The organism is Bradyrhizobium sp. FW305-F6, assembly GCF_058782905.1.
The window spans coordinates 283,669-338,689 of the sequence record NZ_JBYSYD010000002.1; the positions used below are offsets into that span (position 1 = coordinate 283,669).

The 55,021-nt window shown below is 63.3% G+C and carries 58 protein-coding genes (2 of these 58 running past the window's edge); 29 read left to right on the forward strand and 29 right to left on the reverse strand.

The features are described 5' to 3' along the window. From AC3WLX_RS12550 to AC3WLX_RS12565, 4 genes are all read right to left on the reverse strand, one after another. On the reverse strand, positions 1 to 648 hold the 5' portion of the coding sequence (locus AC3WLX_RS12550; protein WP_492336163.1) for a hypothetical protein. Its footprint begins 630 nt before the window's first position; only the first 648 of its 1,278 coding nucleotides appear in the window; it begins with the start codon at positions 646 to 648; the stop codon falls past the left edge of the window. A gap of 52 nt (positions 649 to 700) precedes the next feature. Further along, entirely contained in the window at positions 701 to 1,081 is a 381-nt protein-coding gene (locus tag AC3WLX_RS12555) for a hypothetical protein (RefSeq protein ID WP_492336164.1), read from the reverse strand. Between the two features lie 411 nt (positions 1,082 to 1,492). Then, the gene (locus tag AC3WLX_RS12560; protein ID WP_492336165.1) at positions 1,493 to 1,645 is read right to left on the reverse strand and encodes a hypothetical protein; all 153 of its coding nucleotides are present in this window, start codon (positions 1,643 to 1,645) and stop codon (positions 1,493 to 1,495) included. A gap of 355 nt (positions 1,646 to 2,000) precedes the next feature. After that, on the reverse strand, positions 2,001 to 2,387 hold the full coding sequence (locus AC3WLX_RS12565) for a hypothetical protein (RefSeq protein ID WP_492336166.1): 387 nt from the start codon (positions 2,385 to 2,387) through the stop codon (positions 2,001 to 2,003). Between the two features lie 578 nt (positions 2,388 to 2,965). Here AC3WLX_RS12565 and AC3WLX_RS12570 point away from each other — a divergent pair. After that, positions 2,966 to 3,181, forward strand: a complete 216-nt coding sequence (locus tag AC3WLX_RS12570; protein ID WP_492336167.1) for a hypothetical protein — start codon at positions 2,966 to 2,968, stop codon at positions 3,179 to 3,181. Between the two features lie 85 nt (positions 3,182 to 3,266). On the opposite strand, the gene AC3WLX_RS12575 is transcribed toward AC3WLX_RS12570, so the two are convergent. From AC3WLX_RS12575 to AC3WLX_RS12590, 4 genes are all read right to left on the reverse strand, one after another. Continuing rightward, the gene (locus tag AC3WLX_RS12575; protein ID WP_492336168.1) at positions 3,267 to 4,907 is read right to left on the reverse strand and encodes an AHH domain-containing protein; all 1,641 of its coding nucleotides are present in this window, start codon (positions 4,905 to 4,907) and stop codon (positions 3,267 to 3,269) included. 414 nt (positions 4,908 to 5,321) lie between these two features. Further along, positions 5,322 to 5,957, reverse strand: a complete 636-nt coding sequence (locus AC3WLX_RS12580; protein WP_492336169.1) for an imm11 family protein — start codon at positions 5,955 to 5,957, stop codon at positions 5,322 to 5,324. Between the two features lie 195 nt (positions 5,958 to 6,152). Then, complete coding sequence (locus tag AC3WLX_RS12585; RefSeq protein WP_492336170.1) at positions 6,153 to 6,932, reverse strand: DUF4261 domain-containing protein; 780 nt, start codon at positions 6,930 to 6,932, stop codon at positions 6,153 to 6,155. Between the two features lie 280 nt (positions 6,933 to 7,212). Next, a complete protein-coding gene (locus AC3WLX_RS12590) occupies positions 7,213 to 7,371 on the reverse strand; it encodes a hypothetical protein (RefSeq protein WP_492336171.1) in 159 nt (52 codons plus the stop codon). Between the two features lie 331 nt (positions 7,372 to 7,702). Between AC3WLX_RS12590 and AC3WLX_RS12595 the strand changes: the two genes are divergently transcribed. Then, the gene (locus AC3WLX_RS12595; RefSeq protein WP_291618133.1) at positions 7,703 to 7,903 is read left to right on the forward strand and encodes a hypothetical protein; all 201 of its coding nucleotides are present in this window, start codon (positions 7,703 to 7,705) and stop codon (positions 7,901 to 7,903) included. Beyond that, a complete protein-coding gene (locus tag AC3WLX_RS12600) occupies positions 7,900 to 8,127 on the forward strand; it encodes a hypothetical protein (RefSeq protein ID WP_492336172.1) in 228 nt (75 codons plus the stop codon). The genes AC3WLX_RS12595 and AC3WLX_RS12600 overlap by 4 nt, the downstream gene beginning before the upstream one ends. A gap of 263 nt (positions 8,128 to 8,390) precedes the next feature. On the opposite strand, the gene AC3WLX_RS12605 is transcribed toward AC3WLX_RS12600, so the two are convergent. Then, on the reverse strand, positions 8,391 to 8,639 hold the full coding sequence (locus tag AC3WLX_RS12605) for a hypothetical protein (RefSeq protein ID WP_291618129.1): 249 nt from the start codon (positions 8,637 to 8,639) through the stop codon (positions 8,391 to 8,393). A 338-nt stretch (positions 8,640 to 8,977) separates the two neighbouring features. On the opposite strand from AC3WLX_RS12605, the gene AC3WLX_RS12610 reads away from it, so the two are divergent. Then, on the forward strand, positions 8,978 to 9,748 hold the full coding sequence (locus AC3WLX_RS12610; protein ID WP_291618127.1) for an EAL domain-containing protein: 771 nt from the start codon (positions 8,978 to 8,980) through the stop codon (positions 9,746 to 9,748). 380 nt (positions 9,749 to 10,128) lie between these two features. Here AC3WLX_RS12610 and AC3WLX_RS12615 read toward each other — a convergent pair whose 3' ends face one another. Continuing rightward, complete coding sequence (locus tag AC3WLX_RS12615) at positions 10,129 to 10,356, reverse strand: hypothetical protein (RefSeq protein WP_291618125.1); 228 nt, start codon at positions 10,354 to 10,356, stop codon at positions 10,129 to 10,131. Between AC3WLX_RS12615 and AC3WLX_RS12620 the strand changes: the two genes are divergently transcribed. From AC3WLX_RS12620 to AC3WLX_RS12645, 6 genes are all read left to right on the forward strand, one after another. Beyond that, the gene (locus AC3WLX_RS12620) at positions 10,337 to 10,687 is read left to right on the forward strand and encodes a hypothetical protein (protein WP_492336173.1); all 351 of its coding nucleotides are present in this window, start codon (positions 10,337 to 10,339) and stop codon (positions 10,685 to 10,687) included. The genes AC3WLX_RS12615 and AC3WLX_RS12620 overlap by 20 nt on opposite strands. A gap of 174 nt (positions 10,688 to 10,861) precedes the next feature. Next, positions 10,862 to 11,182, forward strand: a complete 321-nt coding sequence (locus tag AC3WLX_RS12625; protein ID WP_492336174.1) for a hypothetical protein — start codon at positions 10,862 to 10,864, stop codon at positions 11,180 to 11,182. A gap of 36 nt (positions 11,183 to 11,218) precedes the next feature. Then, positions 11,219 to 11,845 carry a general stress protein gene (locus tag AC3WLX_RS12630; RefSeq protein ID WP_291618119.1) on the forward strand — a complete coding sequence of 209 codons (627 nt, stop codon included), beginning with the start codon at positions 11,219 to 11,221 and terminating at the stop codon, positions 11,843 to 11,845. A 229-nt stretch (positions 11,846 to 12,074) separates the two neighbouring features. Then, the gene (locus AC3WLX_RS12635) at positions 12,075 to 12,260 is read left to right on the forward strand and encodes a hypothetical protein (RefSeq protein WP_291618117.1); all 186 of its coding nucleotides are present in this window, start codon (positions 12,075 to 12,077) and stop codon (positions 12,258 to 12,260) included. 191 nt (positions 12,261 to 12,451) lie between these two features. After that, a complete protein-coding gene (locus AC3WLX_RS12640) occupies positions 12,452 to 13,738 on the forward strand; it encodes an NRAMP family divalent metal transporter (protein WP_492337274.1) in 1,287 nt (428 codons plus the stop codon). Positions 13,739 to 13,877: 139 nt separating this feature from the next. Then, positions 13,878 to 15,092, forward strand: a complete 1,215-nt coding sequence (locus AC3WLX_RS12645) for a mandelate racemase/muconate lactonizing enzyme family protein (protein ID WP_492336175.1) — start codon at positions 13,878 to 13,880, stop codon at positions 15,090 to 15,092. 18 nt (positions 15,093 to 15,110) lie between these two features. Here the strand turns inward: AC3WLX_RS12645 and AC3WLX_RS12650 are convergent, their stop codons facing one another. After that, positions 15,111 to 15,386, reverse strand: a complete 276-nt coding sequence (locus AC3WLX_RS12650; protein WP_291626208.1) for a hypothetical protein — start codon at positions 15,384 to 15,386, stop codon at positions 15,111 to 15,113. Between the two features lie 126 nt (positions 15,387 to 15,512). Further along, the gene (locus tag AC3WLX_RS12655; protein WP_492336176.1) at positions 15,513 to 18,725 is read right to left on the reverse strand and encodes a LuxR C-terminal-related transcriptional regulator; all 3,213 of its coding nucleotides are present in this window, start codon (positions 18,723 to 18,725) and stop codon (positions 15,513 to 15,515) included. Between the two features lie 140 nt (positions 18,726 to 18,865). Between AC3WLX_RS12655 and AC3WLX_RS12660 the strand changes: the two genes are divergently transcribed. Further along, positions 18,866 to 19,177, forward strand: a complete 312-nt coding sequence (locus AC3WLX_RS12660; protein WP_492336177.1) for a nuclear transport factor 2 family protein — start codon at positions 18,866 to 18,868, stop codon at positions 19,175 to 19,177. A 165-nt stretch (positions 19,178 to 19,342) separates the two neighbouring features. Here AC3WLX_RS12660 and rocF read toward each other — a convergent pair whose 3' ends face one another. Continuing rightward, complete coding sequence (rocF, locus tag AC3WLX_RS12665; RefSeq protein ID WP_492336178.1) at positions 19,343 to 20,320, reverse strand: arginase; 978 nt, start codon at positions 20,318 to 20,320, stop codon at positions 19,343 to 19,345. A gap of 258 nt (positions 20,321 to 20,578) precedes the next feature. On the opposite strand from rocF, the gene AC3WLX_RS12670 reads away from it, so the two are divergent. Beyond that, a complete protein-coding gene (locus AC3WLX_RS12670) occupies positions 20,579 to 20,839 on the forward strand; it encodes a hypothetical protein (RefSeq protein ID WP_291626201.1) in 261 nt (86 codons plus the stop codon). Between the two features lie 17 nt (positions 20,840 to 20,856). Here AC3WLX_RS12670 and AC3WLX_RS12675 read toward each other — a convergent pair whose 3' ends face one another. Together AC3WLX_RS12675 and AC3WLX_RS12680 are read right to left on the reverse strand one after the other, a co-directional pair. Then, the gene (locus AC3WLX_RS12675) at positions 20,857 to 23,598 is read right to left on the reverse strand and encodes an EAL domain-containing protein (RefSeq protein ID WP_492336179.1); all 2,742 of its coding nucleotides are present in this window, start codon (positions 23,596 to 23,598) and stop codon (positions 20,857 to 20,859) included. Between the two features lie 46 nt (positions 23,599 to 23,644). Then, a complete protein-coding gene (locus AC3WLX_RS12680) occupies positions 23,645 to 24,916 on the reverse strand; it encodes a FecR family protein (protein ID WP_492336180.1) in 1,272 nt (423 codons plus the stop codon). Between the two features lie 130 nt (positions 24,917 to 25,046). Between AC3WLX_RS12680 and AC3WLX_RS12685 the strand changes: the two genes are divergently transcribed. Continuing rightward, positions 25,047 to 26,843, forward strand: coding sequence for a ShlB/FhaC/HecB family hemolysin secretion/activation protein (locus tag AC3WLX_RS12685; RefSeq protein ID WP_291629314.1), 1,797 nt, complete (start codon positions 25,047 to 25,049; stop codon positions 26,841 to 26,843). Positions 26,844 to 27,340: 497 nt separating this feature from the next. Beyond that, the gene (locus AC3WLX_RS12690; protein ID WP_492336181.1) at positions 27,341 to 27,658 is read left to right on the forward strand and encodes a c-type cytochrome; all 318 of its coding nucleotides are present in this window, start codon (positions 27,341 to 27,343) and stop codon (positions 27,656 to 27,658) included. 249 nt (positions 27,659 to 27,907) lie between these two features. Here the strand turns inward: AC3WLX_RS12690 and AC3WLX_RS12695 are convergent, their stop codons facing one another. Both AC3WLX_RS12695 and AC3WLX_RS12700 read right to left on the reverse strand, forming a co-directional pair. Then, positions 27,908 to 28,249 (reverse strand): phasin, encoded by a 342-nt coding sequence (locus AC3WLX_RS12695; protein ID WP_291629316.1) that lies wholly within the window; start codon positions 28,247 to 28,249, stop codon positions 27,908 to 27,910. Positions 28,250 to 28,380: 131 nt separating this feature from the next. Beyond that, the gene (locus AC3WLX_RS12700) at positions 28,381 to 28,566 is read right to left on the reverse strand and encodes a hypothetical protein (RefSeq protein ID WP_492336182.1); all 186 of its coding nucleotides are present in this window, start codon (positions 28,564 to 28,566) and stop codon (positions 28,381 to 28,383) included. 564 nt (positions 28,567 to 29,130) lie between these two features. Between AC3WLX_RS12700 and AC3WLX_RS12705 the strand changes: the two genes are divergently transcribed. Then, a complete protein-coding gene (locus AC3WLX_RS12705) occupies positions 29,131 to 29,487 on the forward strand; it encodes a hypothetical protein (protein WP_492336183.1) in 357 nt (118 codons plus the stop codon). A gap of 47 nt (positions 29,488 to 29,534) precedes the next feature. Here AC3WLX_RS12705 and AC3WLX_RS12710 read toward each other — a convergent pair whose 3' ends face one another. Together AC3WLX_RS12710 and AC3WLX_RS12715 are read right to left on the reverse strand one after the other, a co-directional pair. Then, positions 29,535 to 30,110: a hypothetical protein gene (locus AC3WLX_RS12710; RefSeq protein ID WP_492336184.1), complete on the reverse strand. Its 576-nt coding sequence runs from the start codon at positions 30,108 to 30,110 to the stop codon at positions 29,535 to 29,537. Between the two features lie 46 nt (positions 30,111 to 30,156). Next, positions 30,157 to 30,690, reverse strand: a complete 534-nt coding sequence (locus AC3WLX_RS12715; protein ID WP_492336185.1) for a GcrA family cell cycle regulator — start codon at positions 30,688 to 30,690, stop codon at positions 30,157 to 30,159. Between the two features lie 166 nt (positions 30,691 to 30,856). Here AC3WLX_RS12715 and AC3WLX_RS12720 point away from each other — a divergent pair, with 166 nt between their 5' ends. Beyond that, on the forward strand, positions 30,857 to 31,465 hold the full coding sequence (locus AC3WLX_RS12720) for a S24 family peptidase (protein WP_018644790.1): 609 nt from the start codon (positions 30,857 to 30,859) through the stop codon (positions 31,463 to 31,465). 108 nt (positions 31,466 to 31,573) lie between these two features. Next, the gene (locus AC3WLX_RS12725) at positions 31,574 to 31,849 is read left to right on the forward strand and encodes a hypothetical protein (protein ID WP_291631360.1); all 276 of its coding nucleotides are present in this window, start codon (positions 31,574 to 31,576) and stop codon (positions 31,847 to 31,849) included. A gap of 35 nt (positions 31,850 to 31,884) precedes the next feature. Here the strand turns inward: AC3WLX_RS12725 and AC3WLX_RS12730 are convergent, their stop codons facing one another. After that, on the reverse strand, positions 31,885 to 32,859 hold the full coding sequence (locus tag AC3WLX_RS12730; RefSeq protein WP_291631359.1) for a quinone oxidoreductase family protein: 975 nt from the start codon (positions 32,857 to 32,859) through the stop codon (positions 31,885 to 31,887). Positions 32,860 to 33,083: 224 nt separating this feature from the next. On the opposite strand from AC3WLX_RS12730, the gene AC3WLX_RS12735 reads away from it, so the two are divergent. The 3 genes from AC3WLX_RS12735 to AC3WLX_RS12745 all read left to right on the forward strand — a co-directional run bounded on the left by AC3WLX_RS12735 (position 33,084) and on the right by AC3WLX_RS12745 (position 35,752). Next, complete coding sequence (locus AC3WLX_RS12735; protein WP_291631357.1) at positions 33,084 to 33,284, forward strand: hypothetical protein; 201 nt, start codon at positions 33,084 to 33,086, stop codon at positions 33,282 to 33,284. A 147-nt stretch (positions 33,285 to 33,431) separates the two neighbouring features. Next, on the forward strand, positions 33,432 to 34,379 hold the full coding sequence (locus AC3WLX_RS12740) for an AAA family ATPase (RefSeq protein WP_492336186.1): 948 nt from the start codon (positions 33,432 to 33,434) through the stop codon (positions 34,377 to 34,379). A gap of 5 nt (positions 34,380 to 34,384) precedes the next feature. After that, entirely contained in the window at positions 34,385 to 35,752 is a 1,368-nt protein-coding gene (locus AC3WLX_RS12745) for a vWA domain-containing protein (RefSeq protein ID WP_492336187.1), read from the forward strand. Between the two features lie 19 nt (positions 35,753 to 35,771). Here the strand turns inward: AC3WLX_RS12745 and AC3WLX_RS12750 are convergent, their stop codons facing one another. After that, a complete protein-coding gene (locus AC3WLX_RS12750) occupies positions 35,772 to 35,954 on the reverse strand; it encodes a hypothetical protein (RefSeq protein WP_291629575.1) in 183 nt (60 codons plus the stop codon). 346 nt (positions 35,955 to 36,300) lie between these two features. Between AC3WLX_RS12750 and AC3WLX_RS12755 the strand changes: the two genes are divergently transcribed. Beyond that, positions 36,301 to 36,522 (forward strand): hypothetical protein, encoded by a 222-nt coding sequence (locus AC3WLX_RS12755; protein WP_291629573.1) that lies wholly within the window; start codon positions 36,301 to 36,303, stop codon positions 36,520 to 36,522. 23 nt (positions 36,523 to 36,545) lie between these two features. Here the strand turns inward: AC3WLX_RS12755 and AC3WLX_RS12760 are convergent, their stop codons facing one another. Together AC3WLX_RS12760 and AC3WLX_RS12765 are read right to left on the reverse strand one after the other, a co-directional pair. Then, a complete protein-coding gene (locus AC3WLX_RS12760) occupies positions 36,546 to 37,916 on the reverse strand; it encodes a hypothetical protein (RefSeq protein WP_492337275.1) in 1,371 nt (456 codons plus the stop codon). Between the two features lie 93 nt (positions 37,917 to 38,009). Continuing rightward, positions 38,010 to 39,284 carry an allantoate amidohydrolase gene (locus tag AC3WLX_RS12765; RefSeq protein WP_492336188.1) on the reverse strand — a complete coding sequence of 425 codons (1,275 nt, stop codon included), beginning with the start codon at positions 39,282 to 39,284 and terminating at the stop codon, positions 38,010 to 38,012. 291 nt (positions 39,285 to 39,575) lie between these two features. Between AC3WLX_RS12765 and AC3WLX_RS12770 the strand changes: the two genes are divergently transcribed. From AC3WLX_RS12770 to AC3WLX_RS12790, 5 genes are all read left to right on the forward strand, one after another. Further along, positions 39,576 to 40,061 (forward strand): nucleoside deaminase, encoded by a 486-nt coding sequence (locus AC3WLX_RS12770; RefSeq protein ID WP_492336189.1) that lies wholly within the window; start codon positions 39,576 to 39,578, stop codon positions 40,059 to 40,061. A 151-nt stretch (positions 40,062 to 40,212) separates the two neighbouring features. Further along, entirely contained in the window at positions 40,213 to 41,802 is a 1,590-nt protein-coding gene (locus tag AC3WLX_RS12775; RefSeq protein ID WP_492336190.1) for an ABC transporter ATP-binding protein, read from the forward strand. After that, complete coding sequence (locus AC3WLX_RS12780) at positions 41,786 to 42,877, forward strand: ABC transporter permease (protein WP_492336191.1); 1,092 nt, start codon at positions 41,786 to 41,788, stop codon at positions 42,875 to 42,877. The genes AC3WLX_RS12775 and AC3WLX_RS12780 overlap by 17 nt, the downstream gene beginning before the upstream one ends. After that, positions 42,864 to 43,781: an ABC transporter permease gene (locus tag AC3WLX_RS12785; protein WP_492336192.1), complete on the forward strand. Its 918-nt coding sequence runs from the start codon at positions 42,864 to 42,866 to the stop codon at positions 43,779 to 43,781. Before AC3WLX_RS12780 ends, AC3WLX_RS12785 begins: the two co-directional genes overlap by 14 nt. A gap of 73 nt (positions 43,782 to 43,854) precedes the next feature. Further along, positions 43,855 to 44,931: a BMP family ABC transporter substrate-binding protein gene (locus AC3WLX_RS12790; protein ID WP_492336193.1), complete on the forward strand. Its 1,077-nt coding sequence runs from the start codon at positions 43,855 to 43,857 to the stop codon at positions 44,929 to 44,931. Positions 44,932 to 45,041: 110 nt separating this feature from the next. Here AC3WLX_RS12790 and AC3WLX_RS12795 read toward each other — a convergent pair whose 3' ends face one another. Next, positions 45,042 to 46,391 carry an 8-oxoguanine deaminase gene (locus AC3WLX_RS12795; RefSeq protein ID WP_291626990.1) on the reverse strand — a complete coding sequence of 450 codons (1,350 nt, stop codon included), beginning with the start codon at positions 46,389 to 46,391 and terminating at the stop codon, positions 45,042 to 45,044. 150 nt (positions 46,392 to 46,541) lie between these two features. On the opposite strand from AC3WLX_RS12795, the gene AC3WLX_RS12800 reads away from it, so the two are divergent. After that, entirely contained in the window at positions 46,542 to 47,366 is an 825-nt protein-coding gene (locus tag AC3WLX_RS12800; RefSeq protein ID WP_492336194.1) for an FAD binding domain-containing protein, read from the forward strand. Further along, positions 47,363 to 50,089 carry a molybdopterin-dependent oxidoreductase gene (locus tag AC3WLX_RS12805; protein ID WP_492336195.1) on the forward strand — a complete coding sequence of 909 codons (2,727 nt, stop codon included), beginning with the start codon at positions 47,363 to 47,365 and terminating at the stop codon, positions 50,087 to 50,089. Before AC3WLX_RS12800 ends, AC3WLX_RS12805 begins: the two co-directional genes overlap by 4 nt. 165 nt (positions 50,090 to 50,254) lie before the next feature. Here the strand turns inward: AC3WLX_RS12805 and uraD are convergent, their stop codons facing one another. The 4 genes from uraD to AC3WLX_RS12825 all read right to left on the reverse strand — a co-directional run bounded on the left by uraD (position 50,255) and on the right by AC3WLX_RS12825 (position 54,081). Further along, positions 50,255 to 51,142 (reverse strand): 2-oxo-4-hydroxy-4-carboxy-5-ureidoimidazoline decarboxylase, encoded by an 888-nt coding sequence (gene uraD / locus AC3WLX_RS12810; protein WP_492337276.1) that lies wholly within the window; start codon positions 51,140 to 51,142, stop codon positions 50,255 to 50,257. 4 nt (positions 51,143 to 51,146) lie between these two features. Continuing rightward, a complete protein-coding gene (gene puuE / locus AC3WLX_RS12815) occupies positions 51,147 to 52,082 on the reverse strand; it encodes an allantoinase PuuE (RefSeq protein WP_492336196.1) in 936 nt (311 codons plus the stop codon). After that, a complete protein-coding gene (locus tag AC3WLX_RS12820) occupies positions 52,083 to 52,496 on the reverse strand; it encodes a DUF3830 family protein (RefSeq protein WP_014493672.1) in 414 nt (137 codons plus the stop codon). It abuts the gene before it with no gap. A 1,150-nt stretch (positions 52,497 to 53,646) separates the two neighbouring features. Then, entirely contained in the window at positions 53,647 to 54,081 is a 435-nt protein-coding gene (locus AC3WLX_RS12825; RefSeq protein ID WP_492336197.1) for a hypothetical protein, read from the reverse strand. A 293-nt stretch (positions 54,082 to 54,374) separates the two neighbouring features. On the opposite strand from AC3WLX_RS12825, the gene AC3WLX_RS12830 reads away from it, so the two are divergent. After that, positions 54,375 to 54,626: a DUF2798 domain-containing protein gene (locus tag AC3WLX_RS12830; protein WP_492336198.1), complete on the forward strand. Its 252-nt coding sequence runs from the start codon at positions 54,375 to 54,377 to the stop codon at positions 54,624 to 54,626. Positions 54,627 to 54,631: 5 nt separating this feature from the next. Here AC3WLX_RS12830 and AC3WLX_RS12835 read toward each other — a convergent pair whose 3' ends face one another. After that, positions 54,632 to 55,021 carry the 3' portion of a chloride channel protein gene (locus AC3WLX_RS12835; RefSeq protein ID WP_291627032.1) on the reverse strand. The gene runs 1,398 nt beyond the window's last position, so 390 of the gene's 1,788 nt are visible here — the last part of the coding sequence; its start codon lies off the right edge, out of view — the gene reads right to left on this strand; it ends in the stop codon at positions 54,632 to 54,634.

The following is a 55,021-nucleotide window of genomic DNA, read 5'->3' on the forward strand; positions in this document are numbered from 1 at the left end:
CTTGTAGAATTGGACAAGCAATGCATTTCGAGTCGACGGGTCCAGACGTGTCCAGGCGTCGATCCCGGTCGTCAGATCGCCATTGACGCTCATGTTGGACTGATAGTTTCGAGCACCTTCACGCAAATATGCGCCGATGGTTGATGCCATGAGGGCTTGATCGCTGCCTTTATGCAAAGCGACGCCGGCCGAATATAGATCCTTAACATATGGCGCGAAGGCGGGATCATCTGGGTTATTGAGAACTGCCCGAATGGCGTTCTGGAACTTCATTCCAGTAGGGCCATAATCGACGAGCAGAGGATTTTTGATTTTCTTCCTGATGTCCCTTCCAACCGTCATCGCATTTGGATCGGCGTTGTACTTATCCAGAATAATATCGGAGGCTCCTTGCGTGGGATGCAATCGGTTTCGTTCTCTTCCGTCAATGAACCTCCTGTCAAGGAATTCACGTGCAACGAGGGAAGAGCCGACCATCCTCGCGTAATTCGTCAAAGAGTCCGTCTGGTCAAACCGCTCTTGAACCAACGCGCCGGCGATCGCTTCGGCAGGCACTCCGTATCTCGCCGCCGCAGCGGCGATCTGAGACGTCATCCCTCGGACCAGAGCCAGATTACCTTGCGTATAGGATGGAAGCTTACTCGCCATGACGGTCTCTCACTCTTCTTGCCAGGTACGGCGCTTTAACGGTCGCGGGGCTCTACGAAAGGGCAAGGATGAGCATTGAGATTCCAGCCCAGTCGAGGACGACGCTAACCAGGACCACGGTGCTCCATAAGCCGACATGGGTTACGTGCTTGATGCATGCAAGTATTGCGATGAGGACGACGACAAGCGGCGAAGAATAAGCAAATATATGGAATACAAACAATCGATGATATTCGTGCGAAAGCGGCCAAAGAACCACTGTCATTGCAATCGCAAATATCGAAAGACCGAAAACAATCCCCAATGACAGAACAACCCTATAGGTCGCAGGCTGAAGACGAAGAAAGTATGTTGGAAGCACGCATAGGATAGAAGCGATAGTCGAGACGTTATTAGTCACAGGGATCGCTTCTAAGAATTGATCGACGTCCATGACTCATCTCCGATATGCGTTTCAATTCGGATTGGGGGGCACTACGAAAGAGCCAGGATGAGTCCGGAAATTCCAAGCCAGTCGAAAATAACGCAAGCCAGAACTACCGTGCTCCATAAGCCGACACGGGTTACGCGCCTAATGCATGCAAGTATCGTAATGAGAACAATAACGAACGGCGAAAAGATAACGAGCTGAAAGAGAACAATCCATCGGGCAAACTGATGCGGAAGCGGCCAAAGGACCGTTGCCATTCCGACCACCCACGTCGAAAGACCGAAGACAATCCCCAATGTCAGGACGAGCCTATAAGTCGCAAGCTGAAGACGAAGAAAGTATGTTGGAAGCACGCATGCGATAGATGCGACCGTCGAGAATTTATTGATCGCAGGGATCGCATCCACGAGTTGCTCAGTGTCCATGATTGCGCCCCGCGGGCTGATTGTGAGAAGCGCAGATGCTATCCGGGCGGGGGTAGATTATCATCCTGCCGGCGCTCGGCACATCCATCAGGCCGTTGATCACCTCGCGCATGTCGATCGTGCGCTTGTTGCCGGCGTCCATGGTCGGCACAATCGGCCTCTTCCCCGGCGCCCGTTCCTCGTCTGTCTAATCGTCGCGACAACGCATGCAGCTACGATCGCTGTGGCCCCGGTTCTCCTCGTCGACATTGCCCCCTCCTGAAAAGTCGGACGGCCTCACTGAATCAGAAATCATTTCGACGATTCAAGGTCGCGTATGTGCAGAATTTCATGAAATACCTCGTACTTGCAGCGGCCACGTGCTGTGCCTAGGCCGGGCGATAATCAGACCAGGAACTGCCGACCGCATCAAACAAAAACCCGCGCCGGATTGCTTCCGCGCGGGCAACACCAACTTCTGTCGATGATGCCATTCTGCGAGTGTTTTGCCCGACGGGTCAACGCTCAATCGAGGCGCGATCGCAGATCGGGATCTCCGACATCTCGAGCGTCGTGACGGCATCACCGCCACTCGAGCTCGACGGATGCACGATGATGCGCTCGATCCGGTGGATCAATTCCAGCACGCCGTCCTGGCCGTTCTCGACGGGCTGTGCGGCCTTGCCCCAACCGCGATCGAGGATGGCATTGGCGGCCGAGACACGTGCCGCGGGCGTTGCTTCCTCGCTGCGCATGACGCCGACCAGCACCCTGATGGCCGTCCTGGTGTGGCTGCGCGCGAGCGAGCGGATCTCCGTCAGGTTACGCGCGCGCGCCGTCCTCCCGCGCGCGGGCAACCGGACCGGTGCAGGCTCGAGCTCACCCTCGATGATGTCGTCGCTCACGAGAACGTCTCCCACAGCACGATGGCAACGAGGCCCGCGACGGCCAGCGATATCAGGTAGGCGGTCATCATCTCTCCTTGTCGATAAAATGCGCGGCAGATCGCGCCATGAGGCGCCATCGTTTCGGGCGCGAACCCTATCTCCGTGTCCCGGAGACCGCAGCGGCGCGGGCGCACGCCCGGCGCCGCGGGCCGGCACGTTCGCGCGTGCACGGCCAGCAATGGTTCGGACGACGGCGCGCCGATCGGCGCTCCAGGTTTGACGAGTGCGTGGCCGCAATGCGCCGCCGCCGTCCGATTGCGAGATCGAGAACGAAAAAACCCGCGGCGGATTGTTCCGCGCGGGTCAACCAAACTCGTCTCGATGATGTCATTCTGCCGGTGTTTTGCCCGACGTGTCAAACCTCGTGCTGTGAGCGATACGTCTCGCGCGAAGCGGACATGAAAAGGCCCGTCACAGATTGCTCCGCGCGGGCTCACTGAAACTCGTTTCGATGATGCCATTCTGCCAGTGTTTTGCCCGACGTGTCAAACGAACGATTTCGTGCAAGCCGCGTTGGACAATCAGGAGAGACTGCCATGACGATGAAGACGACCTCACTCGGAAAATCGCAAGACGAGGCGGCGCGAAATCTTGCGGGCTCAAAGCCGAGCATCGACGAGGAGCGCCCCACGCAGCAAGCGATCGTCGAAAACGGCGACGAGACGGCGGACGATGGTCGCGATCTCGCGCATGGCGAGGGCGGCAGCATCGATCTGCCCACACAACCCGGCGATTTGGCGAAGGACGACTAGGCCGCAGCAAAAGCGGGGCGATGTTGCCGTTCTGCCGGTGCTTTGCCCGACGTGTCAAATGGCGCCGCTCGCTCCGACACAAAGGTCATTCGGATCGAGGCAAAGGCCTTATCCAGCGCGAGAACCATTCCTCACTGTCCGTCTGCGGATTGACGGGGTCATTCACTCCGAAGATCGGTGGAGGAATGAGGTAACTCGGCTCATCTGCAAACACGCCGATCGGGCTGCTCGGTTGCGGCGGCTGGCCGCCAGCGCCCGGGGCGGTCCAACTTCCAAACCGCTCGTCGAATGCGGTAGACGGCAGATACGGGACAGGCGCAGTGCCAGTGGTGAACGCGCTGCCTGCGTTCGTCTCATTCACACGGGCGAGACGCCGGACATCTTGGGGCGTGACTGATCCTGCGGCAGATGTGGGCGCGACTGGGGGATCTTTGGCGGCCATGGTGCCGGCCGGGTTAGTGGCCCACTCGCCGAAGCGATCTGCAAAAGTGATGGAAGCCGCCTCTGGGTCACGCGGGGAAGCTCCGCCCAGCAGCGGGTTAGGAGTCAATGGTGCCAAAACGCCCCCGGTGCCAGCCGGGTTTTCGACGCTGAGTCCATTGTTCGATGTGTTGTTGTACGCAGTCGCTCCTGTCGAGAACACTCCTCCGCCAAGAGTAGCATCATCCATCGTCGAGCCGGAACTACCTTCCTGCGCATTGGCGAGGCGCGTACCGGCGATGATGACTCCTAGAGCAGCCAGCCAGCCGGGAATGAAGGGAGCAGCTACGCCCGCCGCGACTCCTCCAGCTAGCCAAGGAAGTGCATTGCGCACCACAGGTGTGCCGCCTGCCAACGGATTCTCATAATACGGATTCGTGATTCCAGTGATCGGGTCAGATAGGAGCGTCAGCGGGTTTGATGGTGCCGCCGTTGTCGGAGGCAATTGACCGAGCGTTTGTTCATTGGGGCTTGGCGCTGAAGACGGTGGCAGAGTACCTGTGAAACGCGGATCACTTCGCGTGAATCCTTCCTTGTCATTCAGGCCGGCTAGCGAAGGTGAGCTATAGCCCGGCAAGCGCGGAAAGTCGCCTGGGTTGACGGGAGTTGAGCCGGGTATACGAAGGATTCCCGAGGACGGATCGGAGGCTTCAAACTTGGACCAACCGGTACCTGCCAGATTCTTGTTGCCGGACGTCAGATATACACCAGGGTTGCTGGCAATCACCTCATCCAGGATTTTCCGCCTCTCGGGGTTATCCAGATACAATAACCATTTGATCAGATGGTCCTGGCCTGCATTCGCTCCTCTTTGTTCGATATCTCTGATGAACTTGAGTTGATCCGGGTACTGAGCAAGATAGGCTTTGTGATCATTGAAAATCGCTTCATGTAAGCGCGTGACCTCCTCTTGCGTCTTGTCGATCGGCCAATTCGTATAGAGATGACCGTTGAGGAAGCCGACGCGCAATGCATCGATGAGAGTCCTTATCTCGACAGCTCTCTCGCTTGGGTTTTGGATTTCCTGGATCCGATCGAGTTTCTCTTCAACAGAATCGGAGTACAAACCAATGTGATTACTGGGATGAGGCGACACGCCCAATCTCGCCGCAATATTCGGATCCGCCGGCAAATAGATGCGGTTTGCCGGAGAGTCGATATCGAACATTTCTTTGTCTATACCGGCAAACGCCTCGTGATATCTATGGATGTTGAGAATAATATGGTGATCAAAGAAGATTGACATGCATCCTCACAGATGAGGCTCAGAGGTGTGGGCTGATTGGAGTAGGTGGATCGGGCGCGTGCGAGCACGGGCGCGGCCGCGAGTGCCGCGTGCCAGTCAAACGAACTGCGATGCTTCTGAAATGCTAAAGCGAGCTGACGATGCGCTTGATCAGATCATCCCGGGTGGATGCGGGGTCACGAAGTGACAGATCGTCCGCTAGCGCGAAAGGGAACGACTCTTGTCAATTATGTTGCGATCGTCCGAAGAAGTAATGGCGTGCGAACCGAGGTCTACCCGCGTTGCAGCCTATACCGGTGAACAGAGATTCCTGCGCGTCAACTAATCGTTGTTCAGGCGAAGCGGCCGTTCTCCGGCGCTCTGAGTGTAAAGTCGTATCCGCGCCCCTCATTCTCGTGAAGGCACGAAGCAGAGTTACATTTTCAAAACGTCCTTAAAGCGAATTCTCTTGAGGCCCGCGGACTTGCAGGCGTCTTTGAACTCTTGGTCGCATATGTAAGTCAATTCCTTGTGTGCCATACGGAAAATATGAGCATTGCCGATTGCTATCTCTCTGAAGACCAGTTTGCCTCCGAAGGCTAAGAACTCGTAATATTTCCGGCCATGATCGAGAAAGCGGATGTCGTCCCGGATTCCTATGCGCAGGCGCGATTGCGCTTCGTCCAGCGCGTCGAGGACGCGGACGACATCGCACAGCCAAAACTTTGGTCCGTCATATTGACCGCGCCGCATTCGCACCTCGCATGGCACAAATACGAAGGCCTCTGGGTCAAGCCTCTCGAAGAGGGCCTTTGTCCGCTCCGAAACGAGCCACCAGGCAAAACAGAGCTCGATATCACATGGCAGTCTGCCGACGGATTTATCAAAGACGTAAGGTACGGGCGGGGTAGAAGCCGGCAGGCGACGGACTCCGTAGGGAGGAAGGACACTCTCGTCGTCAAGACAAAAACCGAGTGCGCCGTCTAGTGCGAGATTGGGGCCTATTTTGTAGAACCGGCGCTTGCGTGCTTTGGGTCGCTTCGCAACTGGAATCGCGTTCTGGTCCGTCATAACTGAACCTCGTTGAACATCGCGCCTACAACGACACCCGGCCGAGGCCACGATGAACCACCAAGAATAAAGCCCGCGGGCTTTCCGCGAGCTTCGTTCGGACTCTTTCGATGATGCCATTCTGCCAGTGTTTTGCCCGACGTGTCAAAGCGATCTTCCAGCGGTGCAACTAACAGTCGATGCGAGCTCGAGAAATTAGTGCTCGAGTTCATGCGTACAATGAAACACCGGCAGCCCTTCAAAAATATCAGAGTTCTTGTAGCGCACTGCAATCCGCTCGCTCGCACTTGCTCCCATTGTATCGCCGTCCTTCACCACGCTTCCGTGCTCGATCAGATATACGGAAAGCCCTGCTACCTTCTCGAACAACGCCGGAAGCGCGAGCTTAGCGGTCACGAACTCGATCTCACGGCCAACGAAGGCCGCCAATCCCATCGTGATGACCCCGACCTTTGCGCCTGACCGAAATGGAAGGATGTCGACCCATAACCTGAAAGGATAGTCCGGATACGGAGCGAGCGACCAGCGAGACTCCTCCAGCCATAAGTCAGCCGGCCGCGCCACTCGGCCAGCCCACACCACGCCGCAACATTCCGGCACGGTGGCAATCAACGCACCGATCACTGCAGTCGTAAGGCGGGCGGCGACCAACGGCTGCTCAGCTTTTCCAAGCAGCGAGACGATGATGTGACCTTGATGGCCCGTTGCCACGGCCTCGCTTTCCGGCCAGGTTCGCGCAGCGCGCGCCCACAGTCCCGGGTCTTGCGGAATAGGTGCCGGCATCGACATGACCGCAACCAACTCGTTGCCGCAGCGGATGAGCGGCGAATTCGCGTGAGAAGGTTGCTCTTCTCCACTGTCCACCGCCTCCGTTGCCAACTCCGGATGCCGGGCCTGAAGGACCTTGGCAACCTCCGACATGTCCGGCGTCGACCACTTGTTCAACAAGACAAAGGCGAGAAGCGAGGTACTCATCGACGACCCTGGCAAAATGAGAGGGAGCCAAACTGCTTCGGCTCTTCGACCTTAGGTTAAACACATTTAAGAACAAAACGGGAACAATGTCAACCCTCGTGCCCGATCCCTACCTGGTGCCGGATGAGTTGGAGCCGTGCCCATCGTGGCAGGGCGAAGCAGCGCCGGCCGAACAACACCGCGTTTCGGCTTCAGTGAGGGTGATGAGTGCGTACCTTTTGGACGATTTGCCCGACGTCGATTCGATCCGGCGCAACGCGAGGACGTCGCAAGCATCCCCTCACCCGTCATCCTCCTCCTTCAAAGGCGCGTCCTGCGTCTTCCGCCCCAGAAACGTATCGGGCGGCGGCTGCTTCAGCAGTTCGCGGCATTGGCGCACGATCTGACGCATGTACTCGGCCTGCTCATGATCGACAGGCAACGGCCGAAACACCGGCATGGTGCGGCTCCCTTCGCTCTATAGGCGGGAGCACGCTCGGTCTCTCAGCCACCGACGCCTACGGGCAAAGCCTCGGCCGGTGATGCATTGCAAACGATCTGAAGTCGCTTTTGTTCAATAGTGAACTTTGGGATCTAGCCGCGCGAGGTGAGTAAGTGGCTCAAGATGCTCACGCTTCGCCACGAAAATAATTTCCGCGCCCGTTATCAATTGATGTGACTCTCCACTGCCAGGGGGCGTAGACTTAATCCATCACCGCAAGGCCCGTGGCAGAGATCGGTGATGAGAACGCCGATTGCGCTCCCGCCTTACTCGAATGAGGGAGCACGCCATGCCGAAGCGGCGTCGTATCAAACAGATCAAGACCCTGACCGAAAGACTGGCGGACGAGGCCGCGCGCTGCCGTGACGAAGCGCGCCAGCTGGCGCCGGGGCACCGCCGCGACATGCTGCTGCGCGAGGCGCGGCGCGACGAGACCGCCATGCAGATCGAGGCCTGGCTGCGCTCGCCCGGGCTGAGGGCGCCGACATGACGCAGCAATATCGCGCTTATCTCGTCGGTGAGAACGGCGTCTTCCGCTCCACCGAAGCTTTCGAAGCCCCGTCCGATTCCTCCGCCCTCACCTTTGCCCGGCAGTTCACGCGGCGGGGCAAGGTCGAGGTCTGGCAGCTCGACCGCAAGGTCGCCGTGCTGGATTCCGAGCAGTCTCTGCCGCCACCGCCCGTGCCATCCCGGCCGACGCTGACGCATCAGTGACCGCGTGATGCGGATCGCGACCTGAGATCTTCGATCTCGAAGCAGAACCCCAGCTGCATCACGGGACCGCCCGCGTCGCGAACGTCGATCACCATCTCTTGCCGGTCAGCGGCGCGGAGAGCACCGCATCGCGCACCATGGCGGCATCCTTTGGGCCTTATAGGCCGAGAGCGGACAGAAGTTTCGCCGGGGCCGAAACGAGTTTCGGAAATCCATGCGCTCCTGGAACACCTCGGACCCGCGGCAGGCCGGACTGGGCCGGCCTACTCCTCCGTAAGCTTGCCCTCGATATAGGCGTCCACCGTCTCGGCGAACGAGCGCTGCACGCCGACCGCGACATCCTGCTGGTCGAGTGCGTCGCGCTGGAGCACGCGCAGGCCCCGCCCGCGGGCGCTCGCCGGCACCGTGTTCAGGAACTGGTCGATGGCACCCTTGGCAAGCGGGATGGCCTTGGGATCGCCCTTGGCAATCAGGAGCCTGAGCAGGCTCTGGCATTCGGCCAAACCGGGCATGGCGTCGCTCACCTCTGCTGCGACTTCGGCTTCGGCCGCCTGACGGGCTGGGTATGGGTGCCGAACAGCGCCAGCAGCAACGCGACTTCTTCCTTCGAACCGATCTGGATCATGATTGTCTCTCCTGTTCGATCCGTTGGTCGGGCACCAGCCCCGCCGAGTTCAGGACGATATGGTTTCAGTACGGTTTCAAGTTCGTTTCGTCGCCCGGCTGCATTCGCCGGACGGGCCGGTTGTGTGCACAACTGAACGCTCTGCGTTCATCGATCGCGGCCCACTTCTCTCTTCCTTAACCCCGCGTCCTCTACGGTTGCGGCCGCAAGGCAGGGGGTTGCGTGATGGCGGTGACGTGCGCGGGATGCAGGGACGGTGCGGAGCTGCCGTTCGAATTCAAGATGGCGTTCCAGCCGATCGTCGACGTCATGGAGCACCGCGTCTGGGGCTATGAGGCCCTGGTGCGCGGCCCCAACGGCGAAGGTGCGCACAGCGTGCTGGGCCAGCTCACCGACGATCAGCTCTACCGCTTCGACCAGGCCGCCCGCGTCATGGCAATTGAGACGGCCGGCAAGCTGTTCGACGATCCGCAGGCGCGTCTGTCCATCAATTTCATGCCGAATGCCGTGTACGAGCCGCGCGCGTGCATTCAGCAATCGCTCGCGGCGGCGCGGCGCGCGAACTTTCCGGCAGAGAACCTGATGTTCGAGTTCACCGAAAACGAGCGGATGAGCGATCCGGCGCATGTCGAGAACATCGTGCGAGCATACAAGGCGTTGGGGTTCTGGACCGCGCTTGATGATTTCGGCGCCGGCTATGCCGGCCTCACCTTGCTTGCCCGGCTGCAGCCGAACCTGATCAAGATCGACATGGAGCTGCTCCGCGGCATCGATGCCAGCCATCCGAAGCAGGTAATCGTGTCCGCACTGGCCGCGATCGCGCGCGAGCTGGACATCACCCTCCTCGCCGAGGGCGTCGAGAGCGAAGCCGAGCTCATCACCCTGCGCGCCGCGGGCATCAGGCTGTTCCAAGGCTATTATTTCGCCAAGCCCGGCTTCATGTCGCTTCCGGCGGTGCGCGGACTTGAGCCGCTCGAGGTGTCGCTCGCCGGTTGAGGATCACGGACAAGCTGCGTCCCTCGAACCAGCGCAGGGCTGTTTGCCGCGCTTGGCGGGACGGTGCGCAGCACGATGCCGTGCTGCCAGCCCGGCACCCGCACGGCCGCTTCGCCCCGGTCGAGTTCGGCTGCGACTCATCGGGTCGGCGCCCCGCGTCGGCCATGACTTTCAGCTTCTCATGTTCGTTTGCCGACAATGACGGCGTCCTCGAAATCTCAGCCCGCGACGGATCGCTCCGCGCGGGCTGCTTTGGCGCCATCGCGACGAGGCCTTCAACCTCCCCACGACTCACTGCATGTGGCCGATCAGCTAGATGCCGCCACCGATAACGATCACGGCCGGGCGGCCACAGCAGCGATATGGGTATCGTATCTTCCTTAGTTCGACGTGCAGACCTTGACGGTCTTCATGCCGGTTTCGGCTTCCGCTCTCGTCTTGTAGATCGTATCGCCGCTGACGACGGTCGTCTCCGTGGTCGTCGGCTTCGACTCGGTGATGGTGCACTTCTTGGTCTTGACGTCCTGCACAACGTAGAACGATTGCGCAAAGGCGGGAGCCGCAACTGACGTCAGCACGGCGGCAGCAATGATCGCTTTGATATTCATGGTCTCCTCCTCCAATGGCCCGGTTATCGGGCTTGTCTCCTGCAAACGTCACAAATTGCCACTTGTTCCCGGTTCTGAGCCGAACCAACCGGCGTGGACCGCGTTGGTGCGCAACAGCAAACAGGAGGCTTCGATGCTCGACATGCGGCTCGTGACGACTTCTCTGGCGATGATGGCGGCGCTGATGAGCGTGGCGCTGGCTGAGCCCGTCAAGGATCAGCCTGCACCCGGCCTTCAAGGCGCCCCCGAAGTCCGCCCCATCCGCGTGATCCTTCCCGCGCCTTGGGAGCCTACGAAGGGTCAGGCCGAGTCCGCGCAATCTTCGAAGTAGCAGGCGACGGACACACGCAATTGCGGCGGCTGCGGGACGGGTGCAGCACGTGCGAGACGGTCGCAGGCAAACAGTCGCGACCAATGAGCCGCAGCAAACTCCTCGAAACAAATAGCAACCAATCCGAAACTTGCTTGTTGTCGCCCGCACAATCACTTCAAGGGAGACAACAACATGTCACGACTAACTGTGCTGGCCGCAGCTTTGCTGACGCTCGGTTCGGTATCCGCGGGCGCTCAATCGCAGCCGGCGCAAAGCGGTCCGGGCAACAACGCCGTCAACAGCTCCGACCAGAACAACTCCAACGCGCCGGTCGCTGGCCGCAACAGCTTCACCGAAGGACAGGCGAAATCGCGGATCGAGGACGCGGGTTATTCCAACGTTTCCGGCCTGCAGAAGGACAACGAGGGCGTCTGGCGCGGCAAGGCCGACAAGGCCGGCACCAAAGCCGACGTCAGCGTCGACTTCCAGGGCAACGTGAACCCCGCCAAGTAATCGGCGCAAGTCATTCCGAGAAGCAAGGAGATCTAAATGACCACCACCATCTCTCGCCTGTACGACAATTATTCCGATGCGCAGCAGGCCGTCACGCGGCTTGAAAGCGCCGGCGTACCGCACTCCGAGATCAGCATCGTCGCCAACAATTCGGACAATTGGTACGGCTCGTCGTCCGGCAAGGTCGACCGTGACCGCGACGGGACCGATGACCGCGCCGAAGGGGCGGGCACGGGTGCAGGTATCGGCGCCGGGCTCGGCGGCGCTGCCGGCCTTCTGGCAGGCCTGGGCCTGCTGGCCATTCCCGGCCTCGGCCCGGTGGTCGCGGCCGGATGGCTCGCAGCGACCGCGGCAGGCGCGGCGGCCGGCGCGGCCACGGGCGGAATCATCGGCGCCCTGACCGAGACCGGTGTCTCGAAGGAAGACGCATCGCGTTATGCCGAAGGCGTCCGCCGCGGCGGCACGCTGGTGACCGCGAGGGTGCCGGACCAGGACCGCGCGCGCCTCGATGCACTCCTGCATGAGCGATCGGTCAACCTGCAAGAGCGCAGCGCCGCGTGGCAGAAGTCCGGCTGGACCGACTTCGACGCCGCAAGCCCGCCCTTATCGCCCGAGGATATCGGCCGCGAGCGCGAGCTGTACGGCACAGGCTCGCGGCGATAGGCACCAAGAGCGAATGAACACGACAAAGGCCCCGCGATGCGGGGCCTTTTTGATGTCGAACGCCATCATCATCGCGATCCCGACCTGGTCAAGGGCGTCATCCTGCAGGTGTTTTACCGGGCGGGTCAACTTTACCTTAAATGCCGCAGAGTGGATTCGGCGAAACGAAAACTGTTCGCACCATGCTGAGACATGTCGCCTGGACGGGGGCAAGCCGGAGAGACCTCCCATGTACTACGTCGCCGCTGCATTGCTGGTGCTGTCGGGACTGTTCTATTCCGCGAGCCGTCATGAGCTCGGCCAATTCGGAGCGAGCGTGTGCAGCTATGGCGGCACGTTCTGCGACAACCCGGTGGTCCTCTTCACCGGCGCGGCGCTGGCCGCCGCCTGGGGTATGTTCGTCAGCATCAAGTAGCCGCTTTCGTCCCGCGCACCTGCAGGCCTCGCGGCGAGGTGACCATATCAACCACGGGATGATAGCGATCTTCCTGCTTTGGCCGCTTTGAGGCGGTTGAGCATCGAACTTGCCGGTGGGGTGCCGGCAGTGGAACTTATGTTCCCCGACTCGTATTTGCTAAAATGCTCACCTCATTCGAGGCCCGCTTCATGCGCGAAGGCGCCCTTACCGAGACGAAGTCCGCGCCGACGCTGCTGCAACGGTTGGGGCCAGGCCTCGTCACTGGAGCTGCCGACGACGATCCGTCGGGGATCGCCACCTATTCGCAGGCCGGCGCGCAATTCGGGTTCGGCCTGCTGTGGACCGTGTTTTTGACCACGCCTTTCATGATCGCGATCCAGCTCGTCAGCGCGCAGATCGGGCGGGTCACCGGCAAGGGCATCGCCGCCAACGTCATGCAGATCGCGCCGCGATGGGCGGTGCTGGCGCTGGTCGCGATGCTGGTTGCCGCGAACACCTTCAACATCGCCGCCGACATCGCCGCGATGGCCGAGGCGCTCTCGCTCGTCATTGGCGGTCTCAACCACGAGCACGCCCTGATCTTCGCGGCCGGCTCGGCCCTGCTCCAGGTGTTCCTGCCTTATCGCCGCTATTCTCCGTTGCTGAAATTCCTCACACTCGCGCTGTTCGCCTATGTCGCGACCGCCTTCACGGTGCAGATTCCCTGGAGCACGGCGCTGCTCGCCGCGGTGTGGCCGACGCCGAACGTCAGCGGCGACTATCTCCTGATGGTGGTCGCCGTGCTCGGCACCACGATCAGCCCCTACCTGTTCTTCTGGCAGGCCTCGCAGGAGGTCGAGGAGATGAACCAGGGCAAACGCGACAAGCCGCTCCGCGACCTCAAGCGCGGCGGCCAGCACGAGCTCGGCCGCATCAAGACTGACACCATCTCCGGCATGCTGCTCTCCAACGGTATCGCCTTCTTCATCATCCTGACCACCGCCACGGTCCTGCACGCCAACGGCGTCACCAAGATCAATTCGGCGACGGAAGCGGCCGAAGCGCTACGGCCGCTCGCCGGCGATTTCACCTTCGCCCTGTTCGCGACCGGCATCATCGGCACGGGCCTGCTCGCCATCCCGGTGCTGGCAGGGTCGGCCGCCTATGGCGTTGCGGAGATCTTCGGCTGGCACGCCACGCTGGAAGCCAAGCCGGACGAAGCGGCCGGCTTCTACACCATCATCGCCGCGGCAACCCTCATCGGATTCGGCCTCGGCTTTACCGGTATCGATTCGATCCACATGCTGGTGTGGAGTGCGGTGCTCAACGGCATCGTCGCCGTCCCGATCATGGCGATGATGATGCTGATCGTCTCGAGCCGCACGATCATGGGCCGCTTCAGGGCCCGCTCCTGGCTGATCGCGCTGGGCTGGCTTGGCACGGCGTTGATGGCGCTGGCCGTCCTCGCTCTGCTGGGTTCTTCCATAGTCGGCTGACGCAAGCACTGCTGCGGACGCGCTCCCGCGTTGCATCGTTACGCCCTTCCCGCCCGCCCGCGCTTGGCTTAACAATGCGGTCCGGGCCCGGCCTGAGATCGGGCAACAAGAAACGCCCGGGCGGGCGACAGGGAGCGACATGGCCACATCATCAAGAGCTACAAGCCTCGAGATCCTTGCCTGCGACGCCGGCTGGAGAAACTATCACTTCGTCAAGCTGACGACCGAGGACGGCATCGTCGGCTGGAGCGAATTCGACGAGGGTTTCGGTTCGCCGGGCGTTGGCGCCGCGATTCAGCGGCTGTCTGCACGCGTTGTCGGGCAGAACGTCTTTCAGCACGAGCGCATCTTCGCGGAATTGTTCGCGGCGACGCGTCCGGCGGCGGGTGGCGTGGTGGCGCAAGCCCTCGGTGCGATCGAGAACGCACTGCTCGATGCCAAGGCGAAATCTCTCGGCATCCCCTGCTACGAGCTGCTCGGCGGCAAGATCCGCGATCGCGTCAGGGTTTACTGGTCGCATTGCGCCACGTGGCGCATCAATCACCCATCCTGGTACAAGCCGGCGATCGAAAGCCTTGACGGTGTCAAGGCCATGGGACGCGAGGTGCGCGAGAAGAAGTTCACCGCGCTCAAGACCAACATCTTTTCCTATGATGACGGCAAGCCGACCGGCTGGCGCCCCGGCTTCGGCTCACCCTTCGCGCCCGAGATCAACGTCGACCGCAAGATCCTGCGCGACCTGCACATGCACCTGGAAGCAATCCGCGACGGTGCCGGCCCCGACGTCGACATCTTGCTCGACTGCAACTTTAACGCAAAGACCGAAGGCTATCTGAAGATCCTGCGCACCATCGCCGATATCGACATGTTCTGGGTCGAGATCGACAGCTTCAATCCGGAAGCGCTCGGCTATATCCGCAAGCAAAGCCCGCACCCGATCTCGTCCTGCGAGACGCTGCTCTCTTTGCGCGAATTCCTGCCCTATTTCCACGCCCAGGCCATGGACGTCGCGATCATCGACACGCCCTGGAACGGCGTCTGGCAGTCGATGAAGATCGCGGCCGCGGCGGAAGCCTTCGAGGTCAACGTTGCTCCGCACAATTTCTACGGCCATCTCTGCTCGATGATGAACGCGCATTTTTGCGCCGCTGTGCCGAACCTGCGCATCATGGAGATCGATATCGATCGTCTGGCCTGGGACCGTGAGCTTTTCACGCATGAGCCGGAAATCGAGAACGGCCATCTTCTGATTCCGGACCGGCCGGGCTGGGGCACCGAGCCGAACGAGGAAGCCTTGCGCGCTCATCCGCCGAAGACGAGCGGCGGACTGCTCAACTACGGTCGCAAGAGCTGAGAAGCAGGAGTCGATGAGCTAAGGCGTCACAGGATTGACGGTCGGAGACGTCTTCGGCCGCTTCGGCTCGATCGGCGATTTCGGCTCGGTTGGCAGCACCTCGGCGCCGGCGGCCCGCGCCGCTTCTCCCGTAGTTGCGTACATCGCAACATGAGCAGGCTGGGTCTTGGCGCGGCTCCACGGTCCGTGGTCGACGATCAGCATTGCCGCAATCGTCACAGCCGCCACGATCAGGGCGATCACGCCGGGATGGCGGAGAGCGGTGGAGACAGAGCTATGGAAGGAATGCGTCATCAAGGGATCCGTCGTTCTAACTCAGGTTAATTCGAAGCCGCCCCCATTGGTTCCGGGCTCCGTCAGACTGGCTGGCCAGCAGCACCGTGCTACGCGATCGCGTTTTTTGTCATGAGGCCGCGCGTATCAAATCAGCCAATCATGCGGCACAGATCCGTGATGCTCAGCATTGGTGCCGTGATGGGCCCCGTGTTCGCCCGGGGCATTGGGCCCCGTTTCGACAATTGCACCGAGTTGATCTTGCGGGCTGCACGAAGCCTGCGGGTGACCGGGCTCTTTCAACTCGACACCCGGGACCTCCGTGGAAGGAACTGCCTTGCCGTCGAAGCGGAAGACCAGGTCGCGATCGGCACCGCCCATCTTGAGCGCAGCTTTGATCGGCTGCGCGGGCTGCGATCCGGCAGCGCCCGACCGCGCAACCTCTTGCGAGGTCCCGTCTCCAGCATGACCGCCGGCTTCAGCGCTTCGTCCGGCCGGCTTGGGCTGTTCTGGTCCGTTTACGAAAACTGAGTCCTCTGGCGCGCCGTGCTTTGGATCTGCCGGTTCTGCGATCTTCTGCGCTTTCCCCGGCTCCGAAGCCGAAGCATGACGTTCTTCGCCATTGCCGACGCCGGTATCTTTTTCAATCCGCTCAGCACCCGGTTTCGGAGGCCCCGGCTCCGCGCCGTGCTCGGAGTTGCCGTGACTTTTGCCGCCGGCCCCCTCGACCTCGGAAGATGACTGCGCCGAGGGTTTATGCTCGGCGACTTTTGCCGCCTTCACATGCCCTAGCGAGTCGTCCGAAGCCGAGGCGTGGTGCCCCTTGTCTTTGCCGAGGCCACTATCCGGTGTGGACTTCGCTTCGCTCGCCGATCCCTTTGCAGAACCGGGTTCCGATGCGTGCTGCGAGTGGCCACGGCCTGGGCCTTCGCCCGTCGCGACGCCCGGCTGGGCCATTTCGTCGGCTTCCGAGGCAATTGCGGAGTGTGGGTGTCGGTCGTGTCCCGCACTGCTTTTCTCGACCGTCTTGGGTCCCGAGGTCTTCTCTGCTGCTGGCGCTTTTGCCGTGTCGGAAGCCTTGTGTTCGGCGCCCTTGCCATTGCTGCCGCCATCGCGCGTTTGGCCCGGCGCGTTCGCCGCGTGCGCGGCCCCTTGCTCCGAAGCGTTCTCAGAGTTACCGGGCCCGCCACTGTCGGCCGTAGCTGGACCCGGTTGGTCCATCTGCTTTGTCGCGGGAGCGCCGGTGTCCGCATGATTGGGCTTGCTTTTGGCAAGGCCTTCGCTGGCCGGAGCCGTCGCGTTATGGCCAGGCGCTGATGATGATGATGATGATGATGATGATGATGATGATGGCGACGTGACACCCGACGCGGCGACACTCTCGCCCGTGGCATCCGAATCTCGCGTGACGGCGTTGGACTTTGCCAGCGTCCCGAAGCCGGTCCGAACTTGTGCAAAGTGGAAGCTTGATCCGTCGTCGGTCCAGGCGCCCCAAATTCCAGCCGCCCCAAGCGAGCTATCGCCGTCACGGACATTGTCCGCGTTCGAACCGGTTTCATCATCTGAAGTCGCCGGTGCCAGCGCCTGTTCGAGCTGCTCCAGGGTCGCCGCGACAGCGACACTTTTTGCCTCAACGACGTCGGACTCCGCAACGGACACAATCCCCTGCAGATGGATCTCCATCACGCGGCGATCGCCGATATCGAGCGTGCGGTCGGTCGGATTCACATAGACGATCGTTTCGTTGCGCGCGGAATCGTAGACCCAGGCGAGGGTATGCGGCGGGATGGACTTGGCTCCTGCTGTGAGATGCAGCCAAGCCAGGCCTCCGAAAGCCGCAAGATTGAGCCTGCCAGGACCAGATGCGAAATCCAGGACCGGGTCCGACGAGCCCGGCTTCGTATCAATCGGGAAATGGCCAACGACGTGTTCGACATTCCCACCGATCAGTCGGTCGTGGCTAAATCCTGCCGGACCGGCATCGTGATCCGGGCTCGTTTGGCCCCGAGCGTCTTCTCGCGCCACGTCGTTTGCAGAGGTCACCGAAACGGAACGCAGGCTCAAATCGCGGGAAAGAAATTCCGCCGCTGAGTTGCCGGCGTGATCATCGCCGACATGGGCGGTCGTGGCGAGTGTTGCAGCCGCCTTCTCACCGAGGGCCGTGAGGAGATCTTTCGATCCCGGACCCCGCCCATGTGCCTGGGCAGGATCGGTATCTTGCAGCGCGTAGATCAGCGCACCCGCGACAGCGGCGAAAGTGCCATATCCCCCGGAGCTCGACATGGGACCGGAAGCGAATTGCGGCAATTGATGCTTAGTAGCCGGCTCATCACCAAGCGGAGCGTCGTTCATTCCTCTCAGCGAGACCACGGGAAGACTGGGCGCGCTGGATCCGAAGTCTTTCCAGGGCTGTGAGCCCATGAATTGCTGGGCTGCGCGCGACGCTTCCATGGGCGTCACCATGTTCGCCGCCTGGCTGGCATTTGCAAAGGGATTCTTCTCTGACTGAACAGGCGTTCTGGCAGATTGCGAAAGAATGACGTGCTGGAGAATGGCTTTCTTCCAAACCTCATATGTGGCGCGCTCGTCCGCCCGGCCGATCTGGTTGTCGTCCGGCCGGGCGTCGTTCGCTTCCGAGGCCTCGAGGTCGTCCGCAAGTGCGAACGCCAGAAAGGCCAGAGCAAGCACACCAACGCCCGAGGTGCGTTGCAGCAACGCGAGGGTCGCAAGCACGGTCCGGTTGGTTATCTCGAGCTTCTGGAAAATATTGTAGAGGTGGACTTTGACGGTCCCGTGGGAAACGTTCAGCTCGCGCGCGATCTCCTTGTTGGATTTTCCCTCCGACACGAGCAGGGCAATCTCGCGTTCCCGCTGTGTCAGCAGGGTCAGCAGCTTCCCGACCTTCTCGACCTCGGATTCGCTGCCGATGGGCAAGAGATCGCGCTGCTGCAGCAACACGCCGCTCGTCGTCATCAGCCTCAACGATTGCAGCATAGTGGCGGGAGCGGCATATTTCGAGATTGTACTGCAGGCGCCGGCAGCAATCGCGGCAGTCAGATTGTCGTCGACGTCGGACTCGGTAAAGAACACCACCCGCGTGGACAGCTGCTCCGTTTTCGCAATCCTCAGGATGTCGGATGCCGTCAGATCCGGCCGGGTGTCGCCAATGAGTGCCAGATCTGGCGTGAAATTTCGGATGGCTTCGAGGCAGCTCGCGCCGTCGCTGGACGATGCGACAACGTCGAAATCCTGCTGAGATCCGAGTACCGACTTCAATCCCTGCAGAACGATCGGTTGCCGATCAACGATCACAAGCCGGATGGGTTTGAGAAGCCCTTGCCTGGCGGACGCGTCCAACATCGACTTTGCCTCGGCCCGGTCCTCTATGTCCTTCGGCATATGGCCGTGGCCGGGTGGGATACTAAAATAAATCCAATCGATTTGGTTCCCATACCTGGATCAGTTGGACAGCCGCAGTGACAAATATATCGTTTGACCCGATGGCCGTTGCCGTTGACTGGCTCGACGCCTACCGCGCGGGTGATCTCGAAACGATCATGGAACTTTATGCCGAAGACGCCGTGGTCCATTGCGGCTGCTCCGGCGCCCAAACCATCACCGGCCGTGAGGCACTTCGCGCCTATTGGGTCGATCGCCTGCAAAGATACCCGGCCGGGATCCTGGACGACCTCCGTCCCTCGCATAATGGGACCGTTATCTCTTACGTCACCAGTACTGGCGTCGTCAGCGCGCTGTTAGCCTTCGACGCCGACGGGAGGATCAAGCTGCTGGACTGCGGCCCTTTGAATTGAACCACCAGGGGGAGAGCGCGAAGCGGTCATTCGAGGATCATGCGCTGTGCGTCTGCAGGCCGAACGCCGGACGAAGGCCCGCGCCCCCAAGGAGCGTGCCCGATCTCGGCGCGAGGCCGCCAAGGCTCCGGCCTCGTCCTCTCGCCAAGGCCTCTTGCCAACGCTTCACTCACCCGGCGCGATGGCATTGCTCGGCGTCGGACGGTCGGTGATCTGCTGGCCGAACAGGCTGCCGATCAGTTCGACGGCAGTACGCGCGGTTCGACCGCGTTCGTCCAGGAATGGATTCAGCTCGACGATGTCGACCGACCCGACCACGCCGGAATCGTGCAACAGCTCCATGATCAGGTGCGCCTCGCGATAGGTGGCGCCACCCGGCACCGTGGTGCCGACGCCCGGCGCCACGCTGGGGTCGAGGAAATCGACGTCGAAGCTGACATGCAGCACGCCATTGCTCGCCTTGACGCGCTCGATCACGCGGCGGATCAAGACGGCGACGCCGAACTCGTCGATCTGGCGCATGTCGACGATCCTGATCCGGCGCGCGCGCATCAGCTCCTTTTCGAGCTTGTCGATCGAACGCGCGCCGAACAGGTCCAGCCTGTCCGGCCCGATCGAAGCGCGCGGATCCTCGCCCAAGAGACCGTCGAGCCCGGGCTCGCCGCACAGGAATGCGGCTGACATGCCGTGCATGTTCGCGGTAATCGTGGTCTCCGGCGTGTTGTAATCGGCATGGGCGTCAAGCCACAGCACGAACAGGTCGCGGCCGCGCTCCTGCCAGTGCCGCGCCATCGCATTGACCGACCCCATCGACAGCGTGTGATCGCCGCCGAGGAAGATCGGCAGCGCGCCGGTGGTTGCGATCTCATAGCCTTTGCGACTCAGCGAGCGCGTCCAGCGCTGGATTTCGCGGTAATGATTGGCGTTCTCAGGTGGCCTGTCGGTGAGATCCCGCACCTCGGCGGCGGACAGGTCGCCGTGGTCGACGACCTCGAAGTCGAGGCTTTCGAGCAGTGTTGCCAGGCCCGCGGTGCGCAGCGCCGCAGGGCCCATCAAGGTGCCGCGCTGCGAGGCCCCCATGTCGATGGGCGCGCCGAGCAAGGCGATGCGCCGGGCTCGATCCGTCATAATCCGGTCGGTCACGGCTGTCTCCTGACATCAGCAAGGCCACCCCAGCCTAACAGAGATTCGCACCCGTCGTTTCCCGGTGAACGCACAGGGGCCGGCATATCATCCGGAACAAAATCCCGTGCGCTGAATTGCTGATCCAAGGCCGGCTTCCGCCGTCAACCACGGCGCCTGTCGCGGATAGCCAAAGGTTACCAGACTCGCCGTTCAGAACGAGCGCGCGCGGATAGCCAGAGGTGCCAGCTTCGATCATCACGCCAGGAGGTCGCGTCCTTGAGCACGGAGATACCGCAACCCTCGTCCCAGCCCGGCATGGCCGAGCGTGCCATTGATGCGGCCGCGGACGTCTCCCGCACCATCGGTGAAGTCGCCGGAGGCGTGCACGCGGCCGTCGACCGCCTCACCTCCGCCGTGGAGGAATCGCGCAAGCCCGGCGGGGCGCTCGCAACGGTGTCCGCGATCACGCGCGAAGCACCGCTGGCCAGTCTCTTCGTCGCCTTCCTCTTCGGCGTAGCGGTCGCGCGCCGGCGATAGGAGCGAACGCCGCTCGCTCAGGCGGCGCTGACAGTCTGGAGTTCATTCGCCAGGAATTGTTTCTCGAATGCCTCGGCGGGCATTGGACGGCCAAAGAAATAGCCCTGCCCTTCCTCGCATCCCATGCTGACCAGGAAGTCGGCCGTTGCACGGTTCTCGATGCCTTCGGCCACGACGGTGAGACCGAGCTGCTTGCTGAGGCCGATGGTCGAGCCGACGATGGCGGCATCGTCGGAATTCGACAGAAGACCGAAGACGAACGACCGGTCGATCTTCAGGCCGTCGAGCGGGAATTTTTTCAGATAGCTCAGGCTCGCATAACCGGTGCCGAAATCATCGAACAGGATCCGGACGCCGAGTTCCTGAATCCGCTTGAACATCTCGAGCACGCGGCGTTCGTCATGCAGCAGGATGTCTTCGGTGACTTCGATCTCGAGCAGCGACGGCGTCAGCCCGGTCGTTTCGAGCAATGCTGCAACGGAATGCGCGAGATCTCCGGACTGGAGCTGCGAGGGTGAGAGGTTGATCGCGACACGGACATCGTTGCCGGACAATTCCCAGGCTCGCGCCTGGCGGCAGGCGGCCTCCATCACCCAGTTCCCAATACGCTCCGAGAGCGCCGAAGTGTTGACGACAGGCATGAATTCCGCCGGCGAGACGTAGCCGCGCACCGGATGCCGCCAGCGGATGAGCGCTTCGGCGCCGACCAGGCTGCCGTCGATCAGGCGAACCTGCGGCTGGTAGAACAGCTCGAATTCGTTGCGATCGGCGGCAACCGCCAGTTCGCCCTCCAGCGTCAGCCGGTTCTCGAGTTCCTGCCGGATCGCGGCTTCGAATACGACGTGGCCCCCGCGCCTGGTCGCCTTGGCCTTCGTCAACGCGAGATGGCCGTTGCTCAGGAGATCATCGGCGTTGCTTCCGCCGTCAGGATAGACGGCGACGCCGACGCTGATGTTGACACGGTGCTGGCGCGTGCCGGCTGTGAGCGGGGTCTCGAACGCGCGCGCGATTCGCTCGGTCATTGCCGCGACCGGCTCGGCGGGTTCCGCGCAATCGATCGCGATGGCGAATTCGTCGCCGCCGAGCCGGGCGACGATCGCCTTGCCATCGACTTCGTTCCGCAGCCGCTCGGCGACCGCACGCAGCACGAGGTCGCCGGCCGAGTGCCCGAGCATGTCGTTGATCTCCTGGAAGCCGTCGAGCCCGAGCACCAACAGGGCAACGCCCGAAGATTGCTGCTTCGCCGCGGCGATCAGGTCTGTGAGAACGACATGCAGCATGTTCCGGTTTGCAAGGCCGGTTAGCGCGTCGTGTTCTGCCAGATACCTGATGCGTTCGGCTTCACGTTTGCGCACCGAAATATCGCGCAGTATGGCTCCATACTGAAAGCCGTCCGTTCCCTGCCAGCCCGAGAAGCTCGCCTCGACCGGAAAGGTTTCCCCGTTCTTGCGCCGGCCTTCGAACTCGACGACCACCGCGCCGCCTTGCAGCAGAAGCGCCTCGCGCGCGGCGTCGTGCATGGACGGCCTTGCAGCGCCGTCCGGCCGCGGTGCGCACAGCGTCTCGAACGGGCGACCGATGATCTCGGCCGGCATGTAGCCGAAGATCGCGCTCGCGCCGGGATTCCAGACTGTGATGCGGTGATCCTGGTCGGTGCAGACCAGCCCGTCGCCCAGCGACATCGCGATGCGATGAAAGCGGCTCTCGGCGATGCGCCCGAGCAGGCTGCGGAAGTCGATCTCATCGAGCGCAATTGCCGTCAGGTAAGCGACGATCGCGATGTGGAATAGCGACGTGTCGATGACCAGGGGCCACCTTGCCTGCACGAGGAGGGCGGCCAGTTCGACCGCCGCCCCGGCTGAGATCAGGACTGCGACGCGAAGTCCAGGTGCGACGCGGCGCCACGAATACATCATCAGCAGGCAGATCGCGCCGAGCCCGAGCACCATGCCGACGTCGGAGGTCCAGCGCAGCATCCGGTTCTGAAGGATCGATTCAGCGGCGAGTGCCTGGAGGACTGGCCCCGAGACGATCCTGCCGTTCGGAACGCTGAAACGGTCACCAAGCTCGAGCGCCGCGGCCCCAATGATGACCCTCTTGCCTCTCAGCTTGTCGAGCGTGGCGCCATCGCCTTGCAGCACATCGACAAAGGAAACGACGGGAATGGAGGATGTACGAATACTGAAATCGATCAGAAAGGGCGGTCGCCGATTGGCGTCCTGCCCCGCCAGCACGACGGCCATCGACGGCATGAAGGCGTCGCCGAGCTTCTCGCCGACCGGATAGCGGCGAACCAGCCCGTCGAATTCGATCGCGACATTGACGACGGCCGGCCAGGACTGGTTGGCGAACGATTTCAGCGGGCGGTTGACGTGGGCCGGACGGCCCTTCGCAGTCGGCTGCTTGAAGGATGGCAGGATCGTCGAGCCGCCGGCGTCCCGCAGCGCATTGGCGAAGGCCTCGTCGGAGACTGGGTCCGAGGGCGTGCTGAAGTCGACATCGAAGGCAACGTCCTGCGCGCCTGCCGCTTCCAGCCTTTGCAGCATTTCCGCATGGAGGCGCCGCGGCCACGGCCAAACCCCGATCTGGTCGATCGAGGGCGCATCGATGCCGACCACAACGATGTCGCCGGTGGCCTCACGCGATTGCCACTTGAATCGAAGGTCGGTGAGCGCATTGCGAAGCGCGGCGTGCCAGCCCGTGGACAGGACGATCGCAAGCGCGATTACAACAAGAATATGCGGCCGATAGCGTCTCACTCGATCCTCCCCCACGCCCGCCCCGACGGACGCGTCGACCTAGAGTTCAGCGTCTGCCGTGCCCATTGCTGCCATTGCCGCCGCCATTTCCGTGGCCGTTGCCGTTGTTGCCTCTGCCATTGCCGGTGGCGCCGTTGTCGGCATGGCTGCTGTTACCGTGGCCGTTGTTGCCGCCGTTACCATTGTTACCGCTGTTGCCGTTATTGCCGTTATTGCCGTTATTGCCGCTATTGCCGTTGTTGCCGTTGTTGCCACCCGAATTACCGTTGCCGCCGGCGTTTCCGTTGTTGGCTCGCGGGGCATCGCTGGACGCGCCGGCTGTCGTTGCGGCGATCGTGACGTTCGCGCTGGCGGCACCGCTGCTTGCCGCCCCGTTGGATGCGGCCGGGCTCGTCTTGCCATCGTTCCAGACCGTCTGACCGTCACCCCTGGCATTCGCGTTACGTGCCTGCCCTGGCGGAACGCCGCCATGCGCCAGGCCGCGCGTCGCCTTGTGGACGTTCAGCTTGACCTCCCCCAGCGCGACCGAAATACGCACGACTCCCGCCTTGGGGGCATGCCCTGCCGCCGCCTGCCCCGATGCCTTGGGTTCGCCGGCCTCCTTGCTTCCCTTGTCGGTCGGGCCGAGCGCATGGATGGCATGGCCATTGCCGGCATGGCGCGGCGCCGACAGGCCCGATTTCGGCACAGGGACACGCTCGATCGTGGGCGCGCGGGGCTTGCCCTGCTCGATCGGATTGAGCGTCCCCGCACCGCTCAGGCTGAGACCGGGCTTGCCGTGTTCGAACACGGTGGCCGCCTGTCCGGGCATCACTTGCGCGATCTGCCCCGTCTTGAAATCGGAGACTTCGACCTGGCCGCGGAGCACGCCGACCTTGGTGCTACCGGCACCGACCATGACGCTGAACTGCGTGCCCTTGACCACGGCGGCCAGATAGGGCGTCTCGACCTCGAAATGCTTGACGTTGCGCCTCTCGACCTCGAGCAGGATCGAACCCGCCTGCTGGATGATGGTGGTCGAAAGGCCGTCCTTCTTCTCGGCCGGCAGGCCCACCACCGAATTGGGAGAGATCAGTATCGTTTCGTCGCCGCGGACGAGGAGTACGCGCCCGTTGCGACCGGTGCGAATGGTATCGCCGGGTTTCAGCGTTCCTTCTGACGTCAGCGACACCTGCTGGGCGCCGCTCGTTGCCAGCCAGACCTCGCCCGAGGATTTGCTGACGGACCACACCCCGTCGTCCGCCGCGAACGCAGTGGAGGCCGTTCCCAGGATCAGCGCCGCCGCCAGAGCGCGCCGCATTCCAACTTTGCCGAACATGATGATCCTCAGCCCGCGTTACAGCCAAGCTTGAGGGGTATCCGAAAGCACTCAAGATAGGATTATCGGAAAGCGGCAAGCGGAGCAGCCTGATTAACCAATCGTTGACCATAAAAAACTATGAAAACTCATGCGGCTAACGAACCCTTACCGCCCCGTGACAAATCCTTCGTTGAATTACGGAGATAGAGTAGCTGCACGCGGTAAGAAACGGCATCTCCTTACCGTATTGGGAACGCTGGCAGCAATTTTCGCGGCAATTCCAACGGTAATCGCGCAGCAGGCGAACCAGCCGGGATTTGATCCGCGCCAGCCCGAGAAATATTTCGATAACCAAACCGAGCAGGAAACGCTCGACCGACCGCCGGTCCGGTTGCCCAGCGTCGGACGGTCCTCGACGGGTGGTGATACCAAGCCGCAATTCGTGCTGCGCGGCGTCACCGTCAGCGGCGCCCATGCCATTTCCCCCGATCGCATCGCGGCGGTCTACCAGCCCTATCTCGGCCGGAAAGTCTCGCAGGCGGATTTGGCCACGATCGCAGGCGCCATCAGCGACCTCTACCGCGAGGCCGGCATTCATCTGAGCCGCGCCATCGTGCCACCGCAGGACATCGCCAACGGCCGGGTCCGAATTCAGGTTCTCGAAGGCGCCATCGTGCAGGCAGAACTGAAGGGCGACGGAGCCGAGCAGTTCGGCATAAGGCCGATGCTGGCGCCGGTTCTGGCCGAACAGCCTTCGCGACTAGCAACGCTCGAACGCCAGCTCTTCCTGATCAATGGCAGGCCGGGCGTCCGGATCACCGACACGGCGCTGGAGGAGATCGGCGGTACGACGGGCCGCTTCCGCCTGACCATCTATCTGAAAACGTGGCACGTTTTCTCCGCGTTCGGCCTCGACAATCTCGGATCCTCGTCGGTCGGTCCATGGCAGACCTACGCCACCGGCGCGTTCAACTCATACCTCACGCCCGGCGATACATTGGCGGTCAACCTGTCGACCATTGCCAACGACCCCCGCCAGCTCGGCTTCGCACGCCTGTCGTACGATGCGCCCGTCGGCGTCGACGGTGTCCGCCTCGGCGCTTCCATGCTGTACAGCGCGGTTCGGCCGGGCGATATGCGCCGGCTCGACAGCGACATCACCACGACCGAGGCGTTCGAGCTGCGTGCCAGCGTCGTCCCGCTGCAGTCGCAATCGTCCACGCTCACGCTGACCGCCGCGACGACCTTCAGCAATGTGTCCGAGCATGACCTTTACGGGCCCTGGTACAACGACCACATCAGGACGGCGAGCCTGACCGCCGACTACCGGCTGCAGGATCCCTTTGGCGGTACCAATTTTGCGACCCTGACTTACCGTCAGGGCCTGGACATCTTTGGCGCCTCGCATTTCGAGGACGATCTTTTGTCGCGCGACGGCGCCTCCTCGAACTTCTCGGTGCTAAACTTTTGGTTCACGCGCTATCAGACACTCAACAATGTTTGGTCGCTCAAGCTCGCTGCGGCGAGCCAGACGGCCTCGCGCCCGCTGTTCACCTCGCAACAATTCTATCTTGGCGGCGCGGCCTTTGGCCGTGGCTATGGCGCGGCCGAGATCAGCGGCGACAACGGCCTCGCCGGCTCGCTCGAGCTGCGCTTCGACCAGAAGCTTAATTTCCGCTACTGGACCGGCTATCAGCTCTATGCCTTCGGCGACGCCGGCGCCGCCTGGAACCACGGTTTCCGCCTGAGCGACGGACTGTCGCTGACGTCGGCTGGAGCCGGCGTGCGCTTCTTCCTGCCGGACGACATCCATGCCGATTTCGGCGTCGCCGTCCCCCTGAGCTACCGGGCGCCTGACAACGAGCGTCGCAGCCCACGCTTCATCTTCACACTGTCGAGCGCGTTCCGGCTCTGCCCTGAACGCGGTCGGGCGAACTGTGTCTAGCCTTCGGCAGGAATTCACTTCCTGACAGCTTCTTCCTGCGGCCATCCTCCGTGACGCTCCTCGGGCGGGGCGGAGTGCGACCTCAGTTTCCAGGGGCGCTGACGCTGATTGGCCTCATCGTGAGAAGATGTTCGACCGCATCCTGCGCGACAGCGGCAGCGCGCTCGCGCCGGCGGATCTGGAGAGCCCAATGATCATCAACCCGGGCGACTATTAGCCGGGAGGCCTTGCGGCAGATCAAGGCCGCTTCCACGCGGCACGGTAGAAAACCACATGGCGTCGGAGAGACACGTGTCGCACTATACCGGAAGTCTTGATACCAAAAGCCTTGTTCCGAAGGGGCTGCCCGCGGCGAGAGTGCCGGCATTCATCCGGCATCTCTATTTTTTGACCCGCAGGCTGCTACGCTCCATCGTCGCCCGCATCGATCTCTCGCAGTTCCCAGGATCCTGCTGCGGATGAGCGCGGCCACAAGCCAAATGCAGAAAGATTGCCTGATGCTCCGGCATGTGAAACGGATTTTCCTGCTGCTCGGCCTGATCTCCGGTTTCGGCTCGTCGGCAGCTCTCGGCGCCGATGCCGATCACGGGGCCGACCTTGCCAAGCGCTGGTGCGCAAGCTGCCATGTCGTTGGAAACGGCCAGACCCAGGCGAGCGCCGACGTCCCCTCCTTTGCCTCGGTGGCACGCAAGCCCGATTTCAGTCCGGAGAGGCTTGCGTACTTCCTGCTCGATCCGCATCCAAAGATGCCCAATTTTCCGCTGAGCCGGACCGAAGCCGGCGACATCGCCGCCTATATCGCATCGCTGCGCTGATCCAAGGCGTGATCCGGAAACGTGTTTAGCGGTTTTCCGAAAGAACATGCTCAAGCAATGATTTAAAGCCGGCGCGGCGTCCATCACCTGGCACAAATGCAAATCCCTGCCGGAGGACCGACAGGGATCAGCAGAAGAGATGACGGACGGCGAATGAACTCATTCGGTGGCCCATCATGGATCTGCGCAAGCATCGAAGTTCGGATCTGCACGCCGCGCAAGTTCAATTTATGGGCAACTGGCCCTGAATCAGGACTTGCCCTTGCCCGGCTGCATGAGACTGCCGGTCATCTGACGCATGTGATCTCCAGCGCTCGTGAACTGACTGCGCAGAAAATCAGACTGGATTCGCATCGCTTCCTGGATGTCGGTGGCATGCACCAGTTTGCGCGCATGCTCGAAGGCAGTCTTCATGTTCTGTTCTGTGAAAGCCAGCGCCTGCTTCGACACCTCGGCCCCCGCGCCGGGAACGGACGACATCGACTTGGTGGCGGCGTCAAAGAACATGCCAAATGCCTTCTCAGCCTGGTCGATGGTCTTCTCGGCCAAGTCGCGCAGTTCCGCCGGAACTTCGATCTTCGGTTCGATCATGTCGCATTCCTCCCATTTCCTGCCTGAGTAGCACACTTGCAGTACCGCCATCCAGCGGCCAGCGTCAGGTGAGCGCGGCGGAGGGGCTGCCAAGAGATATAGAGGGCATCAGGCCCGGTACGCTGCCGGACTCAGGACAGGGGGCGCTCCGGAAGAGCTTCTTCGGTGGCGAGGTCTTCGACCAGCTTGATCACTTCGTAACGCTGTCGAGGCGCAAGCTTCAGGAAGGCACGGAGCAGGCGCAGGCTTTCGACAGTGCTGCTTGCAGGCACGCCGAGCTTCAGATGTAGCTCAGCCGCGAAATCGAGGTTCTTCATCTCGCACCTATGACAAGCATTGGCCTTCGTCACTCAGAACCGAACGCCGCAAGCGAAACCTATCGCGACGAACTCTCGGCCAGGGCCGCCGGGTTGCATGCTTACCACATCCAAACCACAGCTCCATTTGGTTGCAACTATGACAAGGAACAACCCTTCCGACAAGCCCAACCGTGGGATGTAGCGATGCTCGACCTGCATCCTGCCACGGCGATTCCGGATAACAGGAATATCGAGCGCCGTCACCCACCTGCGTCAAGAAGCGGCATCATTCGCCCACACGGCTCCTGAACGCTCTCGATCGACACAGTGTTTCGCCATGTTTCCGATGTGAATGCACATTGGCGGCATGGATTGGCGATCCTTGGGCAATATACACGTAATTGTTGAGCCCCGTCGCGGGTGCTGCATGATGCGCGGCAAAATCCGTCGATCCGGAAGCGACCGCTGAACCATCGTCCACGATCGAACGACCAAGCCGTTGCGGCACGGCCACGCAGATTTGGGCGCCATGGCTGGAAACTCTTCGATTTCGGACGCGCCTCAGCACCAAAGGACGACGACATGCTTTCTCGCTGCGATCTCATCAAGGGCGCCGCAGTCGCGCTTCTCACCCTCTCGATACCAGGCGCCTGGGCGCAGGAGACCAAGATGAACCTGTTCAAGATCGTCACCATCAAGGATGAGATCATCGTCGGATTGTCGCACGAGGAGCTTCAGGCACTCGGAGGCAATGATGCGAGCGCCGTCGCGCGAGCGCTGTCGCAGAAGGGAGATCTCACCGTCTGGCAATACAACGTCCATCGCGGCCCGAACGGCGAATTACAGCAGGCGCCGACGGCCAAGATCGGGCTTCTGGCCAATGCCTCGCTCCGCGTCGAACCCTACAGCACGCCGTACCGGATCGTCCCTCATCCGTAAGCAACAGGCGGAGGATGCCGGCGGCAGAGACCGCCGGCACGCCGCAATCATCTACGCCGGTCCCGACGTGATGCTCCCGGCTCCGTCGCGAAGCCATAGACGAGTGCCAGCCGATCCAGGCATTCGCGGAAACGCCGCGCGAAGTAATCGTTCCAGCGTTGCGTGCGGACGGCACGACGCTGCCCGACCTGATCCATGGTCAGACCCAGCACCAGCACGTCGTGCACCAGCGCGGCACCGTCGGCGCCGAGCTCACGCTCGACCCGGTTGAGCCGCAGCACCGCCTGACGCTGGCTCTCGGTCACCGGCTCGCGCGTGCCGGTGCCATCGACATATTCACGGGTCGTATCAACCGCCTGGGGACCCCGCTCCGCCCGCTCCCAATCACTCTGGAAGGCGCGCCCGCCGCGGTATTGCGCCTCGTCGATCTGGTGATGCGCGTGAAGCCGGCCGAGCGGATCGCAGCGGACGGACCGGATGGCCAGAATCTTCTCGCCTGAATCGAGCGCCAGAGGATTGTCGACCTCCACCTCCCTCACCTCGGCGTTGAACGGCAACTCCCGCGACCGCCGATCGTAGATCTGCGTTAGTTTATAGGACTTGTTGCGTCGGGCACGAGCCACTCGGATGCTCCTTTGCAAGATTGAGGATTGAACGGATAGCCGGCTTTCAGGTGGCCGAGACCAGCTTCAGCACCACCGGGCCTGCGACACGACCGGACGTAGCCCCGCAACGCCGTGTCAGGCGGTCGTGCGGCGCGCAATAGCTGGAGCCCGGCTGGCGCGGGTGGCCGCAGAAGGCGATGTCCTCCTCGTCCCTGTCGCCGCCATAGGGATAGCGGCAGTCGGCGGGCTCGAGCTCGACGAGTTGGATCAGGCGCGGTTGGATGCCGACACAGCGCAATGTCGCCCGTGCGGCGGGCTTCATTGCGGACCTAGGCGGCAGATTGAGGTTCGGCAACGTCGCCCTTCGCCGCGAAAGCGGGATGGGTTCGCCCGGCAAAAATGGAGCGACCGCCGGGCTCGTGATCCATTCGGGTATCACGAGCCCCAGCCTCTTGGCGCGGCCGATAACGGCGCTGCGCGTGTAAGCCGTTCCAAACCTTGCGTTTATCTGTCTTCCGATCTCCGCGTATGACATGCCCTTGCGAAAATAGTCGCGAAGCGCGTCGGAGTGCTCCGACGGCCAATGGCCCGGTTCCATGCTGCTGTCCTGTGATGCGCCTCCGACCTTGGGGCGGTCGAGCGACGAACGCACATTCCGTTATTCCGAATGCTGAGTCAAGCCATAATTCTGATATTCATAATTGCATCAATTCCGAATTTCGGATTACAAGAGGCGTGACGGTGCGCAATCGAGGGAATCATCAATGTTGGACGTAGCAATGATCGAGCGGGGTCTGGAGAAGACCGGCAAGAGCAAGGGCGGCCTGGCGGCGGCCATGGGCGTGCGCCCCGGCGCGGTCTCGGAGATTCTCGGCGGCGAGCGGCTGGTAAAGGCCTCGGAGATCATTCCGATCATGGAATATCTCGAGCTCAATCTCGCGCCGATCATGGGCCGGGTCGGTGCCGGCGCGGTGATCGAGCCGGACTATGAGCAGGTTCCCCCGGAAGGTCTCGGCGACATCGCCTTGCCCTTCCCGATCATGGAGGAGACGGTCGCATTCGAGATCGTAGGCGATTCGATGCTGCCAAAATACGAGAGCGGCGACGTGATCGTGGTCTACAAGGACCAGCGCCATCCGCTGTCGAGCTTCTACGGCGAAGAGGCGGTGGTGCGGCTCAAGACCGGCGAGCGCTATTTGAAGACCATCGAACGGGGGAAAAGTCCGTCCGTCGTCAACCTCACCAGCTTCAATGCCAAGCCGATCGTCGGCGTCAAGCTTGATTGGGTCGGGGAGATCTGCCTGTCCATGCCCAAGGGGCAACTCGAGCGGCTGCGCGCCAAATCGGCGCGTCCCCGCAAGAAGGGCAAGTGATAGCGCGCAGGCGATATTTCTGGTTTACGGAAATCGCGATTGACAAAGTTCCGATTTTCGGAAATACTCTGCCGCGTCTCCGATCACGGGGCGCGGCAGGATCGTTCCATGCAATACTACGTCGTGATGATCGACTACGGTCGGCGGGGCCGCGAGGCGGTCGTCGACCCTGAAATCACAAGGCGCGAGGTCATCTCGCGCATCGCCTCCGGCGAATACCGGAATATCTCGTTCATTCACGAAATCGTGGAAAATGCGGTCGAGGACGTGACCGACACCATCCTGACCGAGGCCGCCCTGCCGGAAATCCCGTCGGAGGATGCAGACCTCCAGGCAATCCGGCTTGATCATGCCCGCGATCTGCGCAAGCACGAACGCACGTGACGCAGGCTGAAGCCTGCGTCACTGCTCGCCGGACGTTAGACCAGGAGAACGGTCGACCCAGTGGTCTTGCGCGCTGCGAGATCGGCATGCGCCTTGGCGGCGTCCTGCAGCGGGTAGGTCTGGTGCACCTCGATCTTGACCGCACCGGACTTGACGACGTCGAACAGCTCGTTCGCCATCGCAACCAGATTTTCGCGCTTGGCGGCGTAGGTGAACAGCGTCGGCCGCGTGACGTAAAGGGAGCCCTTCTGCGCCAATAGGCCGAGATTGAGCGGCTCCACCGCGCCGGAGGACTGGCCGAACAGTGCGGCGACGCCGAGCGGCGCGAGGCAATCCAGCGATTTCAGGAAAGTGTCCTTGCCGACGGAGTCGTAAACCACGGGGACCTTCTTGCCGGCCGTGATCTCGTCGACGCGCTTCACGAAATCTTCGCGGGTATAGATGATGACGTGATCGCAGCCATGCGCCTTGGCGAGCTTCGCCTTGTCGTCGTTGCTGACGGTGCCGATCACGGTCGCGCCGAGATGCTTGGCCCACTGGCTGAGAATGAGACCGACGCCGCCGGCTGCGGCATGGAGCAGGATGGTGTCGCCGGCCTTCACCCGATAGGTCTGCCGGATCAGGTACTGCGTCGTCAGCCCCTTCAGCATCATCGCCGCCGCGGTCTTGTCGTCGACGCCGTCCGGCAACTTCAATAGCCGGTCAGCCGGGATCAGCCGCGCCTCCGAATAAGCCCCGAGCGGAGAGGCGCCGTAGGCGACACGATCGCCCGGCTTCAGATCGGTGACGCCGGGCCCGATCTCCTCGACCACGCCGGCCGCCTCGCTGCCGAGCCCGCTGGGCAGCGGCGCCGGATAAAGGCCCGAACGGTTATAGATGTCGACGAAATTGAGGCCGACCGCGGTATGACGGATGCGCGCTTCGCCGGGCCCCGGCTTGCCGACGCTGACCTCCTCCCAGACCAGAACTTCCGGCCCGCCGGTCTTGTGAAAGCGAATGGCGTGCGTCATGGGTGTGCTCCCTTATCGTTGAGGTGAAAGTCCGAAACACCGGATCGGGCTGCGGAATAGGCATTTGGTCCGCCCGTTACAGTATAGAAGACGTAACAAGAATGTCACAGCGAACGACAAACGCCCGCCGTTCCGCCTCCGTTCGAAAGAGTTGATGAGGGCTCCCGGGGTAACCGGCAGTAGCGTCCGTGCGGGTTGGTGGTCGCCTGCGAAGGAGAGCCGAGATGCCCGCTTACGTTCAGCATCATCAGGATGCCGAGGTCGCGCCCGTGATTTGCCCCACCTGCATGGGTTTCCTGCCGATGTATGTGCGCGAGGTGGAGCCGCATTGGAGTCTTGCCAAGATCGACTTCGTCTACGAATGCGCCGATTGCGGCGCTGAGGTCCGGCAGACCATCCGCAAGCCGGATGCATTCCGGCACTGACCGAGCTGACCGGCGAAGCGCTCAACTATTTGCGTTCAGCGGAAAAACGCCGTGCACGCGGGTCTGAAGTCTTCCAAACGAGGCTTGTTCTTTGCCGGGAACGCAGGCAGAACGAGCCTCAGGCAAGATCTATGGGAGCGCCCATTCGTGGCAGATCAGAAGGCCTCGACCGCGATCGAGGCAGTGGAGAGCGGCCTCGCGGCACAGGGCTACATCGCGAGCCGGCAGATCGCGACCGCCGTCTATCTGTCGCAGCAGATCGAGAAGCCGATCCTGGTCGAAGGCCCCGCGGGCGTCGGCAAGACGGAGCTCGCCAAGGCGATCGCGGCCTGGCGCGGCATGAAGATGATCCGCCTGCAATGCTATGAAGGCCTCGACGAGGCCAAGGCGCTGTACGAGTGGAAGTACGCCAAGCAGCTGCTCTACACGCAGATCCTGAAGGACAAGCTCGGCGAAGTCCTCGGCGGGGCGCAGACGCTGCATGCCGCGCTCGACCAGCTCCACGATTTCGGCGACGTGTTCTTCTCCAAGGAGTTCGTCGAGCCGCGTCCCCTGCTCCAGGCGCTGGAGCAGCCGGGCGGTTGCGTGCTCTTGATCGACGAGATCGACAAGTCCGACGCGGAATTCGAATCCCTGCTGCTGGAGATCCTCTCCGACTTCCAGGTCACGATCCCCGAGCTCGGAACCGTTTCGGCCATCACGCCGCCGACCGTGATCCTCACCTCCAACAGCGAGCGCGACCTCGGCGACGCCTTGAAGCGCCGCTGCCTGCATCTGCATATCGGCTTCCCCGAGCAGCGCCTTGAGGAACGCATCGTCGAAAGCCGCGTGCCCGGCATCTCCCAAACGCTGCGCCGGCAGATGGTCGGCTTCATCCACGAGATCCGCTCGCTCGACCTGAAGAAGCTGCCATCGGTCAGCGAGACCATCGACTGGGCGCGTGTGCTGGTGCTGCTCCAGGCGTCCGAGCTCGATACCGAGATCGTCAAGGACACACTCAACGTCCTCCTGAAATACGAGACAGACATAGAGGCTGCGGCGCCGCAGGTGACGACCTTCATTGCCAAGGCGGCCCGGTCCAACGTCTTCGGTTGACGCCGATGCGCGACGATCTCCATCGCTTCTTTCGGGCGGCGCGCGGCGCCGGCGTTCACGTCTCGCCGGCCGAGAGCATCGACGCGATGCGGGCGGTCGCGCAGGTCGGCATCTCCGACCGCACCGTCCTGCGCGACGCGCTGCTGCTGACGCTCGCCAAGTCGCAGGACGAGAAGCTCGCTCTCGGCGACTGCTTCGACCTCTTCTTCAGTCAGCCGGAGCCGCGGCAGGACCAGCCCGAGGCTGACAACGACGACACAGCGCAGGACGCAGATCAGTCGCCCTCCTCCGGCGATGCCGGCCAAGGCGAGCGTCCCGAAGGTTTAAGCCAGCTCGCGCAGATGCTGCTGTCGCAGGACCGCAATACGATCGCTGCCGCGATCGCCAGCGCGTCCGCGGCGGCCTCCCTGTCCGACATCCGCTACTCCACTCAGCGCGGCATCTTCTCCAGCCGCATCCTCGATGCCATGGGCCTCCAGCGTCTGCGGGACGATCTGGAGAACCTGACCGCAACCAACCCGGCGCTGGCCGAACGCCTGCGCGCCGCACTTGATGCGCTACGAGAAGCCGTACGCGACACGGTCTCCCAGGGGCTTGCGCTCTATGCGCGCGAGGAGGCCGAAAACCTTCGCAACGAGATCCTGCGCAATGCGCCGCTCGCCCGCATCGAGCGGCGCCAGGTCGCCGAGATGCGCGCTCTCATCCGCCAGATCGCGCGCCGGCTGCGCGAGCGCTATTCCAAGCCGCGCAAGCGCCAGCGCCGCGGCCATCTCGACGTCCGCCGCACGCTGCGCCGCAACGCGGCCTGGGGTGGCGTGCCCTTTCTCACCGCATGGAAGCGCAAGCATCGCGACCGGCCGAAGATCGTAGCGCTTTGCGACGTCTCGGGCTCCGTTGCGCAGGTCTCCGATTTCTTTCTGCTGCTGATCCATTCGCTGCACGAGGTCGTCGACGATGTCCGTTCCTTCGCCTTTTCCTCGCATCTGATCGAGGTCAGCGAGGTCCTGGAATCGAAGTCTCCGGAGGAGGCGATGGCGGAGATCATGTCCAAGGTGGGTTTCGGCTCCTCGGACTACGGCTCTTCGCTGGTCGATTTTGAGAAGGAGTTCATGAGCACGCTGACGCCGCAAACCACGGTGATCGTGCTCGGCGATGCCCGCAGCAACAATCTCGACCCACGCGCCGACATTTTGCGCCGCATCTCCGAGCGCTCGAAGCGGCTGGTCTGGCTCAATCCGGAGGGGCGGCTGGCTTGGGGCTTCGGGGATTCAGAGATGCCGCGCTACGCGACCTTTTGCAGCGTCGTGCGCCAATGCGCCACAGCGCAGCAGCTCGAGCGCGCTGTGGCGGACATCGTCGCCACTTATCAGTAGACAGCGATAGCCCCCGCCGTCAGGCGGCGTTCAGCTCGATCTGCGCGAGATTGCACTCCCGAAAGTGATACGCGATTTCGTCGAGGGCGCGCTGCTCCCATTCCTCGGCTTGGGCGAGCCAGAACAGCCGACGCTCCGAATCGAGCGCTGCTCGCTCGCGGCACAAAAATTCCTGGCTACGAATTTCAACCAGCCTGTTCATGCACTCCACTCCTGCCGTGTGAAGCCATTCCCCGCAAAGACAACGTACCAGAGTCCGCAGCCTCTTACCTCATCATTTCCGTGCATATCGCGACGCAGAATGGGACAGCCATACTTTCCATGCATCGCAGTAGTCGCACTGCACCATCAAACACAGATCATCAATTGGTGATCGAAAATCGGGACAATGCGTGCGTGAACGATCTTAACTCTTGTGGCGCAACGAGGTGCAGTAATTTGTGAAGATTCATTCTCAACGACGTACCGAATTCCCGACTCATTGTCGTCGCATGGTCTTCATGCGGCGCCGCTAACAGGGGCGCGTCTTTAAGATCGCCTGAGGCAAAATGAGCAACGACGTCGACTTTGATCTTTCGCCGGACCAATGGGACGCTCTGCGCACCCTTCGCAATCCGACGTCGTCCTGTCGTCCCTCGAAGGCTCCCTTGATCGAAAGCCTCATTAAGCTCGGCCTCGTTGTGGTCAATGACGGCGTGCCGGCAATGACGCCCACGGGACGCAAGGTGCTCGTGCGCGGCTCATGCCGCCTGCTTGATCTCGTGGCATAGGGGCGGGCGACCGGCAGAACTCGTCAATCCCACCGGAGGAGCGGTGTGCCGTAAGCCCGCCTCCAGACCGACAGAAAGCGCGGAAACCAGGAGTGGGCCACGGCGCCCTTGTAGGCCCAGGTGCGATACTTCAGACCCTGCTCCGACATCAGCTCCTGATAGCCGCCATGGACCTCGGTTGCGGTCCGGATGTCCCTCAATATGCCTTGCGCGCAAGCCCGGTAGGTATCGCTTCCAGCTGATTCATCATAGTCCAGCATGCGATCGGCGAATTCGACGTTGAACGTCGGCCAGGACGAGCGCCCCTGATAGGCCGGAGCCGCAATCTTGTGGATCATCTTGGTCCGCGGATTCTCCGCCGACACCAGGAAGTGGAACGTGCTCGGTATGCGAAACCGTGGTTCGGCGATGATCAGATCCGTCGTCGCGGCAAACAGGGCACGTTCGCTCGCCTCGCTCATATTCCAGAATCCGCGATGCACGCTGACGAAATCCAGCGCGACCGAGGCGGCTGGCGTCCCCGCCGGACCATCCAGCGAATGCCTGATATAGCCGTCCTTGCCGAACAGGCGGAGCAGGCCCTTCTTGTATTGTGCGAGGTCGCGCCCGAGCAGCCGCTTCAGCTCGTTCTCTTCGACGATTCCCAGCTGCACACCCCAGACGAACGTCGTGTAGACGCAGGCGTTGGTGACGAAACGCCTGCGCTCGGCGCGCGTGTCGGTGGCCGCGGAGCGGGGCGCACTGGCGTCGCACAGCAGGTATCGCGCGCCGCTGTCATCGACCGGCTCCAGCTCGCTCGCAAGGCGGAGGATCGCCCGCTTCAGGTCGGCGCCGTATTCGGCCAGCAGCAGGCGGCCGGCATGTGCACATTGTGACATCGCCAGATAGGTCGATATCCTCTCCTCGGCTGAGATCATCTGCTGGAGACCGGCAAGGATGCCGAGCAGCGTATCCGAAGGTGGCGAGAAATAGTTTACGCCGAGATAGCGGCCGCGTCCCGCCGGGACGATCGTGGTGGTGACGACATCGGCGCGGACCGCCTGCAGCAGCAGGCGCACGCTCTTTTCAAGCAAGCGCACGCGGCGCACCGCGTCCTGCGGGTCCATGATGGTCTCGGGATCGAGCACGTCTGGATAAAACCAGGCGAAGTCGCGAGGATAATAGGCGGAAGCGTGGGGCGCGCCGGTGACGAGGAAGGCCTCGGTCAGCGAAAAGGCGCTATCCATCGAGTGCCGATAGAGGTCCTCGATGGCCGATAGCGAATGATGCGAATGTCTCAGGAACCGATCGCTGAGGAAGTTCACCGCCTGAAGCGCGTTGGCGACGAAGGACGCGGTCACGCCCTGATAAAACCGGTTTCCACGATGTGACGGCAAGGAGCTATCGCTGTTGATTTGGCCTGGTCGTGATGCCCGACCGTAGCCGGTCACCGTCACAAAAGTGACTGATTCGTGTCTCGTCCTGATGACACGCGAGGTTTTGGGAAGTCAGGTCGAGCCAGCGCCGGCTTGCCGGGGCCTGAAATTCTCGACGACCCGCAGCAGCACCCGCGCACTTACGTCGGCGTCGTCGAGTTCGACATGCTCGTCCGGGTGATGGCTGATGCCGCCGCGACACCGGACGAAGATCATGCCGACATCGGCAAGGTCGATCATCGCCATGCCGTCGTGCCCTGCCCCGCTCGGCAGCTCGAACACGGAGAAGCCTTCGGCTTCGATCGCCGATGCGATCTGGTCCTGGAGCCATGGGGCGCAAGGCGCGGTGCGGTTTTCGTGGGTGACATCGAGCTGAAGTGTCAATTGCCGGCGCTTGGCGATCGCCTCGATCTGGCGAACGATATCTGCGACCGCACGCTTGCGGTGCATGTCGGTGGGCGCCCGGATGTCGATGGTGAACGACACCTCGCCCGGAATCACATTCGTTGCGCCTGGCCTCGCCTGGATGTAGCCGACGGTGCCGACCAGGCCGTCCTGGTCGGCGCGGCAAAATTGTTCGATCGCACCGATGCATTCGGCCGCCCCGGCGAGCGCGTCGCGCCGAAGCGCCATCGGCACGGTGCCGGCGTGGCCGGCCATGCCGGTCAGCCGCGCGGCAAGGCGCGTGGCGCCGGCAATTGCGGTAACGACGCCTACGGGCAGGTTCTGCGCTTCCAGCACCGGCCCCTGCTCGATGTGCAGTTCGAGATAGGCAAGCAGCTCGCGCCGCGTCCGTGCGGCCGCGCCGATCCGGTCGGGATCGAGGCCGAACTGCACGAGCGCATCGCGCATTGACACGCCGTCCCCATCGCGCGCGTTCAGCACACTCTCGTCAAAGGTGCCGGCCACTGCACGGCTGCCGAGCAATGTCGAGGCAAAGCGCACCCCCTCCTCGTCGGCAAAACCGACCACCTCGATCGCAAACGGCAGGCGCTTGCCGCGACGGTCGAGATCGGCGACGCAGGAGATTGCGGTGATCACTCCCAGCGGCCCGTCCCATTTTCCGGCATCGCGCACGGTATCGTAATGCGAGCCGAGCATCAGGCAGGGCGCCCCGGGCCGGTCGCCTTCGTAGCGCCCGCAGACGTTGCCGATCGCGTCGATGCGCGCGCTCATGCCGGCTTCGCGCATCCAGCGCAGGATGAGGTCCGCGGCCTGGCGCAGCTCCTCGGTGAGATAGATGCGGGTGAGGTTGTCACTGGCCGCCGAGATCGTGGCCAGCTCGTTGATCCGACGCACGATCGTCTCGCCGAGCGATGCATTTTGAACGGCGTTAGCGGCGCCCATCTCGATGAACTTCCTCTTCTCCGGAAGGTGTGATTAGCATGAATGCGAGTGCGCGCCAGACCGCCTCACGCCGGTCATGCGCGGGCGAGCCCCTCGCCGGCATCATTTCTCCTTGTTGGCATCGTGACTGCACGTATAATCGCTATATTTCAATCGGTTACCTCGGACAATGCCTGATCGGCAGCGGTCCGGACGGCCGCTGGTGATGTTCCACGGCAAATTGGTTATGAAGCACGGACAGGCGAAGCGGACCTTCTTGCGGCGCTTGGCGGGTACTGACCTGGAGTAGCGATGGACGACGCCTCCGAGCGCGACGAGCACTTCATGCGCCTGTCGTTCGCGGTTGCGCGGCGCTCGCTCGACCATGGCAATCATCCCTTCGGCTGCATCATCGTCGCGGCCGACGGCACCGTCCTCATCGAGAGTGAGAACGGCTACATGCCGGATCACGACGGCACCGCGCATGCCGAGCGTCTCGCGGCCACCCAGGCCTGCCGCACGCTCGGCCGCGACGTACTGGCGAGAGCCACGCTCTATTCGTCAGCCGAGCCCTGCGCCATGTGTGCGGGCGCGATCTACTGGGCCGGCATCGGCCGCGTCGTCTATGGGCTCAGCGAACGTCGCCTGCGCGGCGTCACCGGCAACCATCCGGAGAACCCGACCCTTGACCTGCCGTGCCGCGAGGTCTTTGCCACCGGCCAGCGACCGACGGAGGTGGTCGGACCGTTGCTGGAAGACGAAGCCGAGGCGCTGCACCAAGGTGTCTGGATCAAGTAGCGGAGCCCTGCTGCCCTCGCTGATCGTTCTACGAGGGGCGCCACGGACGTCCGCCGGTGGTCCCCAATCTGCCGAGGTATTGGGCAAGCAATGCGGCTTTTCACATCTTACGCCGCGGTCCAAACTGGCCCATCATTGAGGCACTTCACCCATGCAAACGCACCGGCGAATGTTGGAATCGACACCTCACGGCCCAAATTCCGGCGAATCCCCGCTGCTGCGGACGACAGGGCTCACCAAACGATACGGCGATTTTCTCGCCAACGATTCCATCGACATCGATATCTGGCCCGGCGAGATCCACGCCCTGCTCGGCGAGAACGGCGCCGGCAAGTCGACGCTGGTCAAGGCCATTTACGGGCTGATCCAGCCCAGCGCGGGCGAGATCCGCTGGCAGGGCGAACGGATCGCGCTGTCCGGTCCGTCCGAGGCACGCAGTCGCGGCATCGGCATGGTGTTCCAGCATTTCTCGCTGTTCGACAATCTGACCGTCGCCGAGAACGTCGCGCTCGGCCTCGATGGAAAGGAATCCTTCAAGGACATGTTCGCCCGGCTAGAGCAGGTGTCGAAGGCCTACGGTTTGCCGCTCGATCCTAGGCGCGAAGTCTGGCAACTGTCCGTCGGCGAGCGCCAGCGCATCGAGATCGTCCGCGCCTTGATGCAGGATCCGAAATTCCTGATCCTGGACGAGCCCACCGCCGTGCTGACGCCGCAGGAGGCCGACCAGCTCTTCATCGTGCTGGAGCGGCTCAAGGCCGAGGGCCGCGCCATCCTCTACATCAGCCACAAGCTGGAGGAGGTGAAGCAGCTCTGCGACACCGCGACGATTTTGCGCGGCGGCAAGAAGGTCGCCACCTGCAACCCTCGGCTCGAGACGGCCGCCTCGCTCGCGCGGATGATGGTCGGCGGAGAGATCAAGGCGGTGAAGGCCGCATCCGGCCGCAAGACCACCGTGCCGCGGCTCGTTGTCGACGATCTTTCGCTTGCCCCCGCCGAGAGCCATGGCGTGCGGCTCCAGCACATCTCGTTCGAGCTGAGGGGCGGCGAGATCCTCGGCATCGCCGGCGTCGCCGGCAATGGCCAGGACGAATTGTTCGCCGCGCTCTCGGGCGAGCGGCTGTCCCATGCCCCCGGCTCCGTCGTGATCGAAGGCATCGCCGCCGGCCGTCTTTCGATCACCCAGCGGCGCAAGCTGGGCGCGGCGTTCGTGCCCGAGGAACGGCTCGGCCACGGCACCGTGCCGCGCATGAAGCTGTCCGAGAACGCACTACTGACCGGACATGCCGCCAGCGGCATGGTCCGCCGTGGCTTCATCGACACCGCAGCCACGCTGAAGGCGGTCGACCGCGCGACCGAGACGTTCGACGTCCGCAAGGCCAAGCGAGATCCGGAAGCAGCTTCCCTCTCCGGCGGCAATCTGCAGAAGTTCATCGTCGGACGCGAGATCCTGCGCAATCCGGCCGTGCTGGTGGTGAGCCAGCCGACCTGGGGCGTCGATGCCGGCGCTGCCGCCGTGATCCGTCAGGCGCTGCTTGATCTCGCAAGCGCAGGGGCCGCGGTGCTCGTCACCAGCCAGGATCTCGACGAGCTCGCCGAGATCGCCGATCGTATCGCGGTGATGTTCCACGGCAGGCTATCGGCTCCGCTCGCAGCAAGCGAGGCGACCCGCGAGAGGCTGGGGCTTCTGATGGGCGGCAGCAGTCTGGAACCGAAGGAGATCGCGCATGCAGCTGGTGCTTGAGAGCCGTGCCGAACGCTCAGGCACGATCGCGCTGGCGTCTCCACTAATCGCGGTCGGCCTCACGCTCGTGACCATGATCATCCTGTTTGCGATCCTGGGCAAGAATCCGCTGCTCGCGCTGCATGCCTATTTCATCGCGCCGCTCACCGACGGCTACTCGCTGCAGGAGATCGCGGTGAAGGCAACGCCGCTGGTGATGATCGCGATCGGGCTGTCGCTCTGCTATCTCGCCAATGCCTGGAACATCGGCGCCGAGGGACAATTCCTGATCGGTGCCGTCGCAGGCAGCTGGATCGCCGTGAAGACGCAAGGCACTGACGCCGGCGCCTGGGTGCTGCCGGCCATGTTCGTACTCGCCGCCGCTGCCGGCGCGCTCTATGCGCTGATCCCCGCGATCTGCAGGGTGAAGTTCGGCGCCAGCGAGATCCTGACCAGCCTGATGCTGGTCTATGTCGCCGAACTCTTCCTCGACTATCTCGTGCGCGGGCCCTGGCGCGACCCGCAGGGCTTCAATTTTCCGACCACGGCGGAGTTCGATCCGGTGGCGACGGTGCCGCTGCTGATCGAGGGCGGCCGGCTGCACCTCGGCTCTGCCATCGCCCTGCTCGTCGTCGGGGGCGCGGCGATCCTGCTCGGGCGCACCATCAAGGGTTTTGGCATCCGCGTGGTCGGCGCGGCACCGCGCGCCGCGCGCTTCGGCGGCTTCAACGCCAACCAGCTGATCATCCTGACCTTCGCCATCTCCGGCGCGTTGGCCGGACTTGCCGGCATCATCGAGGTCGCAGGTCCCGTCGGGCATCTCCAGCCGGGCATCTCACCCGGCTACGGCTTTACCGCAATCATCGTCGCCTTCCTCGGCCGGCTCAATCCGCTTGGAATCCTCGTTGCGGGTCTTTTCCTGGCATTGACCTTCATCGGCGGCGAGCAGGCGCAGATCGCGATGAAGATTCCGTTGGACGTCACCAAGGTGTTCCAGGGCATTCTGCTGTTCTACGTGCTCGCCTGCGATTCCCTCATCCTGTACCGTTTCAAGCTGGTGCTCCCCAGCCGACAGGTGGCCCGTGGAGCTGGTTGAAGCCATCATCCTGGCGGTGCTCGCCGCGTCGACGCCGCTGCTGATTGCGGCGGCCGGCGAGCTCGTGACCGAGCGTTCCGGGGTGCTCAATCTCGGCGTCGAGGGCATGATGATCGTCGGCGCCGCCTGCGGTTTTGCCGGGGCGTGGCTGACCGGGTCCACCTTCATCGGCGCGCTGTTCGGCATCGTCGCGGGCACACTGATGTCGCTCGTCTTCGCACTGATGGCGCTCGGGCTCGCCGTCAACCAGGTCGCAACGGGTCTTGCGCTGACCATCCTCGGCATCGGGCTGTCCGGCCTGATCGGCGCCGGCTTCGTCGGCGAGCGCATCACGCCGGCCGTGCACCTCCATATTCCCGGCCTGACCGACATTCCGTTGATTGGCCGCGTTCTGTTCGGCGAGGACGGGTTCGTCTATGTCTCGGTTGCGCTGATCGTCGGCGTCTGGTGGTTCCTGGGCCGCACGCGGGCGGGATTGATCCTCCGCGCGTGTGGCGACAATCACGTCTCCGCGCATGCGCTCGGCTATCCCGTGCTGCGTATCCGCACCTTTGCCGCGATGTTCGGCGGCGCCTGCGCGGGACTTGCGGGCGCCTACCTACCGCTCGCCTACACGCCGTTCTTCATTCCCGGCATGACCGCCGGCCGCGGCTGGATCGCTTTGGCGCTGGTGGTGTTCTCGTCCTGGCGGCCGGGCCGGCTCGTGGTCGGCGCCTATCTCTTCGGCGCCGTGACGATCCTGCAGCTGCACGCGCAAGGCTGGGGCGTCGGCATTCCCTCGCAGTTCATGTCGGCGCTGCCTTATCTCGCGACCGTCCTTGTCCTCGTCCTGCTCTCCCGCGCGCGCACCGGCGGCTCGACCGCGCCGGCCGCGCTCGGCACGGTGTTCGTGCCTGATCGCTGAATTACTCTCCGCAGCGTGCGCGATGGGGCGTGTGTTGCGGATCATGGCTTGCCCCTGATGTTGGAGATTGATGATGAGGAAATCACTTCTTGCCCTGACTGCGGGGCTCCTGCTGGCCGGCAGCCTCAGTGCTGCCTCCGCCGCCGACAAGCTGAAAATCGGCTTCATCTATGTGGGTCCGATCGGCGATCTCGGCTGGACCTATCAGCACGACCTCGGTCGTCAGGCGCTGGTGAAGGAGCTTGGCGACAAGATCGAGACCACCTACCTCGAGAACGTGCCCGAAGGCCCCGACGCCGAACGCGCGATCGAGCAACTCGCCCGCGCCGGCAACAAGCTGATCTTCACCACCTCGTTCGGCTACATGGACTCGACGCTGAGGGTCGCCAAGAAATATCCGAACGTGCATTTCGAGCACGCCACCGGCTACAAGCGCAACCCGAACATGTCGACCTATTCGGCCAAGTGGTATCAGGGCCGCTACATTCAAGGCCTGATCGCAGCCAGGATGTCGAAGTCGGGCGTGCTCGGCTATATCGGCTCCTTCCCGATTCCGGAGGTCGTCTCCGGCATCAACGCGACGATGCTGGCGGCCCAGACCATCAACCCGAACATCAAGGTCAAGATCATCTGGGCCAACACCTGGTTCGACCCGGGCAAGGAGGCCGACGCCGCCAAGGCGCTGATCGACCAGGGCGCCGACGTCATCATGCAGCATACGGATTCACCCGCCGCGATGCAGATCGCCAGCGAGCGCGGCAAGCTCGCCTTCGGCCAGGATTCCGAGATGATCAAGTTCGGGCCCAAGACCCAGCTCACCTCGATCATCGACACCTGGGGCCCCTACTACATCGAGCGCGTCAAGGCCGAGCTCGCCGGCGCCTGGAAGTCCGAGGACACTTGGGGCGGTCTCGACAGCCACATGTTCGTGATGGCGCCCTACACCAACATGCCTGACGATGTGAAAAAAATGGCGGAGGATGCCCAGGCGGCGATCACCGCCGGCAAGCTGCATCCGTTCAAATGCCCGATCGTTGGGCAGGACGGCAAGCCGGTCGAGTGCAAGGGCGGCGGTCATCTGGACGACAGCCAGATCCTCGGCATGAATTTCTACGTCAAAGGCATCGACGACAAGCTTCCGGGAAAGTAGCACGCTTCTTGCATTGCCTCATTCACCTGCTCCTCCCGGAGGAGGTTCGGAGGGGGTGGTCAGAAGCACCCGGCACTTGTGGCTGCCCCCTCTTTCAATTCCCGACCCGATTATCCCGCCCGCATGGCGCGCGCCGCGGAACCGTGGCGGCGAATGAGGCCTTTCACATCGAGGCCCGGGATCGCACCATCGATCACCACCCATTTTCCGGCCACCATCACCCGGTCGGCGCGGTGCGCCCCGCACAGCACCAGGGCAGCCAGCGGATCACCGTGACCGGAGAAGCGCAACTCGTCGAGCCTGAACAGCGCAAGGTCGGCCGCCTTGCCAACGGCTATCTCGCCGAGTTCCGGCCGGCCGATACAGGCCGCTGAGCCCATGGTGGCCCAGCGCAACGCATCCTTGTGACTGACCTTCGTCACCCCGTAGCGCGCCCGCTGCAGCAGGAACGCCGCGCGCACCTCCTGCATCAGGTTGGACCCGTCGTTGGAGGCCGAGCCGTCGACACCGATGCCGATCCCGACGCCGGCCTCCTCCATATCGCACACCGGGCAACAGCCGGACGCCAGCAGCTGGTTGCTGCAGGCGCAATGGCTGATGGCCGTCTTCGCCTTGGCGAGGCGCTTGATCTCATCGACGTTGAAAAATATCCCGTGGGCGAGCCAGGTCCGCGCATTGAGCCAGCCGCATTGCTCGAGATAGTCGAGCGGGCGGCAGCCGAACATCTGCTCGCAGAACCTGTTCTCGTCCTCGGTCTCGGCGAGATGGGTGTGCAGGCGCACGTCGAGCTCGTCGGCGAGATCAGCGGTCGCGCGCATCAGCGACGTCGTCACCGAGAACGGCGAGCACGGTGCGAGCGCGATCTGCACCATCGCATCCGCACCGCGCTGGTGATGCTTGGCGACGACGTGCGCGCTGTCGGCGAGAATGGTGTCCTCGTCCTGCACCACGCTGTCAGGCGGCAGTCCGCCGTCGCGCTGCGACAGGTTCATCGAGCCACGCGTGAGCAATACGCGCACGCCCAGGCGCTTCGCCACCGCCACCTCGATATCGACGGCGTCCTCGAGCCCCGCCGGGAAGACGTAATGGTGATCGGTGGTGGTGGTGCAGCCGGAGAGCAGCAGCTCGGACATCGCCACGGTGGCGCCGAGTTCGAGCGCCTCGGGCGTCAGCCTCGCCCACACCGGATAGAGCGCCTGAAGCCAGGGGAATAGCTCCCGGTCCATCGCGGCCGGCAGTGCCCGCGTCAGCGTCTGGTAGAAATGATGATGGGTGTTGATCAGACCCGGCAGCACGACGTGCTCGCTCGCATCGAATATCGCAAGATCCGCGGTTGCGGGCACAGCGCCGGCCGGCACGAGCTCGACGATCCGGCCGTCCCTCACCACGAGGCCGCGCTCGGCACCATCGGCAAGGATGGCCAGCGGATCCCTGATCCAGACGGCCTTGGCATCGCTCATGGTCCTGCTTCTCCACACACCGAATGACGACCAGCCTGCAAGGGGGACGTCAGCCCGGACACGATATTGCTACGACTTGTTTGTTGCGGCTTGGCTCCGGTCTTGCAAGACTCGTCTGCACGATTGACCGGCGGAAGCGTTGGCGCAGCCATGGATTTGAATACCATCACAGCAGTCGCCCATCCGCAAACGCGCGCGCAATTGCCTGCCTGGACGGCAGGTGATGCCTGGCTCGGCGGCGGCACCTGGCTGTTCTCGGAGCCGCAGGCGCATCTGACGCGGCTGATCGATCTCACCGATCTGAGATGGCCGGCGCTGACGATCACCGAGAGCCATCTCTCGATCTCCGCCACCTGCACCGTCGCAGAGCTCGACGGGCTGGTCTGCCCGTCCGACTGGCTCGCGGCGCCGCTGATCAACCAATGCTGCCGCGCCTTCCTTGCCTCGTTCAAGATCTGGAAGACGGCGACCGTCGGCGGCAATCTCTGCATGTCGCTGCCGGCGGGGCCGATGATCTCGCTCGCCTCCGCGCTCGACGGCGTCTGCACCATCTGGAAGGCCGGCGGCGACGAGCAGACGATCCCGGTCGTCGACTTCGTCACGGGCGACCAGCGCAATCGCCTGGAGCCGGGCGACCTGCTTCGCCAGATCGATATTCCCCTGGCCGCGTTGAAACGCCGCGCCGCGTTTCGCCAGATTTCGCTGACACCGGTCGGCCGCTCGGCGGCGCTCCTGATCGGCAGCCTCGATGCCGACGGCGGACTGACGCTGACGGTCACCGCATCGACGGTGCGGCCGATCCAGATGTCCTTTCGCGGTGCGCCCGACGCGATCATGCTGCGCGAGGCGATCGCACGGCAAATCACGGACGACCTGTACCACACCGACATCCACGGCCATCCGCTCTGGCGCAAGCACATGACGCAGCGGCTTGCCGAGGAGATTCGCAGCGAGTTGCTTGGAGCAATGCCGTGAGCTTCGAGATCGACGGCAGGACGTTTGCGCAGGAGCCACGCGCCGGTCAGTGCTTGCGCACGTTCCTGCGCGAGCTCGGCCATTTCGGCGTGAAAAAGGGCTGCGATGCCGGCGACTGCGGGGCCTGCACCGTCTTGCTCGACGGCGAACCCGTGCACAGCTGCCTGATCCCGGCCTTCCGCGCCGAGGGCCGCACGGTGACCACGATCGAAGGACTTGGCGGAGACCACGGCACCCATCCGATGCAGCAGGCCTTCCTCGACGCACAGGGCTTTCAATGCGGCTTCTGCACCGCCGGGATGATCCTGACCTGCTCCGCGCTGAACCAGGCCCAGCGCACCGATCTCGGCGCCGCGCTGAAGGGCAATATCTGCCGCTGCACCGGCTACCGTTCGATCGAGGATGCGATCCTCGGCAAGACCAATGTCGAGGCCAATGTCGAGGCAGGCGCCGCGTTCGGCCGTAGCCTGCCGGCACCCGCGGGTCCCGACATTGTTCGGGGCAACGCGCGCTACACCTTCGACACGGCGATCGACGGCCTGCTGCATATCAAGCTGCTCCGCTCGCCCCACGCCCACGCCAGGATCGTTGCAATCGACAGAGCGGACGCACTTCGCGTTCCCGGCGTGCACGCGGTGCTGACGCATGAGGATGCTCCGTCCGTGCTGATGTCGACCGCGCGGCACGAGAAAGACTGGATGGACCCGGAGGACACCCGAATCCTCGATGACGTCGTCCGCTTCATTGGCCAGAAGGTTGCTGCGGTCGTCGCCGAGACCGAAGCCGCCGCCGAGGAGGCTTGCCGCAGGCTGAAGGTCAGTTACGAGATCCTTCCGGCGCTGATCGATCCCGAGCAGGCGATGGCGCCGGGTGCGCCGATCATTCATCCCGGCCGGACCATCGCCGACCGTGTCGCCAATGCGCAGCGCAATCTCGCCGCGGAGAAGCACGGGGAGTTCGGCGATGTCGCGGCGGCCCTCGCCAACTCTGCCGTCACCTTCGAGGGCACGTTCAACAGTCATCGGGTGCAGCATGCGGCGCTGGAGACCCATGGCGGCCTTGCCTGGCTCGACGACGCGGGCGTGCTCAACGTCCGCTCCTCGACGCAGGTGCCGTTCCTGACCCGGCGCACGCTGTCGGATATCTTTGGGCTTCCCATGGACAAGGTCCGCGTGTTCTGCGAACGCGTCGGCGGTGGCTTCGGCGGCAAGCAGGAGCTGTTCGTCGAGGACGTTCTGGCGCTTGCCGCGCTGAGGACAGGGCGCCCCGTCAAGCTGGAGCTGACCCGCGAGGAGCAATTCATCGCGACCTCGACGCGTCATCCGATGCGGATTCACATCAAGGCCGGCGCCGATAGCGACGGCAAGCTCACCGCGCTCCAGCTCGACGTGCTCTCCAACACCGGCGCCTACGGCAATCATGCCGGCCCCGTGATGTTCCACGCGCTGTCGGAGTCCCTCGGCGTCTACAATTGCCCGAACAAGCGGGTGGACGGCTACGCCGTCTACACCAACACGGTGCCGGCGGGCGCGTTTCGCGGCTATGGCCTGCCGCAGGCCTTGATCGCCGTGGAGGCCGCGATCGATGAGCTGGCCAGGCAACTCGGCATCGGTCCCTACGAGATGCGCCGGCGCAATATCGTCAGGCCCGGCGATCCCATGCTGTCGCCGCCGCCGTCCGACTATCACGACGTGCTCTACGGCTCCTATGGGCTCGACCAATGCCTCGACCTCGTCGAGCGCGCGATGCAGGCGGATGGCCCCCAGCCGCAGCTGTCGCCGGAATGGCTGGTCGGCGAAGGCATCGCGCTGACCATGATCGACACGGTGCCGCCGGCCGGCCACTTCGCCGACGCTGCGATCACGCTCAACGACGATGGTGGCTTCGATCTGACCGTCGGGACGGCGGAGTTCGGCAACGGCACCAGCACCGTGCACCGCCAGATCGCGGCAACGGCGCTTGCGACCACCGTCGAGAGGATTCGCCTGCGCCAGTCCGACACCGCCCATGGCGGCCACGACACCGGCGCCTATGGCAGCGCCGGCACCTTCGTGGCGGGCAAGGCCACGCATGCAGCAGCCATGCAGCTTGCGACCGAGCTGAAGGCGGCGGCCGCCGCCGCGTGGCTGTGCGACGTGGGCAGCTGCGTGCTCGATGATAACGCGATCGTCAGCGGCGTCCGGCGGATGCCCTTCGTGGAGCTGGCGAAGCTCGCGCACGAACGCGGACAGCCGCTCATGGGCACCGGCAATTCGGACGGCACGCCGCGCTCGGTCGCGTTCAACGTGCAGGGTTTTCGCGTCGCGGTGAACAAGGGCACCGGCGAGCTCAGGATCCTCAGGAGCGTGCACGCCGCCGACGCAGGCGTCGTCGCCAATCCCATGCAGTGCCGCGGTCAGGTCGAAGGCGGGGTGGCGCAGGCGCTCGGCGCCGCGCTCTACGAGGAGATGGTGATCGACGCGAATGGCCGCGTCGGCAATCCGAAGTTCCGCGACTACCACCTGCCCTCCTTCGCCGACGTGCCGCGGACCGAAGTGTTCTTCGCCGAGACGTCCGACACGATCGGGCCGCTGGGGGCCAAATCGATGAGCGAGAGCCCGTACAATCCCGTCGCCGCCGCGCTTGGCAACGCGATCGCCGATGCCACCGGCATCCGTTTCACCGCGCCGCCCTTCAAGCCGGACCGGCTGTTTCCCGCGCTGCTCGAGAAGTTCGGTGGCTAGATGGGGTTTCACCTCTCCCGTAGGGAGAGGTCGGAGCGCATCGAAGATGCGATCCGGGTGAGGGGCTCAAGTCTCACTGAGGCCGCGGCCCCTCACCCGGATTGCTGCGCAATCCGACCTCTCCCCGTCGGGGAGAGGTGAACTGACCCGCCCGACCTGCGTGCTTCAGCTGCCGCGGTAGGTCGAGTAGCTCCAGGGCGTGACCAGCAGCGGCACGTGGTAATGGCTTTCCGGCTCGCTGATCGCAAAGCGCAGCGGGATCTCGTCGAGGAACGGCGGATCGGACAGTGGCACATTGCGCTCGGCGTAATATCTGGCGACGCGGAAGCGGAGCTCGTAGCGGCCGATCGGCAGCGGACGACCGCCGATCAACGGCTGGTCGGTGCGGCCGTCGGCATTGGTCACCGCGCGCGCGACGACGCGGCTCTCGCCGAGGCTCGCGAGCTCCACGAGCTCGATCGGGATGCCCGGCGCGGGCTTGCCGATGTGATTGTCCAGCACATGCGTCGAGAGCCGGCCGTGCACCTTCAACCTGTCTTCGGCAATGACGAGCTGATCGAGCCGCAGCGCGGAGATGCGGCCGATTTCCTCGATCGCACGCCGCGTCTCGGTCTTGGGGATGTTGAGCAGCCGCCCCTCGAAGTCGCGCAGGATGGAATCCCTGGTGTGACGGCGCACGCTGACGATATAGGGGAAACCGAACTTGTCGCGGTAGGCGTCGTTGGCCCGCTGGAACGCCGCATATTCGGCCTCGGACAGCCGGTCGAGCCCCGCGCTGGTCTGCTCGTCGGTCGACTCCGCGGTCAGGCCGGCGGCACGCTGCGTCTTGTTGACGAGATCGGGATGCGCCCGGATCAGCGCGAGCTGCACGTCGGGTTCGGCAGCTTGGATCGCGGCCATCAACGCGGCGTGCAGCTCCTTGATGCCGGCGAACGGCCGCCTTGCCGCAAGCTGCTCGGCGATCCACGGCGAGTATTCGACGACGTTGGCGAGCGCTGCAACGAAGTCGTGGCTGCTTACGGCGTTGAGATCGGCGAGCGAAACTTTCGACATCATCTCACCCGATCTCGAATGCGTCGGCGGCAAGATGGGCATGCTTGTCGTGCCAGTGCTGCGCGATCTGCAACCGCGTCGGCACCCAGACGCGCTCGTGCTTGCCGATATAATCCAGGAAGCGGATCAGGCCGGCTGCACGCCCGGGCCGGCCGGCGAGGCGGCAATGCAGGCCGACCGACATCATCTTCGGCGCGGTTTCGCCTTCCGCGTAGAGCACGTCGAAGGCGTCCTTGAGGTAAGTGAAGAACTGCTCGCCGTCGGCAAACCCTTGCGGGTTGATGAAGCGCATGTCGTTGGCATCGAGCGTGTAGGGAATCATGAGCTGCTTGCCGCTTGCTCCCTTCACCCAATAGGGCAAATCGTCGGCATAGGAGTCGCAGAGATAAAGGAAGCCGCCCTCCTCCATCAGCAGCCGGTTGGTGTTGATCGAGGAGCGCCCGGTGTACCAGCCGAGCGGCCGCGAGCCCGTCGCCTCGGTATGCACGCGGATGGACTCGGCGATCTCGGCGCGCTCCTGGGCCTCGGTCATGTCCTTGTGCTCGATCCATTTCAGGCTGTGGCTGGCGATATCCCAGCCCGCCTCCTTCATGGCCGCCACGATCTCGGGATTGCGCTTGAGCGCGGTGGCGACGCCGAACACGGTGGTCGGCCAGTTGCGCGCGGCGAACATTCGCCACAACCGCCAGAAGCCGGCGCGCGAGCCGTATTCGAACATGGATTCGATATTGGCGTGGCGCTGGCCCGGCCAGGGCTGCGCGCCGAGCACGTCGGACAGGAACGCTTCCGAGGCGCGGTCGCCGTGCAGGATGTTGTTCTCGCCGCCTTCCTCAAAATTGATGACGAACTGCACCGCGACCCGTGCATTGCCGGGCCATCGCGGATGCGGCGGGTTGCGGCCGTAACCGCGGAGATCGCGCGGGTAGCGGGGCTCCGTCACTCAGACTTCCTCGAAGCGGATCGGCAGCGCGCCCTTCCACAGCACGCTTTTGCCCAGCGTCGCCAGGTTCTCCAGCCCCGACGTCAGCGTGATGAAATGGTTGCCGGCGAGCTGGCCCATCTTGCTCGCGAAATGCACGCCGCCATAGGCCAGGAGGATCTCGGTCTCGCTGATGCCGCCGGGATAGAGGATGATCTGGCCGGGCGCGGGATAGGAGGTGTGGTTCTCATAGCCGACGCCGAAATCGAGATCGCCCAGCGGCATCCACACGCCCTCGCCGCTCCAGCGCACATGGATGATGTGGCTTTCGAACGGCAGCGCCTTGCGGAAGGCGGCGACGGTTTTGGGCGCCAGTTGCTCCTCGAAGCGGGCATCGAAGGTGAAATCGCCGGCGCGGATAACGAGTTTGCTCATCTCATCTCTCTGGATCGGGGCCAATGGCCCACGGGTAACTTTCAAGCAAAGAGCACCCCCGACCGTTTCGCGCAAGTGGCGCGGCAGGCTCTCGCATGTTCTGGGCAGGCCCGGCATGTTGGACATGCCCGATCGGCTGCTCAGCGGCCCATTGAACCGGATTGCAGAAGGCGAGTCCACCAGCGCCGCTACAGTGCACATTCCAGTGGTGGTGCCTTGGGGTGGCAAAGGCGCGTCGCGCCGTACCCACCACCTGTTCGATACGGGTACAGCAGCGTGGCACGCTGCGCTTTGCCCACCCAACGAGATCGAGATTGGGGCACGCATTCAGCTCGCAGACACGCCTTCGCAGCCTCGCGGCGCAATTCGCCCGAGCTTTGCTTTATCGTCGCCCCTCTGAAAACCAAGAGGGCACAGGGAAGGCCGGGTGCTGACAACGCACCCGCGGTCTGCTGCGCGAAAACTGCGCAAAGGAGACCGCACAGCAGCATACAGGTGGTGCCGATCACTCGGCCTTCCCTGCGCGATGGTCGGACGGCTTATGCCGCGCTCTCCCGGGAGCCGAGTTCCTTCTGGCCTCCCTCCCCCTCACGGAAGTCACCGTCCCTCACGCCGGTTGACGCGAGAGCCGCATCCGCAAGAGCTTGACCGTAGCAACGACGGCCAGGACCACACGGTTTTGCCGTACGCACGGCCCGCCATTTCGCCGCAGTTTTCCCGATGCCGTCGACAGCACCGGAAACTTACAGACGAGACGAAACCTAGCAGCGCCGTTCGTCCGCGCGCGGCCGCGAGCTCACCGGGGACTACCCTCCCTGCCCGCGCCTTTCGCGCCCGACGCTGCCGCGTCCACCGCAAGCCCGGCTCGCGAACATGACGACCTCACGATCGCCCCTCGAGAAAAAGCCGGGATGGGCGACACATACGTCATTTCCGAATTTCGGTAAAGCGGAATCTTTTCGCGCGATAGGATTGACAGAGGGCGACACAGCCCGGTCTCGTAGCCCGGATGAGCGAAGCGACATCCGGGATCCCTCACGACCTAGCCCCGGGTATCGCTGCGCTCACCCGGGCTACAAGGGTACCTACACAAAGAGGGCGGCACCAAGGGCCGCCCTCTTCTGACCGACTAATATGTCAGCTGGCCCGCTCAGTACGGCGCGTAGCCATAGCCGGGACCGTAATAACCGGGACCGCCGCCGTAGTAACCCGAACCGCCATAATAGCCCGGCCCGCCGTAATAGGGGCGCGGGCCATAGCCGTAATAATAGCGGTTCTCATAGTATTCGCGGCGGCGGCTCTCCGCGATCGCGCCTCCGATCAGACCCGCGGCCACGCCCATGAAGGCGAGGCCTGCGGCGTTCGCCCCGCGTCGATGATGATAGCGGCGCCGGGCTGCGCTGAAATCGGTGACGTCGCTCGCGGCCTGGCCGGCAACGGCCGGCTCGGCAGCCGGCTTGACGGCTGGTGCCCCGGCGGAAGCTGCCGCGGACGGGGATGCGGAGGCCGCGATCAGGGCGAGGCTCACGCACGCGGCCAGCACCGTGTTGCGGCGGGCTGCGGAAATCATGGGTCCAGTATTCATTATCGACCTTCCTCTATTCTCGCCCAAAGGGACATAGGCAAACCACCTTCAATGCGCAAATCACTGAAATGGTTTCATGATCGTGGCAATCTGCCGCGCTTTGAACGATTGTAAACCGAACGATCATATCCAGCTTGAACCGTCCAACCTGAGCGGATAATGAACAGCCGCGCCGTTTTTCGGTCGCCGTAAGCGTTTCACGTGAACCAACGCATCAACCGACGCCGTCGGGATCGATGCCATTTTCCGGGTTTCAACGTGATCGACGCGTCATTTTCTTCGAAAGAAATCAGATGATTGCGGTTCGTAAGCTGCCGGCACGCTATGCGCCGGTCGTGATGCCGTTTGTACTGTCCATCCTCATGACGGCGGTGGTGTCGATCATTTCGACGCTGCGGAGCCTCGGCGCAACGCCGGCGTTCCTGGCGACCTGGCCGGGCGCCTGGGCCTTGTCCTGGCTCGTCGCCTTTCCGACGCTGCTCGTGGTCCTGCCACTGGTCCGCAGGATCGTAGCCTGCGTCGTCGCGGCCCCGCCCGGCCGATAGTGGGCCTAAGACAGCGCCCCCAAGACGCCCCTCGTCGCCTTGTCGATCTCCTCGACATAGCGGCGGCGGGCGAAGGTCTCGGTGAGGAAGCCAACCACCTTGCGGCTGTCGGTGGAATCGACCACCGCCAGCATCTCGGCCTCCGCCTCGTCGAACACGGCCATCGCCGACTTCACGTTCATTTCCGGGATCAGCACGATGTCGATCAGCCGGGCGAGCTCGATCACCTGAATATCGTCGGCGATGCTGTCGAGGTCGCTGGAGAACAGATCGGGCAGCAGGACGAGGCCGATATATTCGTCCGCATTGTTGACGATGACGATGCCCGGCCGCGAGCCGAGCGCGAACTCGCGGCGCGCGGCGGCGATCGTCGTGGTCGAGGGCACCTTGCCGAC

Excerpts from the sequence above, each read along its gene's own strand:
- AC3WLX_RS12765 (WP_492336188.1), bottom strand. The coding sequence starts at position 39,284 with ATGGGCGCCGCTAACGCCGTTCAAAATGCATCGCTCGGCGAGACGATC.
- AC3WLX_RS12825 (WP_492336197.1), bottom strand. The coding sequence starts at position 54,081 with ATGAATACTGGACCCATGATTTCCGCAGCCCGCCGCAACACGGTGCTG.
- AC3WLX_RS12725 (WP_291631360.1), top strand. The coding sequence starts at position 31,574 with ATGCAATACTACGTCGTGATGATCGACTACGGTCGGCGGGGCCGCGAG.
- AC3WLX_RS12615 (WP_291618125.1), bottom strand. The coding sequence starts at position 10,356 with ATGAATATCAAAGCGATCATTGCTGCCGCCGTGCTGACGTCAGTTGCG.
- AC3WLX_RS12715 (WP_492336185.1), bottom strand. The coding sequence starts at position 30,690 with ATGGAACCGGGCCATTGGCCGTCGGAGCACTCCGACGCGCTTCGCGAC.
- AC3WLX_RS12690 (WP_492336181.1), top strand. The coding sequence starts at position 27,341 with ATGCTCCGGCATGTGAAACGGATTTTCCTGCTGCTCGGCCTGATCTCC.
- AC3WLX_RS12590 (WP_492336171.1), bottom strand. The coding sequence starts at position 7,371 with ATGCCGGTGTTTCGGCCGTTGCCTGTCGATCATGAGCAGGCCGAGTAC.
- AC3WLX_RS12655 (WP_492336176.1), bottom strand. The coding sequence starts at position 18,725 with ATGTTGGACGCGTCCGCCAGGCAAGGGCTTCTCAAACCCATCCGGCTT.
- AC3WLX_RS12605 (WP_291618129.1), bottom strand. The coding sequence starts at position 8,639 with ATGCCCGGTTTGGCCGAATGCCAGAGCCTGCTCAGGCTCCTGATTGCC.
- uraD (WP_492337276.1), bottom strand. The coding sequence starts at position 51,142 with ATGTCGAAAGTTTCGCTCGCCGATCTCAACGCCGTAAGCAGCCACGAC.
- AC3WLX_RS12640 (WP_492337274.1), top strand. The coding sequence starts at position 12,452 with ATGCGCGAAGGCGCCCTTACCGAGACGAAGTCCGCGCCGACGCTGCTG.
- AC3WLX_RS12630 (WP_291618119.1), top strand. The coding sequence starts at position 11,219 with ATGACCACCACCATCTCTCGCCTGTACGACAATTATTCCGATGCGCAG.
- AC3WLX_RS12775 (WP_492336190.1), top strand. The coding sequence starts at position 40,213 with ATGCAAACGCACCGGCGAATGTTGGAATCGACACCTCACGGCCCAAAT.
- AC3WLX_RS12585 (WP_492336170.1), bottom strand. The coding sequence starts at position 6,932 with ATGAGTACCTCGCTTCTCGCCTTTGTCTTGTTGAACAAGTGGTCGACG.
- AC3WLX_RS12745 (WP_492336187.1), top strand. The coding sequence starts at position 34,385 with ATGCGCGACGATCTCCATCGCTTCTTTCGGGCGGCGCGCGGCGCCGGC.
- AC3WLX_RS12800 (WP_492336194.1), top strand. The coding sequence starts at position 46,542 with ATGGATTTGAATACCATCACAGCAGTCGCCCATCCGCAAACGCGCGCG.
- AC3WLX_RS12790 (WP_492336193.1), top strand. The coding sequence starts at position 43,855 with ATGAGGAAATCACTTCTTGCCCTGACTGCGGGGCTCCTGCTGGCCGGC.
- AC3WLX_RS12635 (WP_291618117.1), top strand. The coding sequence starts at position 12,075 with ATGTACTACGTCGCCGCTGCATTGCTGGTGCTGTCGGGACTGTTCTAT.
- AC3WLX_RS12610 (WP_291618127.1), top strand. The coding sequence starts at position 8,978 with ATGGCGGTGACGTGCGCGGGATGCAGGGACGGTGCGGAGCTGCCGTTC.
- AC3WLX_RS12750 (WP_291629575.1), bottom strand. The coding sequence starts at position 35,954 with ATGAACAGGCTGGTTGAAATTCGTAGCCAGGAATTTTTGTGCCGCGAG.
- AC3WLX_RS12685 (WP_291629314.1), top strand. The coding sequence starts at position 25,047 with ATGCGGCTAACGAACCCTTACCGCCCCGTGACAAATCCTTCGTTGAAT.
- AC3WLX_RS12625 (WP_492336174.1), top strand. The coding sequence starts at position 10,862 with ATGTCACGACTAACTGTGCTGGCCGCAGCTTTGCTGACGCTCGGTTCG.
- AC3WLX_RS12770 (WP_492336189.1), top strand. The coding sequence starts at position 39,576 with ATGGACGACGCCTCCGAGCGCGACGAGCACTTCATGCGCCTGTCGTTC.
- AC3WLX_RS12595 (WP_291618133.1), top strand. The coding sequence starts at position 7,703 with ATGCCGAAGCGGCGTCGTATCAAACAGATCAAGACCCTGACCGAAAGA.
- AC3WLX_RS12660 (WP_492336177.1), top strand. The coding sequence starts at position 18,866 with ATGGCCGTTGCCGTTGACTGGCTCGACGCCTACCGCGCGGGTGATCTC.
- AC3WLX_RS12575 (WP_492336168.1), bottom strand. The coding sequence starts at position 4,907 with ATGTCAATCTTCTTTGATCACCATATTATTCTCAACATCCATAGATAT.
- AC3WLX_RS12735 (WP_291631357.1), top strand. The coding sequence starts at position 33,084 with ATGCCCGCTTACGTTCAGCATCATCAGGATGCCGAGGTCGCGCCCGTG.
- AC3WLX_RS12620 (WP_492336173.1), top strand. The coding sequence starts at position 10,337 with ATGATCGCTTTGATATTCATGGTCTCCTCCTCCAATGGCCCGGTTATC.
- AC3WLX_RS12820 (WP_014493672.1), bottom strand. The coding sequence starts at position 52,496 with ATGAGCAAACTCGTTATCCGCGCCGGCGATTTCACCTTCGATGCCCGC.
- AC3WLX_RS12730 (WP_291631359.1), bottom strand. The coding sequence starts at position 32,859 with ATGACGCACGCCATTCGCTTTCACAAGACCGGCGGGCCGGAAGTTCTG.
- AC3WLX_RS12650 (WP_291626208.1), bottom strand. The coding sequence starts at position 15,386 with ATGACGCATTCCTTCCATAGCTCTGTCTCCACCGCTCTCCGCCATCCC.
- AC3WLX_RS12695 (WP_291629316.1), bottom strand. The coding sequence starts at position 28,249 with ATGATCGAACCGAAGATCGAAGTTCCGGCGGAACTGCGCGACTTGGCC.
- AC3WLX_RS12795 (WP_291626990.1), bottom strand. The coding sequence starts at position 46,391 with ATGAGCGATGCCAAGGCCGTCTGGATCAGGGATCCGCTGGCCATCCTT.
- AC3WLX_RS12720 (WP_018644790.1), top strand. The coding sequence starts at position 30,857 with ATGTTGGACGTAGCAATGATCGAGCGGGGTCTGGAGAAGACCGGCAAG.
- AC3WLX_RS12780 (WP_492336191.1), top strand. The coding sequence starts at position 41,786 with ATGCAGCTGGTGCTTGAGAGCCGTGCCGAACGCTCAGGCACGATCGCG.
- AC3WLX_RS12570 (WP_492336167.1), top strand. The coding sequence starts at position 2,966 with ATGACGATGAAGACGACCTCACTCGGAAAATCGCAAGACGAGGCGGCG.
- AC3WLX_RS12700 (WP_492336182.1), bottom strand. The coding sequence starts at position 28,566 with ATGAAGAACCTCGATTTCGCGGCTGAGCTACATCTGAAGCTCGGCGTG.
- AC3WLX_RS12755 (WP_291629573.1), top strand. The coding sequence starts at position 36,301 with ATGAGCAACGACGTCGACTTTGATCTTTCGCCGGACCAATGGGACGCT.
- AC3WLX_RS12830 (WP_492336198.1), top strand. The coding sequence starts at position 54,375 with ATGATTGCGGTTCGTAAGCTGCCGGCACGCTATGCGCCGGTCGTGATG.
- AC3WLX_RS12600 (WP_492336172.1), top strand. The coding sequence starts at position 7,900 with ATGACGCAGCAATATCGCGCTTATCTCGTCGGTGAGAACGGCGTCTTC.
- AC3WLX_RS12555 (WP_492336164.1), bottom strand. The coding sequence starts at position 1,081 with ATGGACGTCGATCAATTCTTAGAAGCGATCCCTGTGACTAATAACGTC.
- AC3WLX_RS12680 (WP_492336180.1), bottom strand. The coding sequence starts at position 24,916 with ATGTTCGGCAAAGTTGGAATGCGGCGCGCTCTGGCGGCGGCGCTGATC.
- AC3WLX_RS12705 (WP_492336183.1), top strand. The coding sequence starts at position 29,131 with ATGCTTTCTCGCTGCGATCTCATCAAGGGCGCCGCAGTCGCGCTTCTC.
- AC3WLX_RS12560 (WP_492336165.1), bottom strand. The coding sequence starts at position 1,645 with ATGGACGCCGGCAACAAGCGCACGATCGACATGCGCGAGGTGATCAAC.
- AC3WLX_RS12580 (WP_492336169.1), bottom strand. The coding sequence starts at position 5,957 with ATGACGGACCAGAACGCGATTCCAGTTGCGAAGCGACCCAAAGCACGC.
- AC3WLX_RS12645 (WP_492336175.1), top strand. The coding sequence starts at position 13,878 with ATGGCCACATCATCAAGAGCTACAAGCCTCGAGATCCTTGCCTGCGAC.